Origin of the sequence: Leptospira haakeii (assembly GCF_002812045.1) — a bacterium.
Lineage (GTDB): Bacteria > Spirochaetota > Leptospiria > Leptospirales > Leptospiraceae > Leptospira_B > Leptospira_B haakeii.
The window spans coordinates 173,015-230,685 of sequence record NZ_NPEG01000005.1; the positions used below are offsets into that span (position 1 = coordinate 173,015).

Genomic DNA, 57,671 nt, shown 5'->3' on the forward strand with positions numbered 1-57,671 from the left:
CGTCGTTTCCGTTACGGAGTCCAAGTAAATTCCCTCGGACTAACGGAAGAGCAACCTGAAAACAACGCATGGAGAATTTTGATCGAAGCTTTAGGAGTTACCTTAAGTAGAGATGCAAGATGTAGAGCTCTCCAACTTCCGGCTTGGAACGAAGCACTTTCACTTCCTCGCCCTTGGGACCAACAATGGTCACTTCGTTTACAACAAGTTCTCGCTTACGAAACGGATTTACTCGAATATCCGGACCTATTCGAAGGTTCCAGAGTTGTAGAAAGTAAAGTAAAAGATCTGATCGAAAACGCAAACAAAGAGATCCAAAAGATCAAAGAAATGGGTGGAGCTATTAAAGCGATCGAGAACGGTTATATGAAAGCCCAACTCGTAAAATCCCAAGCAGAAAGACTCGCTAAGATCAATAACGACGAACTAATCATCGTAGGAAAAAATAAATGGAAAGATGGGATCCCCTCCCCTCTTACCAACGATCCTGACGGAGGGATTTTCAAAGTAGATCCCAAATCTGCAGAGCAAACTCTTAAAGTACTCTCTGATGTAAAATCAAGAAGAGATGCGAAGAAGGTAGCAGAAACTTTAGCAAGACTAGAAGACGACGCTAAAAACGGAAAAAACCTGATGTTCGCTTCCGTAGAATGTGCTAAGGCTCTTGTGACTACAGGAGAATGGGCAGATACACTCAGAAAAATATTCGGAGAATATCGTCCATCCACCGGAGTAGAAGGACAAAAACTCAATTTGGAATCTGACAAAGTAGCTAATGTCAGAAACAAAGTAGAGAAATTCCAAAAAGCAACTGGTGCGAGACCTAAGATAGTAGTCGGTAAACCTGGGTTAGACGGTCATTCAAACGGCGCGGAGATGATCGCAGTTTCCGCAAAACACGCCGGATTCGATGTGATCTATTCTGGGATCAGACTTACTCCGGAAGAAATCGTACAATCTGCCGTAGAAGAAAACGCAAATGTGATCGGAGTATCCATACTTTCCGGATCCCATGTGGAACTTGCAGAGCAAATATTCGCGGAATTAAAACATTATAAAGCGGATATACCTGTGGTCTTTGGAGGAATTATCCCTCAACCGGATTTCGAAAAACTACATTCTATCGGAGTGAAAGCTATCTTCACACCTAAAGATTATGATCTAATGGATGTAATGGACCGAATCATAGACATCGTATCCGCAAAGATCCCAGCTTCCGTTTAAGGCATGACCGTACGGTTTGCAGAAAAGGAACTCAAAGAACTGATCCAAGAAGCTTCCCAAGGGGAAAAATATCCTCTTGCGAAGCTGATCAGCGAATTGGAAAGACCGGATTCATTCGAATTTCGTAAAGTTCTATTCAAAGAATTAGAAAACGCCGGCTTTAATGGAGACAAATCAGTCACCATCGGATTTACTGGAACTCCTGGAGCAGGAAAATCCTCTCTCTTAGGAGAGATCTCCACAAACTTCTTACAAACAGTCCCAGACAAAAAAATGGCAGTAGTTGCCATAGATCCTTCCAGTCATATCAGCGGAGGATCTTTACTTGGAGATAGGACCAGACTTTCTCTACCGGTAAGAGAGAAGAGGATTTTTTTCAGATCCCAGCCTAGCCAATTAGAATTGGGAGGGTTGAATCCTTACACTTATCACGTAATCCGACTACTACGCTGCTTTTTCGATCTTATATTTGTGGAAACAGTCGGGATCGGCCAAAACGAGATAGAAGTTTCTAAACTGGCGGATCTTTCCTTTCTAGTCATGGTTCCTTTAGGCGGAGACCAGATCCAATTTATGAAAAGTGGGATCATGGAAGTCCCTGACGCATTCATATTAAACAAATGTGATGAAGAAAATCTTGCCAGGGCAAGTTATCATACTCTTTCCACTACTCTCGAGTTTTTGAGAGACATTGTCCCTGGAGGAAGTATCCCCCCCATTTTCCTAACCAGTGTAAAAACTAAAAAAGGGATCCAAGAACTATTAGATTTTGTTTTGAAAAGTAAACCTAATACGAAAAGATCTGTGGAAACCAAGATCCAGATCGAGAAATGGATCAAAACTGAGTATGGGAATTTCGGACTGAATATCCTAGCCCAAACTCATTTTAATCCAAAAGGATCTTTCGAAGAAGTTGAAACATACGCGAAAACTGAAATCGAAAAAAAATATAAATAATTCTCTCAATCCTCCGGATAATACGATTATTTCAAAGGAAAAGTGTAAATGACAAGTTCTTGGGCACAAAGCCGAATCGATTTTCTAAAAGAGAAATTGATTCGAACAAATACAACTATCGAATCCTGGAACCCTTCCTTTTCAAATATACTTATTCCATCTTCTATTCTTATATTTGGTTTTTTTTATAATTTATATTTTGCTTTGATCGGATTTCAACCTTTAGACGGTTCCATCGTATTCGATGGCGGGTGGAGAATATTGAACGGGCAAATACCCTTCAAAGACTTTTCCGCTCCTGCCGGAACAACACCTTCGTTAATCCAAGCTTTCCTTTTCTCGATTTTCGGAGTGAATTGGATTTCTTATTTAATTCACTCTTCGTTATTTAACGGATTATTAGGAGCGATTTCTTATATCTGGTTCCGGAAAGAAGGAGGTAATGTATTATTATCAACTCTACTTGCTTTTTTATCCGTTATTCTATTTTACCCACCTGTCGGTTTTCCGTTTATTGAAACGCATTCTTTTTTCTTTTCAGTATTAGCATTATTTCTAACAAGTTTAGCTGTACAAAACGTTAGATTGATCTACATCGTAGCGATTTTTGTTTCATTCTTTTTAGGGTTTTTAAGCAAACAAATACCCGCCGCATTGCTTATATTCGGCATCCCCGTATTAATGATCCGCTTACAAAGGAAGGATATTAAAAAATTCTTACTTTATAGCATAGTGACAATCATTGGTATTTCTTTATTTGTTCTTCTAATAAACTTAATTTTTGGAATAGATTGGAGAGAAGAGTTCTTCTATTTATTCCAAATCACTTTAGGTACAGGCCAAGATAGATTTTCGGGGATACAGGCGCTTTCTCAACCAAATGGAAGCGCGAGTATAGGTTCTTTACTTTTTATATTAAAGTTTCTGTTCGATTATATTTTAATCTTCGATCCTTCTAAATATTCAGTAAAATTGTTTTACCTTCTAATAATTTCCTTATGTGTAATTCTTTATACGACTTGGAAGGTAAGAAACGAACAAAATGAGCAAATAAATAGGAAAAAATATTTATCCCAAATCCTTTTAGGAGGTTTGTTCTTTTTTTCTGCAGTTTTCTATTCGACGGTCAGTAAAAACCAGCCACAAATCGGATTTATCCAATTTTTCTTTTTCTTTGCATTCATTTGTTTGGCGAATACAAATACTACAAAGTATCCGTTCTATTTTATATTCCTGATTTTAGCCTTTTTAATAGCTCGTGAATTCCATACCAATGTGAATCGTACTCGTATGGCAAATGATATGATGTACGAGCATTCGGAGACAAAGATCTCGCTGGGATATTTCGATCTTAAATGGAAATTGCCGGCCATCTATGAGAAAAAAATCTCGTACTCCGACTATAATTCTTTTTTAAATTTTTCCCAAAAAAATCCGGACAATATTTTATATCTGGGTGATATGACTATCCTCTTAGGTTTATCAGGAAAACAATCCTTCTTTCCCGCTCTTTGGTTTCACACCGACCTCACGATCCCTTCTGATAAATTTAAAGAACATCATGAAATATTTCAATCCAGGATCATTGAAAACATCTTAAAACATAAGATCAAATATATAGTTTTCGAAGGTGAAATGGAGAATTTTTCGGAAATGTGTAACTTGAAAGTTTTAGATCGTTTAGAAACATTCATTTCCAAAAATGAAAAAGAAAGATTTAAAATTGGTAATTTGCCCGCAATCCGTATTTTAGATTAAATTCATTCTATAATTTTCATTCTAATATTTACTACTTCTGTCTTGACATCCGCTAAAATCCATATAGGGTTTTGCGGATGAAATTTATTGATAAATCCTATCTGCTAAGATGTTCAGTCCTTTTACTATTTTCTTTCAATCTACAACCTCTTGCAGCACAACAGGCCCATCCAAAAACAGCAATCGGTGAAAATTTTTCCGGGATCAAAAAAAGAGCGGAACTCCCCTCCCCTACTATTTCGGGTTCAGGTTTAAAAGCTGTAGCCATAGTCGGAGAAGTGGATGGGAATGAAGGCCCAAAAACCAGAGAATACGTAAATAATATCAAAGGACTTGTAAAAGTTTTAAAAGATAGAGGTGTTTCCGTAAGCGAGTTCTATCCGCCTAATAATCCTTGGTCCGGAATTAAAGAAGCATCACAAAATGCGAATATAGTTTTATACGCCGGGCATGGTGTCGGAACCAATTTGGACCAACCTCCTTATGACCAAAGATCAGTGGGTGGATTTTATTTAGGAAAAGAATTCGTTTCCAACGAACAAATTTCTTCGGAACTTAAACCTGCACCAGGCGCAATCGTCCTATTTTTAGGAGCTTGTTTTACTGCCGGAAATATGGCCTACGATATGGGCGTGATCCGGGACGAAGAAACTAAAAAAAGGATCTCCATGTATTCTTCTCCTTTTTTAGAAACAGGATTCAAAGGATATTACGCTACCTGGGCTCCTTGGACGGCTCAGACAATTTTAGCATTATTATTTACGAATAAAAACTATGGGGATGTTTATTTCAGCCAAACAAATCCTCAAGAAGTAACTAAAATTTCTCATCCTCGTTCTTCCGGAGCTTCTTTATATTATCATACTAAACCTCCTAGTTCTAAACCTGTTTATGATTACGCATTTGCAGGAGATCCTTCCAATGTTTTAAGATCCGAAAATTCAAACACTGATACCGAAACTAAAATTACGGAAGAAGAGAGACTAAAACAAAATCGTATTTTGATCTCAAGCCTGTATGATAAGAATGAGAATAAATCCTTGGAGTCTCTCGAAAAAGGTGCGGATCCAAATGCGGATTATTTAGGCTGGAAACCTATCCATCTTGCTATCGTATTCGATCTTCCGAATGTAGTGAAGGAACTCGTTCGTAAAAAAGCATCCATCAATGCTCAGGCAGAAGGTTATACTCCTCTATCCATGGCTCTTGCTTATGAGCGTAAAGAGATTGCGGAGTTTTTAGAAAAAGAAGGCGGAACCAGAAGTAGAGCCGCATTTAAGAAACCGAATATTCCGAATTTGAAAAAGTAGATCTGCCTACATTATAATAGCCGGGTCCCTGCAAAAATCTGCCATTTTTGCGGGGGAGTCCCTTCTAATGTGACCATAATAGCCACCAAATCTCAAATCCCCCCTCACATTTTTTGCAACCTACCCTCCCAAATTGACTCGTATCATTTAGAAAAAAAGGGAGCCCTCCATGGCAATCATTCTAAGTTTTTTTGCGGCACACTGGATTTTAGCCGCTTTCGTTCAATCGTTCTACTTACATCGTTATTCTGCTCACCAGATGTTCAAACTGAATCGTTTCTGGGAAAAGTTCTTCTATTTCTTTACTTTTGTTGTGCAAGGTTCTTCTTTCCTTAATCCGAGAGCTTATGCAATCCTTCACAGAAGACACCATGCATACAGCGACACCGAAAAAGATCCTCATTCTCCTGTAGCTTCTAAAGGATTTTTGGATATGATGTGGACCACCGCAGTCGTTTACGAAAATATTTTAGATCGTAAAGAAGAAGTGGAGAAGGATTTCAGAGGAAATTATCCGGAAATCCCTTGGTTCGATCGTTTTGCAGACTCTTGGTATATTCGTTTATTCTTCGGAACCGGCTATACTCTCTTCTATATGGCTTTCGTTCCTGCAGATGCAGTTTGGTTATATGCTTTATTACCGATCCATTATCTAATGGGACCAACTCATGGCGCAGTTGTAAACTGGTGTGGACATATGTATGGTTACCGCAACCACGCAAAAAATCCGGACAATTCCAAAAACACCCTTCCCGTGGACTTCTTGATCATGGGAGAATTGTATCAAAACAATCACCATGCTCACCCGAACTCTCCAAACTTCGCGTTCCGTTGGTTCGAGTTGGACCTTACTTACCAAATGATGAAGGTACTACATTTTATGGGAATCATCACCATCCAGAGAGCTGTGTGGACCGAGAAAGGAAGAAAAGAACTTTCTGGTACGGCACCTTCTCCTTTGGCTGATGTAGCTTAAGATTTTTTAACTTAGTGAGTTTTGTAAGCCGCTTGGAAACAGGCGGCTTTTTTATTCTTCTCGGATCCTGTCCAAGTCACCTCTCATCTCTTTGTCATATTCTTCCATTAAGAGAGGATAAAATTCCGGGCTTAATTCTATTTTGCCGTTCAATACCAATTGGAATAAGGAACGGACTAATTCTTCCTTTTCGAATCCGGTACAGATCCACTCCAAAAGTTCCAATGCCAGGTCCAGTCTACCTTCTACCTGAATTGTTTTACGGAAGATGTCTAAAACTTCTTTTTCTTTTCCCGCTTCCAGAAAACTTCTGAGTTCTACCGGCATACTTTGTAATAGAAGTTGTTTCTTTGCGTTCGGAGTAAAAAGGAATTCTAACTGTCCGGCAGGCAGATGAGATAAAATCGCCTTATCCACTTCTTCTTTAGAATGTCCTAATTTGATTAAGGTCCGACCAAGGACCTCTCCTAATACGAAGTCCTCCAGAGGGTGAAACGGAAATCCCTGTTTTTTAGGTTCCTGATCTTCCATCTTGTTAGGGTCTCCACCGACCGTATTCTGGTCAAGTTTATAGAGGCACAGAGTTTGAGAGAGATAGAGAGATTTGGTCACACAGAGACACGAAGGCACAGAGAGAAATTTTTATGCTTTGTAGGTTCATTTTAAATATATTTAACCCTTTCGTGACTTTGTGCCTCTGTGCGAAAAGACCCCTGTGCCCCTCTAAACTCAGCGCCTTTTCACAATTAGGCGGATATTTTTGTAACCTGAATTTCACGAAACCTTAGTACGAATGGGATCTTCCCAGTGTAAGTTTTGGGTCTCTTTTTTAAAAAGAGAAAAAGGCTAAAAATACAAAGCGCGCCTTCCCGATCTAGGGAGATTCCATTTCCGGAACAATTTATGAGTTTTAGACAAAAAATTTTTCTCATTCTGGGAGCAAGTCAGCTTCTGTTAGTACTTATTCTGGCAATCACATTCATCCAAATGATTGACCAAGTTAAAAATGAACCTCAGGACAAACGAGCATTAGACCGCTCACTTGAGTTCAGGAAGGAACTCAAACATAAGGAAGAAGTCATCCGACTTCTTCTCAAAGAAATAGAAAGAAACCAAAAGACTCTTTCTATTTTAGAAAACGGTTTGGGGAACAGAGGGATTCTTCAAGCCAACCTGGAATATATCAAAGGGATCATGTCCCAGTATGGTCTTTCCATCTTCGAGATCCACGATAAGACAGGACATGTTTATTTTAGATTCCATAGACCGGCGGATTATGGAGATGATAAGTCAGGGCAGAAGATCGTACAAGAAGCACTGCAAGGTAGAATTGCTTCTACCTTAGAGATCGGTCATAGCGGCCTTGGTCTTAGGGTCACTGCCCCGCTCAAAAACGGCGGGATCATGATGGTCGGCCAGGTGGTGGATGATAAGTTTATCCAAACTATCACAGGTTCCGAAGATGTTCATCTTGCCATTTATGAAAAAGAAAAACTGATCTCATTTTCGGACGTTACAATCTCCAAATATTTAGGAGATAGAAAACCGAAGGATCTATCAGGGATTTCCAGATTCACTTTGGAAGGAAGACATTATTATCTCACTCAAGTCCCTTATGAAAACCAAGGATTAAGTAATCTTAAATTAGATTTTGTTCTTTTGATAGATGAAACTGAACTTTACGAATCTACTAGAAACCTTTGGTTGTATTGCGGGTTGATCGCTCTTGCAGTTTTCGGCGGTATTTTATTCGCATCTTATAGATTCTCCAGAGATATTATAGACGCTGTTAAGGCGCTTAACTTCGCAATGCAGAACCCAAATGAGGACGAATCCAAAATTGTGGACTTAAATCGTTCCGACGAATTGGGAGAAATGGCGGAAGTTTTCATCGAAATGAAGAAGGACCTTTTGGACCACCAAATGTTCTTGGAAAAGAAGGTGGAAGAGAAGACCAAAGAATTACAGGAAACTCTGGATGATCTTCGCGCGTTAAAAGAAAAACAAGACGGGGATTATTATCTGACTTCCCTATTACTTCGCCCTCTTGCCACTACTAAGTATGAAAGTTCAAATACTAAGATCAGCGGTATCTTAAGACAAAAGAAAACTTTCGTATTCAGAAAAAGAGAAGCGGATATCGGTGGAGATTTAGTTTCCATCAGCGAGATCACATTATACGGCAAAAAATATCTGAGCATCATGAACTCGGATGCAATGGGTAAATCCATACAAGGAGCCGGTGGCGCACTCGTAATGGGAACGGTATTCAAGGCAATCGTAACAAGAACCCAACTCTCCAGAAGTAACCAGAAAAAAACTCCTGAAAAATGGCTGAAAGACTGTTATACGGAATTACAAAACGTATTCGTTACATTCGACGGTACTATGCTCGTCTCCGCATTACTCTGCCTTCTGGATGAAGAAACGGGAGCTTTATATTCTATTAATGCAGAACATCCTAATATGGTATTATATAGGGATGCAAAAGCAGGCTTCTTGGATTCCGACTTCCCTATTCGCAAACTTGGTTTTTCGGAAAATACAACTGAACCTTTGGTAAGAGTTGATAAATTGGAAGCTGGGGATAAGATCTTCTTAGGATCCGACGGAAGAGATGATATTCTTCTTTATGACCCGAATTCTCCCGAGCCTGTAATGAACGAGGATGAGAACTTATTCTTAAGATTTGTAGAACTTTCCGGCGGAAATCTGGAAGATCTAGAAAGATTGATCAGTGCCGCAGGAGAAATTTCGGACGATCTAAGTCTTTTGAGTATAGGTTATAAGGAAGCAGAAGTTTCTTCTTCTCGCACAAAAGCAATTTCGGAAGAATACAACAGACTACTTCAGATCGGTATCAAAGAATATAAAAAAGGAAATACCGAAAAAACCAAGGAAGTTTTTGTTCAAGCATTAGCGATAGATGATTCTGATCCTGCTCTTTATAAACAAATGGCAAGAATCTGTATCAATGCAAAAGAATTCGAAGAAGGGGCAAAATATACGGAAGCCTATCTTTCCAAGATCCCATTCGACAACGAGTATATCTTCTATCTTTCCTATTGCCTTAGAAAAACTAAGGATTATTGGAAGTCTTTGGAATTTGCGGAAAAACTCAGATCAAGAGAACCTGAAAATATTAGGAACTTAAAACATTTGGTGGCTCTGTACAGACTTACCGGAAATCGAATGAAGTTCAGAGCTACTATATCCGTTCTAAAATTGATCCTGGCAGACTCGGATCCTAAGGCAAATAATTCTTCGGAACCCGCATTGGTTTGATTTTTTTCGTTTTCTAGGAGACCTAGATCCGTCCAAATTGGTAATCCATGTCGGCGGAAATGCGAAAAAAAATCAAATCTGTTCTGGTAGTTATCAAAAGAACAAAATACGAATTAGATCTGGAGAGTTACGGCTCTCTGGATGAATTCAAAAGAGTAGCAGAAATCCAAAATGATTCCTTCTCTCGGATCTATAATTCCCATCAAAGACAGGTCCAAAGCAGAGAAGAATTAAAACTTACTTTCCCGAATGGAAAGTTTATCTTTCGAGAAGAATTAGAAAATATCAATATTGTGGATTATGATTTGGTGATCGCGTTAGGTGGAGATAATCATTTCACCTATGTTGCGCATCATGCCTTGGACAATTTAGTTCTAGGCTGTAATTCGGATCCTGAAACTTCAGTAGGTGCCCTTCTATCCTTTCATACCTCCGATATCTCAAAGGCGGTCTCCCATAATTGGGAAAATATATTAATAGAAGAATGGCCCAGGATCAATGTTAGGATCGAATACCCGAACGGCAAAGCCATTGAAACATTCCAAGGGATCAGCGAAATCTCTATCCGTAATAATAGTCCCGATTTAACGAGTAGATTTCTGATCTCTCACGAGCAAGTCTCAGAAGAACAGAAATGTTCGGGCCTTCTGGTGTATACCGGAGCGGGTTCTACAGGTTGGGTTATGTCTTGCGAAAATAAAGACGTAAGCTTTGACAAGCAGGAGCCCTATTTCAAAGTGTACTGTAGAGAGTTGCGTAAGAAGGAAAGTTTCCAGTACAAGCTGGATCACTTCACGGTTCGCAATTCTTTCCGTCTGATATCCGAAATGCGCGGGGGGATCTCTATCGATTCCTTGGCGGAACGTATTTACGATTTCCCTCCCGGGGCCAAAGCGGATTTTTCCGTTTCTCCGGAAAGATTGCGGGTGGTGGTGCAAAAACATGGATAGTTTGAAAATTCTAGAACAAGATGCTGGCAAAGAAATCAGAGTGTATTTGGTTTCCGGCCGACTAGACGAATCCACCTTCCCTCTATTTAAGGAAAAAGTATTGGATGTAAGTCATGCAAACAATACTGTTCTAAACCTATCCGATCTTAAATATGTTTCCAGTTCCGGAATTCGTGCAATCTTCGAATTAAAGAACAGGCTTACTGGAGAAGGTAAAAAACTTCTACTTACAGAAGCCGGAGAGAAAGTCATTCAGATCTTCAATCTATTAGGTCTTTGGAAACCCTTTGCTCATTTCGAAAAAGAAGAAGACGCAATCGCTGCTTGCCTTAAAAACTAAACCTTGACTGCTCCTTGAGTTGAGAACTCGCCCATTCACCCTAAATTCCCTTTCAAGGAATGTCCTAAAAATTGTCCAATATGCACGTTATGAAACACGGGCATCGGAAAATATATTGACAAACAGAAAATAATAATATTATAAATTACCTTCCAATTGCGCCCATTTCAGGCAATCAGATGCGCGGCAGCACAAAAATACGAAGGTGTATTCGATAAATAATGAAAATCAAAAAGTTTTTTACATGGCAGTTCATAATGATCTGCCTATTCTACTCCATGACAGTAGGCGCTCAGCCTGCTCCCTATAAATTAACAAATCCTGTTTTAATTCGACCTTTCGGCGATTCGATTACATACGGTATCGGATTTACGAATGATTGGCAATGCCCAATGTATGAAATCTATCAATACATATGTATGCCTCCCGGAATAAAAGGCGGCGGTTATCGCGGATGGCTGACTTTACTTTCACTAAACGGAGACGGACTCGTATTTACTACTGAAGGTTACCAAAGTGGGGGCTCTTATTTTCAGCAATGGCTCGTAAACACCCAGACCCACGATGGCTACCCAGGATGGACAGTGGAAGACCTTACACCGATTGCCGGTAGAGTTAGTTTTTCCGACATCACTTTAGTTCATGCCGGAACAAACGATATGTGGCCAATATTAAAAATCCAAAATCCGACAGACGCTCAGATTGATCAACTTGCGACGACAACCGGTCAGAATTTGTTTAAAATGTTAGATGCCTTACTCAACAATAATCCGAAAACCTATATATTCGTTGCCCAGATCATTAAGGTAGCTCCTCCTCTTGCAGGTAGCGAAACCGTTAATAAAGTTATTTTTAAATATAATAACTACATAGTGAATAATTGGTACAATCTTCCTCCATCCAGCCGAGCCAGAATGGCTCTCGTAGACATGCATCACACGCTGCAACCGGGGCCCGATTACTCTGCTGATGGAATCCATCCTAGCTCGAAAGGGTATTTAAAAATCGCGTGTTCTTGGATTCGAGCAATCAAAGCTCAACCTGCGAATCAACAAGATCCTTGCAACGGCATCACAACCGGAAAAGCGGAGAAACAATTAACTCCTTCCGAGGAAGAAACCAAACAAATGACTCCTCCTAAAGATAAGTTAGAGCGGATACTTAAGCGAAAGTTTTGATCAAACTAAGCTCTTCTAATCGCGACCACTCCTGGCCTAGGAATATCTCCCTTCGTTTTTCTAGGCCAGCGACTTGTAGGAACATCGTAATCCCTTGTATCTTCTCCTGGATGTTGCACAGATAAGAATAAAAACTCTTCGTCGGGTGTAAACCATGGACCTGTTAGTTCCGCACCGATTGGAGCGGAAGCAAATTGGAAAGCTTTTCCCGCATCTTCTCCGCTTGTAGGAATAAAGAACATTCCGTTATTCCCGAATTTTTTGAAGATGGATTTACCGAGTAAACGTGTAGTCATATCGCTCACCATCCAAAGATTTCCGGAAGAATCAAAAGCCAAATTATCGGGAGAAGAAAATCCACTCTTCCCTCCCCCAGCAACAAACACTTCGAATTCGAAACGAACGGATTCAGCATCCGAATTTTCTTCTTTGATACGAACTATCTGTCCGTAAAAATTTCCATGAGAATCGTTATTGGTAAATGATACAAAAACAGATTTATCTAATGGATGGACTTCCAAGTCTTCCGGTCTATCCATCGGGGTTCCACCTGCGGCTTTTGCAGCATCTCTACATGATACTAACACATCTGCTTGCGTCTTAAATTTAGGATTTCCTTCTTTATCTTTTGCATTTTTAAGATTCGGATTTTTTTCCAGATCTAACGGAACCCATACACATTTTTCGAAATTACCTACGTATAAAGTCCCTTGTTCCAAAAGTTCGGAGTTTAATTTTCCCTTTTTAGGATCGTAATTTTTTTCAGAGATAAACTTATATACACATTGGTCCTTAGAGTCATCTCCCATATACACGACTAACTTTCCGGAAGGAGAAACAGTTAATGCGGCGTTCTCGTGTGAAAACCTCCCAAGTGCAGTATGTTTTACCGGTGTGGAAGAAGGATCAAAAGGATCTATTTCTATGATCCAACCGTATTCCTTTGAATCTTCCAGCTTACAATCTTCTACCACCATTTCATAATTCTCTTCGCAAGAAAGAACCGTATTCCATAATGTTTGTCCACCCGAACAATTTGCGAATGTCCCATATACTTTTGTTTTACCTGAGATCGTTTCAGAACCTGCCACAGGTCCTTTCAGTTGGAATTCCGACCTTCCATTTATCCTTCTTCCGTATTTAGATTCAGGATCTAATACCCAGGCCCCCTTGGATTTACGCAGTCCGATCACTGAACCGCCTAATGAGTACAGATATTTTTCGATCTGTTCCGGCGTTCTATTATTCGGACCTTTTTGGTTATAATCATAACCGGTTACATAATATTCTAATTCGTTTAAGTATTCGTGATTGGTCCAAAGAAGTGCCGAGTTTGGATCATTCGGAAATTGAAAGAAGCAGTTAAAATCAGCAGCATAACCGAAAGTGTCCCCCCTAGAATTGATCTTATCTCCATAAACTGCGATCAGATCGTACGTAAAACCGGCCGCTAAAATTAGATCGTCCTGAGTGTTAGGCTTTAGAGGTTTAAAATTACTTCCCGGAATTTTGGAAGAAATATCCTTTTTTGTTTTGGGAGAAGAAGTATGTGTGGACTGTACTTTTTTAGAAGGCTCTTTTGTAGATTCCGAAAGTAGATCCAAAGTCCGGACTGCAGTCAAAGCAAGCATTCCTTTTCCCATGTATTTTAAAAAGTCCGATCTAGATACCTTCATATCCTAAAAATAATGCACCTGACTCTTTGGACCATTCGTTTTTTCTTCCTACAGAAAAAGGAAACTTGGTTGTAATAATCCCTATCGAAAAAGATGATAAAGCTTCAGAATGAAAACGAACTCTACCCCATTCTATAAAATCCTTTTTATCATGGGCTGGATCTCTCTTGCGTTCTTTCTTCCTCTTTCCGTCGCAGTTTATTGGGAAAACAAAAGTTTAGAATCGATCTATAAAAACTTATCTCTTCCGGGAAACAAAGAGTTCGGTGTTCTGGTAGAAAATACAAAGCTCAATAAGTTAGGCAGAACCGTAAATGTGTACACCTATTTGGTGCCCGACGAACAAGGCAAAAAACACGAGGTCACTGAAGAAGTAGATCAAACCACCAATAGAAGAATGAGAGTGGGAGATACGGTTCAGGTCCGCACCTTAGTTTGGAATAGTTTCGGAAAAACAAAGATCCTAGGAAGGATTGTGGGAAATACTGCCCCACCTCCAGGTTTCGGCTTTATGCAGGACTTTTTATTATTTGGGATCTTGTTCTCTTTCGGACTGGTTTTAGTCAGTCTTTACTTCAGAACGTTTAAGGCTGAGGTAGAGTAGTATTATAATTACTATCTCTTTTAAAGATCAATTGAACTTGAAACGGAGTTTGAATATATCTGGAAGGGTTCATTTCATAAGAAATAAAACAATAATATTTGTTATACACGATCACATACATATACTCTTTAAAACGTATATGGCCCATTTGTTTGCGTATACCCCGCATCCAAATAGAATCCTCGAACACCCTTTCGTAACGCACCGAACTCGAATTGACCTTTTTCAATTCTTCCGGACTCATTTTTTCCGGATCGACCTTTTTTAATTCGAATTTTAGAGAACGGATCAAATTATATTCTAATTTCTCTTTTTCTATAATATCCGTATTTGGAAGAGTTTTGAAATAATATTCAAAGTACTCCTTGTCCAACGACTTTAAGTCACTATGGACTTCTCCTTCGGTTTCGACAGGTTTCCCTTTCCCCGTATCTTGCGAATATAGGGCCCCAAAAGGTAATAAAACAGAAATGATCAAAATTAGGAAAATCGGTGTCCGCATACCGGTACCAATAAAAATATCGGTACGATCTCCGATTTCCCTCCTTTTTTTTCGGAATTAATCCGAGGAAAGATCTTCCAGCAGATCCCTTTGGCGGCGGATCAGATCACTCAATTCATCCTCTCCAACTAGCTTTGCGCCTAACAATGCAAGATCGTACACAGAACGGGCTAATTTTTCCGCCTTCTCCGGATGTACACCTTTAGAAAGACCAAGTATGTTTTTGACCAATTTAGATTGGCGGTTCAGAAGAAGAGTATGATTCTTTAGGAAATCCCCGGGCTTCTGCCCATACATCTGACCCATCTCCGCTAAACGTCTTAGGTGTTCCGGCAATAAAATCACGGAAGGAATATCTTCAGACTTCAAAGCCTCCGTTTTGATCTCTACACCTTCTCTTGCAATAGCCTTAGTAAAAATTTCCTTAAGTCTATCTTCAGTAGTTTTGTTATCTTGGTCTGCAAGATCAGGACTTGCATCCTTATCCAAAACTTGGTCCGCCAGTTCAGAATCCACTCTTTGAAATTTCCAATCTGGATTTTTACCTTCTAAAAACTGTAGGAAATGATTGTCTATACGGGAATCTACAAGTAAAGCTTCCAGTCCTTGGGATTTAAGAAGGTCCATATACACGGAAGAAAGTTCAGCTTCTCCCGCATAATATACTTTGCCCGAGTTCTTTTCTTTATTTCTTTCTACATATTCTTCCAGTTTCGTTAAATCACCGTTAGATGATCGGAAGAATATCAGATCTTTTGCGGACTCATAAAATTTCTCATCCGTCATCATTCCGTATTTTACGAATAGGGAAATTTCATCCCAGTTCTTGCGGAATTCTTCCGGGTTTTTGGTCCATTCTTCTTGTAATTTGTCTGAAACTTTTTTGACGATATGAGAAGAGATCTTTTTTACCAAAGGATCATTTTGTAGGTAAGATCTGGAGACATTCAAAGGAAGATCCGGAATGTCCAGAGTTCCTTGAAGAACGGTTAAAAATTGAGGCACTAACTCTTTTGCTTCATCCGATACAAATACATGATTACAATAGAGTTTGATCCCCATCCGATTTGCATCTAACTCATGTTTAAGTCTTGGGAAATACAGAATTCCCTGCAGCCTAAAAGGATAATCCACATTTAAGTGAACATGAAACAGAGGTTCTCCTGCAAAAGGAAATAGATACTGATAGAACTCATCATACTGTTCTTTTTTAACGGAAGAAGGTTGTTCGCTCCATAATGGAGTCTGCTTATTCGCCTTCTCTTCTTTTACATAGATCGGGACAGGAAGAAAGTCGCAGTATTTACGAACTAACTCTTTCAGTTTCCAAGAATCTAGATATTCTCCCGAGTCTCCGTCCAGATATAAACTGATCTTGGTCCCTCTTTCGGATCTATCCCCTTGTTTTAGGGAAAACTCGGTACCTGATTCACTTTCCCAAACTACGGGAACACTTCCTTTCTTGTACGACTTGGTTTCTATTTTTACCTTGGAAGAAACCATAAAGCTGGAATAGAACCCTAAACCGAAATGGCCTATGATCTCAGGCTTGTCCCCTTCTGATTGGTATTTTTTTACGAATTCTTCGGCACCGGAAAATGCGATCTGGTTGATATAACGGTTCACTTCTTCGTCGGTCATGCCGATCCCGTTATCTTGAATTGTTAAGGTCCTGGCCTCTTGGTCGAAGTCCAAATCGATCCTATAGTCAGTCCCTCCTTCGAATTCCTCGTTCAAGGAGATTTTTCTAAGTTTAGCAATCGCATCACACGCGTTGGAAACCAACTCTCTTAAGAATATATCTTTTTCAGAATATAACCATTTTTTAATGATAGGGAAAATATTCTCCGTTTCTACGGAAATCCTACCTTTTACTTCTTCGCTCATTCGGATCCCTCCTCTTTCAATTTATCAGACAACCAATTTGAGATCCTAATCAGAGTTGTTTTGGAAGAAGGTCCCAAACTTTTATAGGTTTCAGTCAATGGGGCCGTGTCGGACTTCCAACCTGCGAGAAGACTTGCTTCTTCTTCAGGCAATCCCTTGGTCATCACGGAATGTTTCAAAACAAAACCTCTTTTGGAACCTATCCAGAGGTCAAGTCGTTTCAATATTGCTTCAGCTTGATACTTCTTACGCAGTGTCAGAACACAAAACGTGCCTACTCCCACAAATACGAAGGAAAGAAGAACGGACACTAATAAAAAAGATCCTCCCTTATTTCCCGTATTTTCATTGGTAATCTCCTGTTTCGGTCTAGGAGGCCCGATCTCCAAACCAGGAAAACGAAGAGAAACCGATTCGTATCTTCCGGAACTAGGATTGAAAAAAGTAAATTTCAGATCCTCCGGTTTCCAAACACCTTCTTTTTTAGGAAGAACAGAATAATGGTAAGAATGATTTAGATAAAATCCGAATTCTCCCGGACCAAGCTCTCTGAAATCTCTTTGTTGTCTTGTTTGCAAGTAAGTGATCTCAGGATAACAAGGAGAATCGCATACACTCAATAAAGGATCTTTAATAGAAGATAAATTTCCATTCCCTGAAATAGTTAACTTAAACTGAAAAGGTTCCCCTAAAAATGCCGCCTTAGGATATTCTTCTAAACCTATTTTAAAATTACCGATCGCTCCTTTAAATTCAGAGGGAGAAGGAGAAGGTAGATCCTTTACGAAAATTTTACTCGGGACAGTCTTAATACTTCTCATATGAAAGAATGACTGTTGCCTTCCTTCCAAATGAAATACAGTAGAGCCTAAGGAATATTCCCCTTTCCTCAATGGTGTCAGAATAAAGGTTTCCTTATTATAAACCGCAGTCTCAAATTCTAATCCTTCGTAAATTACCTGTTCCGGGATTAAAAGATTGATTCCGGAAAGAGCCTCACTCCTGAAATAAGGAAATTCGATGGAGCTGGAAAAATCCCGGTCTATATAAGGACGTATCGCGTTTCTGTAATATAAGGTGAAAAATCCTAAAATAGGCTCCCCTACCCAAACTTGGTCCTTGTTTGTTCTGAATAATACTTTCAAGTCTCCGTCTTCAGGACCTTCCGTTTCTTCGCTGAAAAAGTAACGATTGGAAAAAAATCCGGAAGATTTATTGGCCGTGGAACTTCTGGGAGAAATTTCCAAGGCCATCATCCCTGATTCCACTTTTTGCCCGTCTACTTCTATTTCTATTTCAGGAACAGAAAAGCGCCCAGGCGCAGAGACCGTTAGTCTATACTTAATTAGTTTTTTGCGATATACTTTGAAGTTTACTATGCTGGTATTTTCTTCAGTTCCCCAATAGACTGCTTTTATCCCTTGGCCATTAAATTCCTTTTCTATTAAACGGACCTGGGCACCACCTTCTGTTTCTAAAATGATAAATACTGCATCTCCCAGATCTGCCCTAGTTTGGCTGAGATAAAATTTGGACCCTTGTGCGAATAATGGAAAAGCTCCCAATAATAAAAGAAGAAGGAAACGTTTCACCAGAACACCTCTTTATTCCTAGAACCTGGACTTCTTCTTTTTACCGAATCCAAATCCATGGACTCCATGATCCGATCCAATTCATCTTCCATCTTTGATTTGTTTTTATCTTTCTGGTCCTTTCCTGTCCCTGACTTGGATTGTTTATCCGATTTTTCCTTTCCCTTGGGACCTTGTTTAGATGCGGAAGACTTATCTTCTTTTTCCTCAGATGCACTTTCTTTGTTTTCGGAACCTTCTTTTCCTTCCGGGGGAGGGAGTTTGCGTAACCACTCTAAGTTCTTTTTGGCGGATTCTAAATTAGGATTTTCTTTTAAGGATCGAAGATAATGTTCCGCCGCTTTTTTACGATCTCCCAACTTTAAATAAGAATTTCCTAAATTAAAATGAGATTGTGCTCTTAAAGTCGAATCTTTTGAATCCGCCGACTTTTCGAAATGACGTATTGCCTTATCTAAATTTCCGGACCTGTATTCACAATCTCCTCGATTAAATTCCAATCTAGGATCTTCCGGAAAATATGGATCCGCTTCTTTATATCTTTCTAAAGAATTTTTATAATCACCTTGTTCGTAGGAATTTTTGCCTTCCTTGATCCGATTTCCGCCTGGATCCAATTCAAAAGAGTAAACATCTCTTCCCCAAAGTGAAAACAGAATCAATAAAGCAGGAGCGACTTTTTTGGAAATTCTGATCAAAAATTTTCCCCAGAACTCTAATACAAAAAAATCGAATAATAAAAGTAGAAGCGCAGGTATTAAAAACTTTTTAGCACCTTCTGCCCTTCTCAAATTACGAATTCTTTGCCCTGTATTTTTTTCCATGGAACCGATCCACGATTTTATATCAGAGATCTCAGGACTTTCAGAATCCAAGGACAAAAATCTGCCTTCATTTGCAGAAGCTAATTCTTTTAAAAACCCGGGATTGGATTTAGAGATAATAACACCCGGTGAATTTTCATAAGGAGCCAAGGATCCGTCTTTTGTTAAGAAACCATATACGCGAGATCCGTCTTCAGAATATCCGATAGGTCCTCCGGTTGGAGTTCCAACGGACCAAACCCAAACCTCCGCGGGAAATTTCACAATTCCCGGAGAATCCATATCTTCCCCATCAGAGATCAAGACCAAAATACGATTTCTTAAAACCTGATTGGAATTCAAAACTTCTTCCGCTTTTCTAAACGCGGACTTCAGATCTGTCCCTCTGTCTCCAACTATATCCACATCCAAACCTCTTACATACTCCGAAAATGCACGAGCATCGGAAGTCATAGGACAATATACAAATGGAGAAGCAGCAAAAACGATCATACCGAATCTGTTCCCGTTCAACTGAGGAAGAAGTCTCAAAATTGTTTCCTTCGCTCTAATAATCCTAGAAGGACGAGTATCCACAGACTGCATAGAGAGACTTACATCCACCAAAAATAGAAAGTCCACACCTTTGGAGACTTCCTCTTCCTTAGACTTGGTTGATTCAGTTCTTTGATAAGCAAAATAAGAGAGATAAAATACGGAAGCGAGTAACAAGATTCTTGTAAGTACTATATAAAAAGCAGGAACCTTTGATTCTCTCGGCAAGCCAGGATAGGTTTTTTTCCAGCGGTTCCAATAAAAATAAAATACAAGCTTAAATAAAGAATAAGCAAAGAAGATCAGTCCAAGCGAGATCCAGAAAGATTCTAAAAAAGTTTCGCTCATACGTAATACCGAAACACCCAAGATCGAACAAGTAGATCCAAACCCAATAACGCAAGCGCGTAAGTTAGAAAAATTAAGGACTCCGATTCTCTAACTTCTTCCGGAGGGAGGATCAAAAGATCTTTTTCCAAAGAGTCAATGGAAGCTAGAACTTCTCTTAACTCGCTGATATCTTCCGCCCTATAAAATACTCCTCCTGTTCTCTTAGAAAGTATATCCAAAATTTCAAAATTTACTTCGTAAGATTGGTCTTCCTTTCCTATACCGATGGAATAAATTTTAACTCCTACACCTTTTGCGATCTCGGTCGCCGTTACTGGATCTATACGTCCGGTATTAGAGGCACCATCCGTTATAAGTACGATCACTTTAGATTTTGCAGGCGACCTACGCAATCTATAACAAGAGAGGATAAGCGCATCGCCTATAGCAGTTCCTTGTTCAGGGACTGTTTCTTCTTCTGCTTGGCTTAATATTTCTTCTAATACTTCTCTGTCGCTTGTCAAAGGAGATTGTAGATAAGCTCCTCCTGCAAATACCACTAAACCCAAGCGATCGTTTTCTCTTTTTCTAATAAACTCTTTGAGTAATTTTTTGGAAACTCCAAGACGAGTCTCTGGCAAAAAGTCCCTACTCTTGGACATGGAACCGGAGACATCTAATGCCAAAATGATATCCACTCCCTTGGTCTCATCCGGAAGGAATCTATATCTTTTTCCGGGACCTGCGGCCGCGATCACGAACAATGTCAATACAATTGGCCGGATTAATGGTGTCACAGAAGACAGAAATCGTTTTAAGGAGAACGTTGCAGATTGAACCTTCCCAGGAATCCTAAGTTCTATACCTAAGGCCGCTTCTTTTTTCCAATATGAATAGAAAGTCCAAACCCAGATCGGAATAATTAGAAAAAGATAATATGGAGATTCCCATTCCGTCATTTGGAAAGCGCCTCCTTCCAATAATCCCATGCCTTCAATGCTTCACCAGAAGAGATCTCGACTTCTTCTCCGGAATATTGCGCCTTACGGAAAGTATTCTCCCAGTTTTGAACTTCCTCTTCTTCCAATCCGAACGAATCATAAATACGTTGGAATAATTCCGCCTCAGTTAAATGTGCGAATGGAGCATTCATCTTTTTGGACATATTCTCTCGGATATATCCGGAAAGAACCCTATAAAAGACTCTGGCGAATACCGGAGGAGAATTGATGATCTCGTCCAATTTACTTTCGTATATTAGGATTTTCTGAACCCATGGATCAGCTTCTACGAGTGCGTCCATAGTCCTTTTAGATGCGGTTTGGTTCAGATACCATGCGTAAAAAATTCCCAAACCTAATGCGGCTAAACCGGCGAGGATTGCCGCTAATTTCCAGCCGTATTTCCCCGAAAATTCAAGAGGTGGCAATATCTCCTCGGGAGTTTTGTCCTTCTCCCCTAAAGAAGAACGAACAGTCAGAACAACTTCGGAACGGAATTCTTTTCCGTTCCTATCCTTCCAAATAATGGGAAGAGAAAATTTTCCGGAAGTATAATATGCAACACTCAATTTGATCTTTGTATCCGAAACCTCGGACGAGATCACTTCGAATAAAGGAAGATCCGGAGAATCCGGATCAGGATACATTCCTTTAGAAGGTATTTCCGGTTCCTGGACTTCTCCCTGTTGGAACTCCAACAGATATTCTGCCTGTTCTCCGATCCCTACTTCCTTAGGTTCCCAATCTTCTTTCCAGGCAAAGGAAGGAACTGCGAAGAGTAGCAGAGATAAGTAAAATGAATAGTAGAAAAACTGAATACGATCCAAAGATCTTAGACGGTTACTCCCCGCCTTCATGACATACTCCTCCAGTATTCAAGAAGTTTGTTCGGATCCGTATCTTTTCCTTCTAGTTCCAAACACCTGGACTTAAATAAGAATTCCAGATTTTTCTTAATACTTCCACCTACGGGAGTAGGGGTCGCGTCTGTTTCAGGGTCTTTTAATAAGAAAAATTGGAAAAATCCTCTAGGAGCATTTTCTTCCAAACGATCTTTAAATCGTATCGCATGCAAAGTATGGAATTTTCTGAGACCTGTGAGTTTTTTTAAAGAAGGGAGCCCGTGAAAATCGGAAAGTATATAAGAATCTGTGTATCTTCTGATCCTATTCTTTAGGAGTATAAATGGAAGTTTAGGATCCGTTTTCAGTTTTCGATGAGGATAAGATCGGACTTTTTCTAATGCGGAAAGAGCCTCTTCAGTGTTTCGGATATAACCAGTTTCCCATTCCAATCGATCAGAATATAGTAAGATCTTAGCTAAATTTCCTTTTCGTACATAAAGTAAAACTAATAGAGCTAAAACCTGGAAAGCATTCTCCGACTTAGTCCATTCTGAACTACTCCAATCCATTGACTCGGAAACATCTAAGAAAAAAACTCCGAGTCTTTCTTTCTCTTCGTAGAATTCTCTTACATGCAACTCTCCGAATCTAGAGGTTACATTCCAATCGATGAGCCTTGTGTCGTCGCCAACAGCATACGGGCGAACATCCTTGAAGTCCACTCCCCTACCCTTTCTGGAGCTTGAGGCAGTACCTTGTCTATTCCGAAGAGAAAATCCTCTCTCCTTAAAATCCAAAAGTTGGATCAGGTTTTGGTATTCTTTACGGAACATTTTAGTCGATTAGATCAGAGCACCTGGGTCGCGTCCGAAACGATCCGGACCACTGACTCAATCCCTACGTCCTCAGAAATTGCTTCGAATGTAAGTAAAATTCTATGGCGAAGTATCTCAGGAAGAACTGCCTTCACATCTTCCGGAGCAACATAATCTCTTCCTTCCCATAAAGCTTTCGCTTTGGATGCTTTCAGTAAACTCAAACTCGCTCTAGGAGAAGCACCATGTTTTACATAAGGTAGAAGATCCGGCACAGTCTTTTCTTCCGGACGAGTATTTCGCACTAAACGAACTATATAACTTTTTAATTTAGGTTCCACATGGACCCTATCTACAAGTGAAGAGATCTTTAACACGTCTTTAGCAGTTGCAGTTTTTTTAATACGTTTCGGACCGGCTGCAAGTTTACCATGTTGCTCAAGGATCGCAAGCTCCTCATCCATATCAGGATAATCCACAAGAACCTTCATAAAAAAACGGTCCATCTGTGCTTCCGGCAACGGATAAGTCCCGTCTTGGTCTATCGGGTTCTCAGTAGCCAGCACCAAAAAAGGTCTCTCTAAAGGAAAAGTGTTCTCTCCTATGGTGACTGTTCTTTCTTCCATACATTCCAAAAGAGCCGATTGCACTTTTGCCGGAGCCCTATTGATCTCGTCCGCAAGTAATACTCCAGTAAAGATTGGCCCCTTACGTGTGGTGAATTCTCCATTTTTAGGATTGAACACGACTGTTCCGATCAAGTCTGCAGGAAGAAGGTCTGGCGTGAATTGTACTCTTTTAAAATCCAAATCTAATGCAGAAGATAAGGATTTGGCCAAAAGTGTTTTTGCTAGTCCAGGCATTCCTTCCAATAAAACGTGACCTTGACAGGCCAAAGAAATAAGCAGATTTTTAACTACTGCTTCTTGGCCGGTAATCTCTCCGGTCAATTCCTGGCGAATCCTGTCTAATGTATCTTTTGCAAAATGGATATCTGATTCAGATAAAGGGGTGTTCTCACGATCTTTGGCGATGGATTCCATAATATTTCCTATTAACGTTCCGCAATCCAGCGGCCGGAACTATTTGTGCCTTGGTATGCCCCTTGGATTTTTTTACCGTCCAAGTCTCCACTATACGTTTGAGTAAAAGGAACATTACTTCCTATCTCTGAACATCTTGCTCCTGCACAAGATCTTACAAATCGAATCGACTTACCTGCGACCCGGATACCGGTCAGGATCTCATTTGATCCTTTCCCCCAATTCGTAAAACGTAAAGTAGCTCCAATTCCTCCGGTCTTTCGAGGAAAGATACTCAATACACCCTTATGAGTCCCGATCTGTATTTTATAAGTCCCTACGAAGGATTTTTCAGAGTCACTCAAAGGTACCTGGTTTGGATTTAAACTTTGGGGATCTTCCAGAAATTCTATCTTTTCCACTGTTTCCAGAGGGATCGAAAAATCGGGGTCTTGCAATATTACATTTTTAGAATTTAATGAAACTAAGGTCCCTTCTGTGAAGGAGCCGCTATAAGTTACCTTTGCCTGACGGTTTACAGAACTACATCCTCGAAGAAAATATCCTAATAGGAAGAATAGAGGAGCAGCGACCAGTATTCCTAGGCTGATTTTTTTTAGATCGTTATTTGTGATAATTTTTTCCAAGGCGAGGATTCCCTTTTTCCGTTCTGGATCCATGTTGGAATTCCAACACAGTTCGGAGAAGAATTTTCTAGTGAGAAAAGCCTTTCTAAATATTGCAAGCTCGGAGTTCATTCCCCCCGAGCTTTTATACTTAAGAAACCGAGTTACTTAAAGCTAAAGATCACTTACAGCCTTGTAACTCTCCCATTTTAGGATTTTCTCTACCGTTCACGTAATATTTTTTACCCTGAGCAGTAGTCCAACAATCGTTTTTTTGGTTTGTCCCAGGCATAATCGGACCTTGTCCGATCTTTGCTCCGGACTCGTCATACTCGACCGCAGTACCGTTTGCAGCGATCTCAAAGGACTTCTTGCCATTTTTATAATATGCAAACGGGAAATCAGGCTTGTATTTTGCCTTTAGCTCGTCCGTTTTTTCATCCATAAGAAGAAGATCGAAAAGAAGTTTTCCTTTTCCGAGTATCGTTCCGTCCTTATCATATACTTCTGCGGAACTCATCATCATTTCATTCATCATGGTTCCTTTATACGCAGGATTCCCAGTACTCCAATAGAAGGTCCAATCTCCCTTACGGGTATGATCTCTCTGTCCTTCTGCAAATACTTTTCCGTTTTTGTAATATTCTTTCCAAGCTCCTATTCGAAGGGATTTTCTATCTGCACCGGTACCTTTTGGAGCGTAGTTACCTTCGGACTGAGGAGTTCCAGTATCGTAATAGTTTTTCCAATAACCCGTTTTTAGATCATCCGAATTGTTTCCTTCGGAAGAGACAGTGTTCCCGTCCTTATGATAATTCGTTTCTTTACCGCTTTTTTTACCGTCTTTGAATTCGATTACGGATTTTTTAGCTCCGTCTTCGTTATAGAAGTCTTTCCAGGTCCCTACTTTTTTATCGTCTGCGTAAGTTCCTTCGTCGCTTAAGATCCCTTTATCAGTTTTAGACCAGTATGGTCCATTCTTCTTGTCAGCTTTATAAATTGTGCTTTCAAGTTGGGTTCCGTCTTTAGCGAGCTTTTTCTCTTCGCCTTCTTTTACTCCGGCAACATAAGGAGTTTCTCTTAAAGTTTCTCCTGTTTCGTATAATGTTTTCCAGATACCTTCTCTTTTATCGTCTTTGTAATCACCTACGCGGGTCAGTACAGAGAATTTATTTTTTTGAAGATCTTCCTTTTCTACGTATTCTTTCCAGGAGCCGTTACGTTTTAGTTTTTTGATCTGATCAGGAGTTAATGCGCTCGCTTGGTCCGGAGTACAAGGTTTACCGGAACAGTCCAGATTGACCGGACCTTCTGCCTTTATATTGAATGTTTCTTTGAATTTTTCTATTCTGATATTCGGCTCTAAAATTTGGAACTCGACATTTTTGCCCTTGTTCTCAACGACACTCGCAGAAGAACAACCGATCAAAAGAGAAATTGAAACCGCTGTAGATATAATTTTTTTCATGGGTTCGCCTTTTGGGGAAAATCTAACGAAGCAAAATTAAGGCAGACAATTCTTCTCGTCAACCTCCTTTCCCCGGCGAAATATATAGAAAGAAGAGGATTACTCTCCAGGATATCTCATTCTTAAGAAGCGTAAGAATGGACGATAACAGTCCACCGCCATATGACCGCTGTCCGCAAAGGTATTACAGTCGTAGTCGGATACTTCGGCCATATCTATGATAGGAATTCCGAACTTTTGGTTGATAGGACGGATCCGTTCCCACCATGGAGCCGGGATATTCAGTTCTTTTAGAAGATTTTCCAATGGGAGAGAAACTTCAGGACGGACCACTAAGGTAGGAACTCCCTCGACTTTCACTTTATCTAGGATCTTTTCGTAAAAGGAGAATTGCATCTCGGAAGGAGAATATTTAGGATAGATCCAACCGATTGTGCGAACAGAGCTCGCTTCTAATTTGCCGAAATCTTTCTCCATAAAACCACCAGCGGGAGAGATCGCATTTCCTTTATCTCTATGTAAAGAATCAACAGTCAGCTTTTTAATTAGATCTGCTTTCTCAAATTTTTTACTGGCTAGGTGAGCATAAACGTTAGTGAGATAAGGTTTGTTCTTACTAACTCCGAAAAAATAATTCCCAAGATAATAGTTCACATTCTCCTTACCTAGATCCCAGGCATTGGAAAGAACAAATCTAAGATCGAAACTATTCGCTAAATTCGATTTTTTGAATGTAGTACTATTCGCATTAAATTGAAAAGGATCCGCTTCCAATACTAGAAAGTCTGGTTTTACACCTGCTTCAAATAACCTTTCCAAAAAATATAGATAATACGCGGGAGTAGTTACTGCAGAAGAAAGATTATACACTTCCCAGTCAGGATAGAAGTCCAGGATCTCTTCATTTTTGAAGTATAACATTCTGGAAGAGCCCATAAGAAGTACTAACTTTTTGTCGGACTTCTTCTCTGCGTTCTTGCCGAACTTTGAGATCATCTCTTTTAGAAGATCTTGTTTAACGTCATAATAGATATAGGTTAATTCTACTTTTACGTAGTCTCTGACCTTATCCAAAAAGAAAATTTTATCTAGAGCGAATATGAATATAAAAAGAAGTACGGGATAAAAGAGAAAAGGATGGGTGAAAAAATTAATTTTTTCTTTCGATTGGAGTTCGTTCTCTGACACGAACTCAAGACTCCCCGGCTGACCGGGGATGTCAATAGATTATATCAAGCAGTTGCGAGAGTTTCGGTAGCTCTGCGGCGTTTTTGAAGGTCTGCCAACCATTCTTCGGTTGTTTTGCAATATCCTACCAAACGTTTTACATGTATACGACGCTCAGGATCCAAGATCTCTCTGGCTTCACGAACGATCTCTTCTACTATTTTGATATGAAAGGAAAAGTGGCTGGTGAATAAGTTAAAGTATTCTTTTTCTGTTGCGAGCCAATCTTTGGATTGGATCTCATTTAAAAAGTTTTCCATCTTAGAGATATCTGAATCGAATTCGGACTCGTATGGAGAGTTTAAGATCGAAATCGTATCTGTGATATCCGTAAGACTTTGAAAATAAGGATCTAGTTCTGGTAAGTTCACTGTATACCGCCTTGAAAAGCAGCTCGCAGCCTTGGCCTCTTATGGAGAAAAGACCGCGAACACCCTATAATTGGGGCCCTAATGTCATATTTTTTTAAGGACCCGAGAGTTCAAGCGGAAAGTAAAAACATAATCCCACACTAAAGAGATATTTTAGTTCTTCCTGAGGTATTGGAGTAAATGCATACTTTCTTCGTCCCAGCCTTCGGAAGCAGCTTCTATCCAATAATCGAATTTTTCTCCCAACGGATATCCTGAGTTGGTGAGTTTCAGAACAGTAGAATCATCACCATCTTTTTCGAACTCTAGTTTGAGCTCTATATCACCTGCCGGATGATCTTGCCATTGGAGTATTAACTCTTGGAAAGGAACGATCTTTTTATAAATACCTGTAGAAGTAAGTTCTCCTTCCGGGCCTAAATTCCAAGTCCAAGAGAAAGTACCGCCAAGTTTAGGACGTCCTGTTACCTTATCCGCCAACCAATGGATTAACTCCTCGTTAACAGTAACAGCACTCCAAACTTTTTCCAAAGGAAAATCATATTTAAATTCTTTAATGATGCTTCTAGTTTCCATATAGATCTAAGTCCTTTAATGAAAGTCCTTATAAAGTTTTTTGTATAATACCTTTTCTAAAAAGGAAGGAGAAATATTCCTCATCCATTTCATAAAGAACCCACTTTTATCCATCACAACAAGTCTTGAGTTTGGATCTTCAATAGAAAGGATCATCTTCTCTGCAACTTCTTCTGGAGTTTTACTTTTGCCGGAATAATGAGATTCTCCCAATATCTGGCCGTCTCCGTCTATACCATTTGCTCTTAATTTTGTTTTGGTATAAGGAGGACAGAATATGATAAATCTAAGACCTTCTTCGGAGAGTTCGATACGCGCAGATTCCATAACAGCGTGTAACGCAGATTTGGAAGAAGAGTAAGCACTCCTTGCAGGAACTCCATATAAACCGCTGACTGTAGATGTTACCATGACCGCTCCCTTATTCTTTTTCAGAAAAGGAAGAAGCCTCATTGTAAGAAAAACAGGACCGAAAAAGTTCACGTCAAACGCCTTTCGGAATGCCTCTATCTGAGTTTGATCGAATCTAGAATGAGCGGTTATGCCTGCGTTATTAAAAAGAACATCGACGCCATCAGCAAGTTTCGCCAATTTAGAGACTGCTTTGTTGATCTCTTTTTCCGAAGAAAGATCCGCTTGGATATGGAAAATTTCCGCAGCACGTTTTTCTTTTTTCTTAGAAATTTTACGAACAAGCTCCGGCTCTGATCTGGAAAGATTGATAATCTTGCAAGGGATCCGGGATAAACTTTCTAATAAAGCTTCCCCTATTCCGGAAGAGCCTCCGGTAATTACGATTGTTTTGCCTTTCCAAAGATCAGTCCGCATCGAGCTTATTCTTTTATTATGTACGACCTATTCAAGGATTATTTTCGACTTTAATTCGGCGTAGAAGACCCGACTGAGTTGGATTCAATCTCGTCTTGGATCAATCTTGCTTCTGCACGAAATGTAATATAAGACCAAACCCAAGTAATGAAGATGGAGATCTTATTTTTAAATCCGACCTGATAGAAAATATGGATGAATAACCAAACAAACCATCCGAAAAATCCTCTCAACCTAAAATTCCCAACCTGGGCAACTGCGTCTTGTCTTCCGATAGTCGCCATACTTCCCTTGTCCAAATAATGGAAAGGTTTTCTTTTTTTAGATTTCAGATCTCCCCTAATAAGAGAAGCAACATATCTTCCCTGCTGCATCGCAACCGGAGAAACACCAGGCAAAGGTTTCTCTAAACCTTTGGAATAATTAGCAATATCACCTATTACAAAAACTTCGGGATGGCCTTCTACGTTACAGAACTCGTCCACCATTACTCTTCCCATTCTATCCGTAGGAGCTCCTAAAGATGCTCCAATAGAATTTGCCTGAACTCCTGCAGCCCAGATCACTGTAGAAGAAGGAATTGTTCTACCTTCTATCTTGACTCCGTTCTGATCTATCTCCAAAACTTTGGTTCCTGTTAGAACCTCTACCCCCCTCTTTTCTAAACGCATCTTTGCAAATTCACTTAACTTAGGAGCGAATGCAGCAAGAAGTCTTGGAGAAGCTTCGATCAAAGTGATTTTTGCCAAAGCGGGATCAATTGTATGGAATTCATTTCTAACGATCTCATGAGAAAGTTCCGCGATAGAACCCGCAAGTTCCACGCCCGTGGGACCTCCACCGATAATTACATAATTTAAATGTTTTTTAGCTACCTCGGGATCCCCCGCAAGTTCTGCCTGCTCAAAAGAAGTTAAAATTTTTGTCCTAATAGAAAGAGCATCTTTCAGTGATTTCAAACCGATCGAATATTTTTTCCAATGGTCATTCCCGAAATAGCCGGATTTAGCTCCCGCAGCCAATATTAGATAATCATAATCTTCTGAATGTCCTTGGAAAAAGACTTTTTTTGCTTGGATATCTACCTTCTCCACTTCTCCCAAATAAACTGTAACGTTTTTTTTGTCCCCGATAAGAGATCTGGTAGGAATTGCTATATCCGCAGGGCTCAATACTGCAGTGGCCACTTGGTATAATAAAGGTTGGAACAAATGATGATTCTTTTTATCGATTGCGATGATTTCTAAATCTTCTTCTTTGGATAATTTTTTGATCGCCTGCAATCCGCCGAAACCTACTCCGATTACTACTACTTTCTTTTTTTCACCCTTAGGCATTCTTTACTCCATTTTTACTCAAAACGTATTCCAGAAATCCTTCCGAAGCTTCGGAAACGATCTGGTGGACTTCTTCGAAGTCCTTTAAAGTTCCATAATATGGATCAGGTACCTCTGAATCTTTTCCTTGGCCCTTTTGGAACTTTCTGAACAAATGAATCTTCTTTCTTTCTTCTTCATTCGAAGCGAGTATTCCCAGATCCTTATTATTGGATCTGTCCATCGCTAAAATAAAATCGTAATATTCAAAATCGGATTTTTTAAATTGTCTCGCCTTATGGGTAAGCTCTATTCCTTTTTTGCGGGCCGTTTGCCTAGTCCTGGGATCGGCAAGTTCTCCAATATGATAACGAGAAGTTCCGCAGGAATCCACTTCGAATAGAGAAGAAAGTCCCCTCTTCTCTAAAAGATCCACGAATGCACCTTCCGCCGCCGGGGATCTGCAGATATTCCCCAAACATACGAAAAGGACCTTGTAGATATTCGAAGGATCTGGAGTTCCTACCATATTCAAAAACCTTTATCTAGGCCCGATCTTCTCCCATAAGAACTCAGGAAGAGATCTCATCAGAACTCCGATCATTGCCCAAGGAAACCATGGTACAGTAGCAGATCGAACTCCTGACTCTATCCTATTGTAAATTTTTTTAGCACCTTTTTCTACGGAAACAAGAAAAGGGCGGGTTTCCAACTTCTGATTGATCGGAGTATCTATAAATCCAGGGTGAATAACGGTAACCTTCACGCCGAATTTTCGAACTTCTCCCCGTAGCGCTTCTAGATAAGTAGAAACAGCTGCCTTAGAAGTAGAATAACTTGCCGAACCAGGAAGGCCCCTAAAAGAAGCAACGGAAGAAATTCCTACGATCTGACCTTTTTTCTGTTCTCTGAAGATGGATTGTAAAGCAGAGATACCGGCCATAAGACCGATCAAATTTGTATCTATCACCTTCTTATCCGCTTCAAAACTTTTTTGACCGAAAGAAGAGTTGGTAGAAATTCCGGCGTTCGCAATGAACAGATCTACCCCGCCAAGTTCCTTAGCTAGTTTAGGAAGGACTTTAAAATTATCCGCTGATTCGGAAACATCCAAGGAGGCTAAAATCACCTTGCCACCTTTATTATATGAGCGGATCTCTTTTGCGATATCCTCTAAAACATTTTTCCTTCTGGAAGTGATAGCCAGATCATGACCTTGCTTTCCGTATAATAAAGCAAGCTCTCTGCCGATACCTGAGCTAGCTCCTGTGATAATAACTTTTTTCTTATGAGGACCTTTGGACATAGATGAAACCGCCAAGTAATTCATTAAATTGGTTTACCCCTAGGGTGGAAAAGAATTATTTTACCAGTATTCCATAACAAACCGGAAAGTTAGGAGTTCCTACCACGGATCTTGGACTATAACCCCGAATCAAAATGCGAAATATACAAGAAGAACTAAAAGAAAAAGACGAGGAAATCCAAAAACTCAAGGAACTACTGGAGCTCTATGAAAGAGTTTCCAAGCTGGGAGAAGTAGAATTACTTACAGCCGAGCAAACCCTTAATGCTCACGAAACCACGGCTAATCTAGCCAGGAACGAACTTATAGAAATGAGGGACAGGTTCAAGGGCCTGGGCCAAATCAATTCAGAAAGAAAAAATGCAATCTTAGAGATAGTTAACGATAAGGAAGCTCCACTTCCCAGCCTCGCAAATAAATTCGAAGAGATGGGGAAGAAGGATGATTATTTCTACTCCGACTTTTTTAGAATTATAGCAAACCTGGATTTACCGGAATCCGAAGCCAGATCCCTTTGGAAAGAGATCTATGCACACGCAGAGGGACTGAGCAAACAATTGGGCAGAAGTATGAACTTCGTAGTAGCCCTTCTAGATTATATTTATTTAAAGAACCGTCTTATCGAAAACCCTAAGATCGTGGACATCTATTCCTTCGAAGAGATTATCCTGAATGCAGTTATAGACGAAGGGACAGGGATCTATAATAGAAGATATTTCAACCTAGTCTTAAACAAAGAGATCACCAGAAGTAAAAGATATAAAAGAAGTTTCTGCCTATTCCTATTCGACCTGGACAATTTTAAGAAAATTAACGATACAAAAGGGCATTCTTTCGGAGACGATATCTTAAAACTGGTAGCTGGAACCTTGATGTATGCCTTCAGAACAGAGGACATCAGCTGCAGGGTCGGAGGAGAAGAATTTGCAGTCATCTTACCGGAAACCAGCAAAGAAAACGCGAAAGTAGCCATCGAAAGATTCAGGACTTATTTAAGGAATTCCTCTAAAAACGATTTCGGCATAGAAGTCACAGTATCCGGAGGAGTGGCAGAATATCCGACGGACGCGGACGAGAGTAATAGATTATACTCGCTCACAGACGCAAAACTTTACGAAGCAAAAGCGGCTGGCAAAGACCGCATTACGTATACCTGATCAGGTATCTTCTATCTGATATTCGATTTCTTTCGTAGTAATTTCGTTCAATTTAGAGATCAAAAGTTCGTTCGTATTCGCCAAACGATCGGCTAAAATTCTCACCATCTTAGCTGCAAACTCAGGATTCGCGATAAGGTATCTTTCCAACTGTTGTTTGGATTCAACCGCTACCATTTCTGTATCCATTACTGCTCTTGCAGTTGCAGTTCTCGGCTTAGCCCTAAACAGAGCCATCTCACCGAAAAAATCTCCCTTTTTCATCAAAGCCAAACGAGTGGCCGAGTTTTTATGAGTAAAAAATATTTCAACAGTCCCAGAGGTGATTATATACATCGAGTTGTTCAACTCGCCTTCTCTGAAAATAATTTGGCCGGCCTGGATATTTATTTTATTCATGAATTCCTAACTTTCGATTTAGACCGAGATATCTAAAAATCCGGTCCGTCCTTATCTGACTTCGAAACTTTACGTTTCCTAACTGGAGGCGTTAATTCCAACAGCCTCCAGAATATATCATCGGGTTAGAAAAGACAATCTTTGAGCCAATTCCGGAAGGAAGGAACTCCCCTCCCCTCTTTGTATATCGGCACCAAACCATCGTTGGATTATGTCACATTATAGATTTCCAATACAAACTGAAGTTGGTCCCATTCTCAAAAAGGAATTTAAAATCAGGACATTCCGTTCTTAAATCTTGGATCCTGGACTACACCAGACTCACGGATCTCAGAAAGAGCATCCGCATACGCTACTAAGATTTTTAAAGCAAACCCGCTCCTTTCTCTAATGAAACTATCTTCCGGAGAAACAGGCTCCCCTCCATTGATCAGATGTTCCACATCTCTAAAGATCAATTGTTCAGGGATATAACAGATCTTGGTATTTTTATAACTACTTGCTCTCATCTCATTGATCGGGAAAGCCCCGCCTCTACCAGAAGAAACGGAAACAAGAAGTCCAGGTTTATGACCTAGTTGAACAAGTCCCGCATGAAGGAAGAAATTTTTGATAGCTGGACTCGCCATCCCGCCATACTCAGGAGTGATAATGATAAAACCTTCAGAACTTTTTAGATTTTCATCAATAGGTTTCCAAAGATCTGTCCAAACCTTATTATCATTTGTTTGAGTAGAATCATAGAGAGGAAGAGGATTTTTCCCCAGATCCAATGTCCAAGTCTCCACGGACATTTCTTTCAATTTAGAATTTAAAAATTCACCTACTTTAGCGGACTGAGATACTTTTTGTTGGGAGCCAACAATGATTCCAATTTTCATTCTATTCCTTTATTAAGAAACCCGGGCGATGATAAATAAAATCCGCCCGAACTGTCGTATGAGAACAGGTTTTGGAGCCGCTACTTTTCTCCAACGAGAAAAAAAACGCCTTAGCTCAATCCGTATTTTTTCTTAAGGCTAGAAAGTTCTCTCAAGAAAGATTCTCTATTTTTAACTGTCAAAGGTTTAAGATCCAGTGTGACCCTTTCCCCAGGTTTGCGGGGTGAAATCGTTTCACCCCCCCGGCCTTCCTTCTTTTTGAGGAGGGTTTCCAAGTTTTTAACCGAAAGATCACTTCCACTTTTAAGCAATTCTGAAACAGATTTCTGGTCCAATCTTGCAATGGAGCTTAACTGTTTCACATACCTTTCTGTATAACCTAAAATTTTCCCGACTTCTTCTGCGGTTTTTTTCCTTTCTTTGCGCAGGAACTGGATCGCTCTTCCGACTTCCCAAGGATTTAAACTTTTTCGCTTTTCGTTCTCAGCCAAGGCGATCTCATAACATCTGTCTTCGGAAGCTTCTGTCTCAACGACCGGGATTGATTTCCATCCGATCAGTTTTGCAGCCTGAAATCTTCTTTCTCCAGCTACGATCTGAAACTTCTTACCTAATTTGCGAACAACTATTGGCTCTATCAAACCTAAACGTTTCATAGACTCCACAAGATCACTCACATCTTCTTTCCCGAAAACCCTAGGTTGATCCGGATTAGTTATAATATCAGAAAGAAGGATTTCCTTTTTGAGTGATTCATCCCCACCAAAAGCTGTTAATAAATCCAGCCCTGCAAAATCAGATCTTTTTGCCATTTGCTCTCCTCATTACTTCTTCCGCCAAGGTAGAAAACATCTGCATCGCTTTAGGATCATATTCGGATAAAAGTTTACGTTTTGCCTGGGACTGAGGTATTGCCTCTCTTCTATATACAACCGAATCAAACACCGGAAAATATTTTCGGACAGTCTCAGCAAGCCCGGAAAGTGCCCTCGAATCCTCATACTGATTCAACACCGCGCCCAAAAGTCCAAGACCAGGATTTGCTTTTTTTCGGATTTTCTCGATCGTACCATGAAGATCTTTCAGCCCCTGGACACTAAAAGCACGAGTCTGTATCGGAACCAAAACAAGATCGGCCGCTATCAAAGCATTCTCCAAGATCAAACCAAGAGAAGGAGGACAATCTATAATAATATACTCGTAAGAAGAACGGATCGGCAATAGTGCTTCTTTTAAAAGATCGAAATCGTCCCTCTCATATGGAGTAGTAAAATTCGCCAAGTGAATGGAAGAAGGAACCAGATCCAAACCGGGAGCAAGGTTCACAATAATTTCAGAAATATCTACTTTAGATTCTTCTTTATAACCTAAAGAATGAAAGACAGATTTATCCGCCTGGCCGACATATAACTGGGTGATATTTGCCTGAGCATCCCAATCCAGAAGTAAAACTTTTTTGCCTGCCTTTGCCAATGCTTCCGCGAGGCAGATCGAAACCGTGGTTTTACCTTCTCCACCTTTTTGATTGGAAACCGCAATGATCACAGACTCATAGGAGTGTTTCGTTTTTTTGGAGAAGTACTTGTCCAAAACTTCAGTTTTATATTTGCCCTTATTGTCTTTGGGCAGGGACCATTTTTCCGCCTTCTCCAGAAACTCATCTTCCGAACTTAAAACGTATTCGGAGAGGACTTCTTCTACACTTAAAACCTTGGCTTTCACTTCAAACCTTGACCCTGATAATAGATCCTCGCCCAGACCGAATTTGTCAAGAAAACCTATGTCTCATATTAGCTTAAGAGCGAAAAAACCGAATTGAAACGATAGGGGAGGGGAGAATGCTAAGGTCTCTTCTCGGAAAAGGAATTCACAGGGGATGAAATCATTTCACCCCTATTCTAGGATGAAATGAAAATTCAGATTCGAATTATAATCTTACTATTCTGCCTATTTGCCACGGCCAATATACTCGCACAAGAGCCTGAATCTCCCAAGGAAATAAGATCGGAAACAAGTCTGCCCGGAACAGCGGCGCCTCAGAGCAAAATACAGGCACTTCTATCCGAACTACTGACCAGAAGTTCTATCACAGGACTTATAGGAGAAAATGGAGGCCAACATATTTTCGAATCAGGCACAAAGTTCCCGAACTTATCAGGACTAAAAGCGGGATCAAGGATCACCTATAACAGAGAATTCCAATACGGCGGGATCGGTTTAAAACATTGGTGGGAAACCTGGGAGATCAACCTGGAATACAGGACGACATTTAAGAACCAAAGAACAGGAGAAGGCAGGGACGAGGACTTTTTTCTTGGCAGCATAAGCAGGGAGAAGGGGACAAAGATCGATTTCGCGAACGCAAGTTTTTCCGATACACCTTATACATTCACAGGAACCCAAAACTTTGCGGACGGAAGAGGGAAACTGAAAATGAAAGACGATCGGATCGGACTCCTTGGCAGAAAATATTTCGGCGGGGCAAATCCTGATCCCAGAAAACCAGGCTCGGGCTTTTATCTTACAGGCGGAGCTTATTATACATTTTATAAATATTATCTCTACGATGTGACTCAATGGATTGCGACTGCGCCGGTAACCTACCGCCCTATCGGAATAGGTCTCAGTTATTCCATTTCTACCTGGGAAGTCCCGCTCGGATTCGGTTATAGATATTCAAACGGTACTTGGATGTTAGAAGCAAGTCTCCTTGGAAATGTTTGGTATTCACATTTCAGGGATTATCATTACCAAAGAAATTTAAACTTCATAGGAGATTCTTCCGGTTTCGGAATAGAGACAAATTTAGGAGCAGGATATATCCTACCCTCTTGGTTATTTTTCCTAAAATTAACGGAGCATAGATTGTACGGAGAAGGAAGTTTCCAAACCCAAGGAGGCTTGAGCAGAGAGGATATTATTTCTAACTATTCAGGAAGATATAGGAACTATCTGAGCACAAAACAATATTCCGTCGAATTCCAAGTGAGCCATTTTTTATGAAAAACAGACTTTTACTCATCAACTTGGGCGGACCCAGAAACGCCGAAGAAATCCCGAAATTTCTGAAAGATCTATTCGAAGACCCTTTAGTATTCGATCTGCCAATTCCTGAATTCCTAAGGATCAGGCTTGCTAGAAAAATCGCAGAGACAAGAGCTAAAAAAGTAGAAGAGACGTATGCTTCCATGGGATTCGGAGGAGGCTCCCCTCTTGTTTCCGAAACCGAAAAACAAGCAGAAGGTTTAAAAAAACTTTTAGAAGAGTCCGGAGAAAAATGGGAAGTCAAAACAACAATGTGCTGCGGATATCCGGACATCAGAGAACTTCCTTCCGAATGGACAGACCCTAAAGAAGGAGTGGTGCTTCTTCCATTATTTCCTCATTTTTCCAGATCCACAGTTCTTTCCACAGCAATGCTCATGGAAAAACAATTAGGTTACTGCCCTGCCTCGAATCCACACTGGGTAAGACCATTTTCAGACAGAAAAGAATATTTAGAATCCATCCGAGACTTGGTCTTGGATTTTTTCCAAGGAAAACTTTCCGAAAAAGATTTTCTTCATATCAATCAAGAAGCAGTCCCAGATTGGCAAAACCTGGATATAGTTTTCAGTGCTCACGGGATCCCTCTTCGTTTAATTAAAAAGGGCGACGTCTATACGAAAGAAATCGAAGAGAATGTAACAGCACTCACCTCACTCTTAAGAGAAAAAGGTTATAAAGGAAAAATACATTTATCTTACCAGAGTAGGGTAGGTCCTAGCAAATGGACCACTCCAAACACCTTAGACAAGATACAAGAGTTGGGGCAGAATGGAACTAAAAGGATCGCAGTTTATCCAATCAGCTTCATTAGCGATCATCTCGAAACATTGGAAGAAATTGGAGTTCAGATCAGAGACCACGCTCTTCAAAATGGGATCTCCGAATATTATAGGATCCCAGCTCCAGGCACATACCCGGCATTTTTAGAGGCGTTAGCAAAATTCGTTTTCGAAGCCAAGTATTCTGCGCAGCAAGGTATGCAGTTAAATTGTATCTGCAAGGCGTCGGGCGGGTGGAATCCTAAGAAAGAAAAAGTGGCTTGCGATTGTTATCAATAGGTCAGACGATCAAGCCTAAATTTTTCTTAAACACTGTCCAATTTTCCAAAACTCAATTGATCTAGAGATAAAATCATCTTCTATAGGACAGAAATATGGACGAATACTTAATCTTAATGCGATTGGATTTGATCACAAAAGATGCGCAACCTTCTCCGGAACAAATGCAAGTATACATGAAAATGTACCAGGACTGGGTAGGAGGAATTGCTGCCCAAAATAAATTCGTAGGTGGAACGGGACTATCCACAGAAGGCAAAGTTATCAAATCAGGACAGATCATCACTGATGGACCATTCGCCGAAACAAAAGAGTCCATAGCAGGCTTTATTACGATCAGGGCCAATAATTTTGAAGAAGCTACTAATATCGCAAAAGAATGTCCTATTCTAAATGGACCAGGAAATAGCGTGGAAGTCAGGAAAGTAGTGGGCGTGGACAACACACGTTAACCGACACATAATCGGCTCATAAATTTATGCAAAGCCCGGAGATATTGCCCCATTTATTCAGGAATGAATACACTAAAATAGTCTCCGTTCTTTGCAAACATATAGGTTTCGAAAGGATAGAAATCGCAGAAGAGATAGCAAGCGAGACTTTCCTAACAGCCACTGAGACTTGGGGAATCAAAGGAAATCCTGAAAACCCGACCGCTTGGCTGTATGCAGTGGCAAAGAATAAAGCGAAAAATTATCTACAAAGAAACTCGGTCTTTCAAAATAAAATCCTACCGGAACTTACCAAATCACAACCGGAAACTCTGGAATCTGAAATAGATCTTTCTCCGGAGAATATATACGATAGCCAACTCAGTATGATGTTCACGGTATGCCATCCTTCTATCTCTCCAGAAGCTCAGGTTGGACTTTCTCTGAGAATCTTGTGCGGATTCGGGATAGAAGAAATAGCCGATGCCTTCTTAACAAATAAAGAAACGATCAACAAACGGTTGTTTAGAGCTAAAGAAAAATTAAGAGAAGAAAAGATCTCAATCCAACTCCCAAAACCGGAAGAGATTGAAGAACGATTGGATCCGGTACTTTCTACGATCTATTTATTATTTAACGAAGGGTATTATTCCATCAGCCAAAACAAAACTTTACGCAAAGATCTTTGTTTGGAAGCGATCCGTCTCTGCAGTATGCTTGTGGAGAACCAAATCACTAATAAACCACAAGTATATGCACTTCTTTCATTAATGTGTTTTCATACTTCTAGATTCGAAGCAAGACAAAACGAAAATGGAGAACAGATCCTATACCAAGACCAAGACACAAATCTTTGGAATTATGAGCTGATCAAAAAGGGAGAAATTTTTCTGAACAAAGGAGCCAGTGGAACCAAACTTACAAAATATCATTTGGAAGCTGGAATTGCATATTGGCATACGCAAAAGGAAGACACAAAAGAAAAATGGGAAAATATTTTACAGTTATACAATCGTCTACTTCAGTTACAATATTCTCCGATTGCCGCTTTGAATAGAACATACGCTCTTTCAAAGGCAAATGGGAAAAAAGAAGCAATTATCGAGGCTGAAAAATTAGACCTGAGGGAAAATCATTTTTATTTTGCTCTTTTGGGAGAACTTTATTTAGATATAGATAGATCTAAGTCTGAAGAAAACTTTCGTAAAGCGCTTTCAATCGCGAAAACTTCCCAGGCCAAGATCAGTATCCAAAAGAAGATAGATCAACTCTCAAAGTAAACATATGATTAAGACAAAGAACACAAAACATATTAGTGTCACTATCCCAGTTTCCCAAAAGACATCTTATGAATATCTCTCGGAGCCTAAAAATTTTCCAGAATGGGCCTCCGGTTTATGTAAATCTATTTCTCCTATGGGAAATGGAGAATGGTCCATCGATTCTCCTATGGGAAAACTAACCGCAAAATTTACTGATAAAAATCCATACGGGATCTTGGACCACTATGTGATATTTAGCCCTGAAAATATTTCTTATAACCCGCTCAGGATCATAGAAAACGGAGAGGGAAGTGAACTGATTTTTACATTATTCCAAACAGAAGGAATGACACCTGAAAAATTCGAAGAAGATTCTAATTGGGTCAAAAAAGATCTAGACGAACTTAAAGAAATCCTAATAAATAAATTTGCCCGCTGATTAAGCCGAAAGACCCGAGTTATACAAGTAGAAGGCCCGTTCCAGAATGGACTTTAAACCGATCCCGTTCCTGAAATTCCCTTCTACTCGGATCTCAGGAGGAAGGACTCTATCCAAATCACGATTGAACGCATGAAGCTGAGGTCCGTATACAGGAAGTGCATCTTTCCAAACAGTCACATAATGATTTAAAGGTATTCCACTTTCGGAAAATAGTTTTTTACGATCTTCTTCTACAACTGAAATGATCTCTTCTTCGGTTTTGGAAGAAATTTCCCTGTCTCCCGCGCCACCCATAATAAAAGTTTCAGAATGGACCCCATCGGAGGTCCTACCAGCAAATATAAAGTCGTTAAACAAGATCCCTCTGGATCTAATCCCTAATTCGGAAGAAAAACTTTTATGATCTTTGGGGAATAATACTCCGAACCCTTTTTTACCATTCAAGATAGAATCTTTTCCGAAACGGGTCACACTTACTATAGGCAAAGTGTCCAACATTCCTTGGTAGGATTTGAATTCTTTATATTCTGATTTCAGAAGTTTTAATGCAGTACCGAGATTGGTTGCAATCGTGATTTTGGACTTAGGATAAGTCGCTCTCAATTCTCTTAAGCCGGAAATATCCTGATTATACTTGATCTTTCCTTGAGTAGATACTCTTGCTTCTAAAGCTCCAAGTAAAGTCCCAATGCCACCTTTAAAACTTACAGTTCCTCTTCTTCCCGGAAGAAGTTTTGGTTTATCTTTTCTAGAATTTCGAAGATGTAGAATGTTTTTCCAGAGAGGAGCTTGCTCCGGTAAAAATTTTCCGAGAACAAGTTCGGCAGACATTGCATCCAGATCACCGGCGTATATCCCGCCTAATGCAGGTTCTACGACTTTACTAAGTGTTTTTTCTCCCAATACTCTTTTTCCCCATTGGTAGATCGATTCACCTGGGATAGGTTGCGAAGGAACAGTCAATACCGAGAATGCAAGAGAGATCATTTCGAAAACGGAAAGCGGCATTCTTCTCATCTTTCCATCCGAGAATATATAACGTTTTTTAGATGCAGGATTGGAGAGTAGAATATCCAATCCTAAACGGGAAGAAAGACTTTCCAACTCCCAACAATTTAAGATCCCATTTGCCGCCCTTTCTACGATCCCGTATTCAGTGCGAACGGAACGGATAAGACCGCCAGCACTTTCTTTTTTTTCAAGTACTAATACGGACTCACCTTTTTCTAAGGAAAGGAATGCATGCAGAAGGCCAGTAAACCCTGCACCAATTACTATATGATCCGGAACCCATTTCGCCACGGATACAAAGTAATGGGATAGAAACTATTGGCAATAAAATCCTAGATTTTCTTTCAAAACGAGGAAAAGTTTTTATCAAGTTCAGAAATCGAATCTGTAACCCATCGTATATTTAGTTTCCAATCCGGAGAAGGTTCCGTTACTGGAAAATCCACTTCCTGCTCCTACGCTGGAAGGCATAGCTGAGATTACCATCCCCTTGCTTTGGCCGTCTGAAAACTGGACCACAGATTTGACAGAATTTGCAAAAAAATACGAATCAAGTAGGTTCAAGATATAAATCCCACCTAACACATATAAGGCGCCTTGGTATTCTCTGAAGTTTTTGTCTGCTTCTTCTCTTTTTAACTGAACTTGACTACTTTGATTCGCAAGATATGCATCAACCGGGGACAAAGATGGAGTAACTGCCGCTTGGGCTTGGCCAATTGCAGCAAGCGTAAGGCTTTCTCTTGTATATGGATTTCCAAGATCTCCGTATTCTCTTACGGAAGTTCTATACACTCTGAATTTGTCATAAGCGACAAATGCAGTCATAGCAAATAGGGTAGGGTAGAGAAGTGACTGGAACTTTCTATCAGTATAATATTGGCCCCAACCAGGTACTGCCGCAGATCTCCAGAGAGCATTTAAAGGACGTCTTGCCTCTTGTTTACGAAGTTCTTCCAAGCGGCGAGCTTCTTCATCCGCAGCTGCCTGTTTTTTCAGATCCTCTTCTTTCTGTTTGTCTTCTTCTAATTGTCTCTGAGCAGCTTCTTTGTCTTCTTGCTCTTTTTTGTCAGAAGCGAGTTTGTCCTCTTCTTCTTTACGGATCTTCTCTTCTTCGTCGTCGTTTATGTCTTGGAAAAGTATCTTAAGGATAAGATCCTTATCTACTTTACGTTTTCCTGATTCTGTTTGGAGAAGAACGGAATGTTGGTTTTGGGTGATAATATCTCCTTTTACCTTTCCACCTTCTCTCAATAGAACAGTAACAGGAAAAATGCCAACAGGAGCAAAAACGATCAATAGGATCGGAATGATTTTTTTTAAATGCAAAGATAACATTTCAAACAGAAAAAGTGTTACGCCACTAAAGTCCCCAAAGTATTGGACGAAAAGAAATTAATTTCCAAATGAATCCTTTCTAAGGGAAGAAACAGCTATAAGACCCGAATATTTCAGCAGGAGGGTCAAATAGACTGAGAAAATACCTTGGTTTCAGGACTTTTTCTTCTCAAACGCATGTCCAGACCTGTGCATGCATTCCTTAAGAAAGGTTTTCCCAGGTCTGTTAAAACAAGGGTTTTTCCTTTCCACTCTATTAAATTATCGTCTTCCATACTGGCCAAATAGAGGCGAACCTCTTCAAAAATCGGATCCGGAACCTCTACTTTCCCTAAAGTAGAAAGTTTTAGAATGAGTTCTCTTTGGATCAGATCTTCAGAATTCAATTTATGTCCCCTGAGTATTGCCTGTCCGTTTTCCGAAATTTTTCTTTGGTATTTTTTCAGGATCTTTTCGTTCTGATAGAAACAATCCCAACTATCCGAAATTGCAGACACGCCTAATCCCAAAAGTAGGTCAGTGGACTTGGTGGTATAACCCATAAAATTTCGATGAAGATTACCGTTTTGATAAGCGGCGTGCAACGAATCGGACTCCAAAGCAAAATGGTCCATTCCAATTTCTTTATATCCTGCACTTAAGAAAAGTTCTCTTCCGATTTCGTAGAGTTCTCTTTTCTCTTCTCCCTTAGGAAGATCATCTTCTGTGAATAATCTTTGTGCCGCCTTTATCCAAGGGACATGAGCATAACTGTAGAAAGCGATCCGATCAGGTCTAAGTTCCAAAGTTTTCCGGATCGTTTCCTTCATACTTTCTTTGGTTTGTTTAGGAAGTCCATAGATCAGATCGAAGTTTACCGAATTATATCCTAATTTGCGAGAACCATGAGTAATCGCGGCAGTCAATTCATAAGGCTGAATACGATTTACTAATCTTTGTACTTCCGGATCGAAGTCTTGGACACCTAAACTGATCCTTCTAAATCCGTATTTAGCTAAAACTTCTAATTGCGAAAGTCTTGTCCTTCTTGGATCTACTTCTAAGGAGAATTCAGGAGAATCGGCCACATTCCAAGAATCTAAAATTGGTTTTAATAAACTTTCCAAATTAGATTCTGAAAGATAAGTAGGAGATCCTCCGCCTAAATGTAGCTCTCTTAACTCACGCTTAGTCAACTCAGGAAGTTCTTCCTGGTATTTCCTGAATTCCTGTAGAACTGTTTCCACATAAGGATCTTCTACAGAATGGTTTTTAGTGATAGAAGTATTACATCCGCAAAAAGAACAGAGAGTCTCACAAAATGGAATATGAATATATAACGCTACGGAAGAATCGTCAGGAACCAACCTTCTACGAAGTGCATCTATCCATTCTTCTCGTGTAGGATTGTCTTCCCAATAAGGCACAGTAGGGTAACTAGTATATCTAGGCGCAGGAACATCATATTTTCTAATTAGATCAGATTTGGAACTCATACGAATGCCTCACGTATCGTACTTACGAAAGTTCTAATATTCGCTTCCGGGGTTTTTGGCAGGACTCCATGTCCTAAACCGCATACCCATCCTGCTCTTTTCTCCGGGGCCAGATCCAAAAATGGTCGGATCCAACTATTTAAGTATTTCTTAAATTCTCCAGACTCCATGAATAATAATGCCTGATCAAAATTGCCCTGCACAAAGTGGGAGCCATTTCCTAAGAAGCCAACGATGTCTGTTCTATGATCCATACCGAATCCAGTTAGACCGGAAACTTCTCTCAAAGATTGTAAAGAACCTGGGGCAAGATTTTTGGCATAATAACCGATCTTACCAGGGAACGCCTCTACCAAAACGTTTATGGTAGGCAATATCGCCTCTTGGAAGAACACAGGAGAAGCATCTCCGGCTGCGGTATCAAAGATCATTACGATTTCTGCACCACCTTCTAGTTGTAGGCGTATGTTTTCCTTTAATAAAGCAAGGATCTTCTCGTAAAAGCCTTCTCTAAGCTTCACTGAAATTTTAGGAAGTATTAGATTCCCATCATGTTTTCCTTGGGTAGCATAACAGAATAAGGTCCAAGGCCCCCCGACAAATCCGATCAAGGATTTATCTTTAGGGATTTTTTTTCTTGTCTGGATTACTGCATCCTTTTGAAATCCCATAAATTCCACCGCCTGCTCCAAAGGGTAAAACTTATTCAAATCTTCTAATGTGGAAAGATGCCAGCCAAGTTTAGGCCCCTCATCTCCGAAACGTAAACCCATTCCGAAAGCTTCTAAAGGAAAAAGAATATCAGAGAATAAAATTGCAGTGTCAAAATCGAAATCATCCACAGGACCAAAAGCGACTTCCGCAGCAAGTTCTGGGACTTTACATAACTCTTCGAAAGAATGTTTTTTTCTTAAATTTTGGTAATGCCAATGATAACGACCGGCCTGACGCATCATCCAAATAGGAGGAGTGGCCTGTGGCTGAAGTTTAAGTGCAGCTTGAAATCTAGTATTAGACATTTTTTAAGTCTCCGATCCATTGGTAACCGACCCCTCTCACGGAACGAATCGCATCCTCACCTCTATCTCCGAAGGCTTGGCGTAATCTAACAATGGAATTATCTATAGTTCTATTTGTAGGGAATTTTTCCTCTCCCCAGAGGCGATCTAGGATCTCATCTCGGCTGACAGTTCTTCCTCTTTCCTCTACCAAAAAGTTCAAGAGAGCACAGTCTCTTTTGGAAAGATGGATCTCTTCTTTGGATGGAGTAAGAATACAGTATCCGTAAAAATCCAAAAGATAACCTTCGTAAGAATATTTAGCCTGTTTTATGGAATGTTTATGAGATTCTAATACATGTTTGACCCTAATTAATAATTCCTTTAAATGGAATGGTTTAGGTATGAACTCTTCTGCGCCTAGTTCGAATCCTCTCAAACGTTCCGGCGCTCCTGAATGTGCAGTTAAGAATAGGAATGGGGGGCAGTCTTTTCTGGATTTTAATTCTTCCGCCAATTCGAATCCGTCTCCATCAGGTAGACGAACATCTAAAAGTATCAGATCTGGTTTGGATTCTGCTGCTAAAACTTTTGCAGACTGAGCGGAAACGGTCCAGACCATTTCATATCCTTCTTTCTCCAAACGTTCCTTTAAAGTTTCACCCAAAGAACGATCATCTTCTACTAATAATAATTTCGCTTTCATAAACCGTTTCTCCTTTGAGAAGGATAAGAGGGGAGAACAAGTTCTGCCAAAAATCCTCCTGACTCAGAATTTCGAACGGAGAAGTTTCCCCCCATTCTTCCGGCCAATTTTTCAGCGATATATAATCCTACTCCAGTGCCGCTAGTGCTTGTATGCCTTAAGAATAATCTTCCTAATAATTTAAAATCACCGGAGAAACCTTTTCCGTTGTCTTCAAATCTGAATTTGATCCTATCTCCGGAAATTAGTTCTGAAAGGATTTTTACCTTAGTGGCTCCTCCATGTTGCACAGAGTTTTCCAAAAGATTTCTAAAAATACTTTCGAGTGCTCTTCTATCTGCTAACACTTTGGTTTCTTTCCATTCCGTCTGAATGTCCAACTCGGACCACTCTTCTCTTAGACTTTCTTCCCAGTGGCGAAGATCCAACTCTTCTAAATATAATCCTTCCGATCTCATGAGACTTGCCAGGTACAATGCCTTATTCATCTGAGATTCTATACGATCCGAGTCTTTTAATAATCTATGAAGAAGTTTGTCTTTACCTGCATCCACACCTTCTTCCAACAAGCTCTCCGCTTGTAGCCTGAGACTTGCTAAAGGAGTTTTCATCTCATGTGTTACAGTGGAAAAAAAGTCATGTATGAGTTTATTTCTTTTTTCTTCCCGGAAAGTCAGCCAAACCAAGGTTGCTCCACCGCTTACCAACAAGAACAGAAAGAAGGTACCTTCCATCTTGATCATGGCACTTTGTCTTTCTAATTTTTCCAAAAAATCAAAATCGATCTGAGATCCCAAACGAGCGGCAAGTTCAGTCGCCATTCTATTTTGTCTTAACCCTAAAAAAAGCCACCACACACCGAGCGAGACCGTGGTCACAACCCAGATAACCGGTAAAACAATCTTTTTGGAATCGAAGACCTTCATACTTTCAATTTTTTTAATGCGGTATCCGCTTTCTCCAGAGTTTCAGAAAGTATTTTTTCGGAATGGGCATAACTCAAAAAACCGACTTCGTAACCGGAGGGCGCCAAATAAATTCCTTCTGCAAGGAGTGCATGAAAAACTTTCGCAAAACCTTCTTTATGGCCTGCAGGAATTTTATCCACAGTCCGGATAGGGGAGGGAGACTTTTTATGGAACCAAAACAAAGAAGAATGAACACTGGAGTCCCAATCTCCCTCTGGATCCCTTTCCCTCAAAATGGAAACCATTCCGGAAACAAAAGTTTTAGTGCGGTTCTCTAAAACGTTCCACACATTATCTTTTTCACATTTTACTAATGTAGACAGACCGGCCCTCATTCCGAAAGGACTAGCGCTTAATGTTCCTGCTTGGTATACAGGTCCTTGAGGAGCAACCAGATCTAAAAGTTCAGCCCTTCCTGCGTAAGCACCTACCGGGAATCCTCCGCCAATAATCTTACCATAAGTCACTAAATCAGGCGCAATTCCCAATTCTCCACTCATGCCTGTTAATCCGACTCGAAAGCCGCTAATCACCTCGTCGAAAAGTATAAGACTTCCGTGTTTTCTCGCAATCTCTACGATCTTGGATAAGTATTCTTTTCTTTGTATTAATAAACCGTAATTTGCAGGAAGAGGCTCTATCACTAATGCAGCGATATTTTTGCCTTCTTTTGCAAAAAGTTCCTCAACTGATTTTTCATCATCCAAAGGAAGGACCAAAGTATTTTTGATCAGCTCCGAACCAATTCCTGCGCTATCTGAAGAAGATTCTCCCGCAAGACCAGAGCCTGCTTTTACAAGCAATGCATCTAAATGACCATGATAACATCCGTCGAATTTTAGGATTTTGTCTCTACCCGTTGCAGCGCGGGCCACACGTAGCGCGCTCATTACTGCTTCAGTTCCGCTATTCACGAATCTGATCTTTTCCACCCAAGGGATCTTAGACACGATCCATTCTGCAAGTTCTAATGAATAAGGTTCAGCAGCTCCGAAACTCCAGGCAAGTTCTGCGGTTTCAGAAACTATTTTTTGGACATCTTCGTCTCTATGGCCCAAGATCAAGGGACCAAAACTTAAACAATAATCTATATATTCTTTTCCGGAAACATCCGTAAGTTTAGCACCTCTTCCGGATTGGAAGAATACAGGGTCTCCTCCCACGGAACGAAAGGATCTGACCGGAGAATGTACTCCACCCGGTGCTACTTTTTTTGCTCTTTCAAAAAGTTCCTTAGAACTTGGAAACATCAGCCTAAAATCTCCTTTCCTCTTCTTGCAGCATAAGTGATCAAATAAGATGCACCCGCTCTGGAAAACACTTGCCAGGTTTCCTTAAGTGCATCTTCGAATTTACAAAATCCATTTTCTGCAAGCATTGCAATAGATGCATATTCTCCGCTCACTTGGTAAGCGCCAACAGGCAATCCTGTTTGTTCTTTGATTGGTAAGATCAGATCGATAGAAGTTATGCCTGGCTTGACCATCAGAAGATCTGCGCCTTCTTCCGTGTCCCTTATTGATGAAAGAATAGAATCTTCTCTATTTCTCACATCAATCTGGTAAGAAGAACGATCTCCATGACCGGGAGCAGACTCAGCAGCTTCCCTAAATGGGCCATAAAAATGGCTCTTGAATTTTGTGGAATAACTCATGATCGGAACATGTTGGAAACCGTTAGAGTCTAGAATATTTCTGTGACTTCTAATTCTTCCGTCCATCATATCGGAAGGGGAGATGCCGTCCGCACCCGACTCGGCGTAACAGAGCGCCAACTCAGAAAGTCTTTTGACGGAACTTATATTGTCTATTCTACCCCTAGGATCTAAAAGCCCACAATGACCATGAGTGGTCAAAGAACAAAGGCAAGTATCCACCCAAAGAAAAGTTTCCGGAAATTTGGATTTGATAGTACCAATTACATTTTTATAAAATGATTTCGGAATAGAATCATCCGATTTTTTTTCAGGAACCAAAAACAGAAGGAAATGTTCCACTCCATTCTTCAAATCAGATTCTATTTGAGATAAAATAGAATCCTGACTATCACGGAATACTCCAGGTAAAGAGGACATTTTTTCAGGAGATTTCAGGCTTTCCGTGACGAAGATTGGCTGGACCAGTTTTTTAGGATTCAAACTCTCCGAAGATACCAAATTTCTGAGCGGGGCATTGAGACGATTTCTTCTCAAACCCAACAAACTCTCGGAACTCATACTGCACCTCTTTTTGTAAGAAAATCCGGAGTCTCACCCTTACAGGCTCTTTCCCAGGATTCAAAGTTCGGAAATGCAAAAATTTTCGCATTCGAACCTAATGTTTTTCTAATATATTTATACGTTGCTCCGGTCCCGCAAGAATGAATGCGAGATCCGATTTCCGAATTCTTTTTATACGCTCTATCAAATTGAGAAGCACTCATCCAGAAAAAATGAGAATATTCGGAAAGATCAGGCTGTTCCGAGTCAAAGTCCACTTTGTAAGTTACGAACCTTCTCCATACACCTTCTATAATATCACTTTCCTCATGAGTAAGTTTAATGAAGTCAGGATTGGATTCATAAAAACTAACAATTTCCTTTGCGTCTTCTTCACCCAAACCGTCAGTGGAGCCGTTCACCCAAACATCACGAGATGCTAATTTTTCCCAGGTTTTTGCACCTGCTACGATAAAGATCGTCTCAAGTCCCGGCAATTCCCAATCCTTAGGCAATGAGTCCGCACGAGACACAAACCAAAACTTTTCTTTCGGAACGGAAACCTGCACAGGGGAACGTTTCATCCTAAAGCCCTGCCTTGGTTTAGGAAATACAAGATCCAATGAAGAAGGTAGAGGCAATTCCTCTCCGTTCCAACGATCAAAAGCATCTAACTCTAACCCAGAATCCGTTTTTCCTCGAACGAATAGAAAATCCGCTGGGCCTCCTAAGATCACAGAAACCCCGATCTTCTGGTGGCAGCCTCCACCGAAATAAGAGAGAATTTTTCTCTCTTCTAAAACCGCTGCCTCTTCTTTATGATCCGAAAGTGGAAGTAAAAGTTTTCTAGTCTTCTCGTCACCTTTTCTGAACTCTGCAGCAAGCGCTCCTTGCGCAGGTGCATTCGGATTTTTCGATAAAGGCAGAACCATAAACAGTTCATTCGAGATCGCGGATCTAATTTCTTTTCTAACTTCTGAATATTCTTCCGTAGATGAAAAAGAAAAGTTTTCAGAAAGAAGTCGATCCAGCGCAGCCTTGGCCACTACAATCCCGGAAACCTCAGGGTCGGATTTCCATTTACGAAGTCTTGTCTGCACATTTCCTCTTACAGGATGAAAACTGATCGGTAAATTTTGAAGACGAGAGGGGAGTGCGCTCGGAAGAAATGCAGAAAGATTATATTCTCTTCTTGGACTAGAGGAATGGATCTTAATTTCTTTAGGAGGCTTCTCATAAGAAGACCTTTTGAAAAGTAAAACGTCTCTTTGGTCTGCGCGAGGGAGGACCATTAAAATTTCAGTGCCTTCATGTCCTTCCAGATCCAAATCTTTGAAGGAGTGAACGACTACATCCACATTTCCTTGGACGAGTTCCTTGGTTAGGTCTTGGGTAAAAACACCCCTGCTGCCCATTTTCCAAAGTGGAGTGGTTAAATCTTGGTCGCCACTTGCTTCTTTGAAAAAAAGTTGGAGCTCCAACTCAGGATACAATTTATGCAATTGATCTTGTACGAGGCAGGTCTGTAATTTTGCGAGGGAACTTTTTCGGGAACCGATTCTTAAAACGTCGGACAAGGTAGGTCATCCCAACCGAATACAAATTGATGAGCTTCCAGTTCTCTTTCTTCTAAAAGCTCGTCTAAAACGGATTTTAATTCTTCCTTTACTTTTCTAGTTCTTTCTTCCGTTTCTTTCAAGGAAGAAAGCATTTCTGCAAAGGAAATATATACGATATCTGAGGGCCAAGATTCTTCCAGAGGTTCTTCTCTAAAATCCAGGACCAGATTTCCCGGAGTCAATTTATCCATCCAAACGGAACAATCCATAGGTGCTGCGATCACCCAAGCTTCTCCATTCGGGGACCAGTCTTCCATTAAATGAGAAGAAGAACCGGAAACAGAAGATAAAAATTCCAAACGATGGAGATTACGTCCTACAATCTTAGTTTTTCTATTTGAATGAGAAAGCCAAGGTAGGATTTTTTCCGCAAGTTGTCCGGTCCCAAAAAGTACAATCTCTTTAGGAGGATTGAAAGCTCCGGATAAATATTTATCCGCCAAACCACCATAAGATTGTTCTCCTAAATTTTGCAAATAACCGGAGCGAAGAGTTCTACAATCTTCAATCAGATTGTCTCTGAGTTTTGCCAGATACTCTCCGAAAGCACGATCAGGTAATTCTTGGAATCTTTGTCTGAACTGAGAGAGAACTTCTGTCTCTCCGAACAATTTAGATTTTAAACCGGAGATAATTTCGAGAAGAAGTCTATACGCTTCGTAACCGGATTTACTTTCCCAATGAGCAGGAAGATTTTCCGGATGAGGATGGATCCTGGAATCTGAAACAAGAACCGTGCGCATACAAGTCTTCCAAGAAAATGCGTCAGGCAGAGACAATAAATCCCTGTCGGAAGATTCAGAGTGAAAAACTTGTAATGTGGACCACATCTATCTTCGATCATACCTGATTCAGGGCCTTATTTGTCAAAATACTGTCAGAGAGATCCGAAAAATATTCCTCTTGCATGTGTTGAGAACGAATTTCAAAATGACCTTATGGTTTGGGACATAGGCTTCCAAGATAAAATTGTTTATCTAGTAGTTGGCTCTGCAGCGGTTTATTTGAGCTTTCCGCTCGTTTCTTCCATTAAAAGTTTATTTAGCAAAACCCAAAGAACAGAGACAAGTTTCGGTTGTTACGAGGCTGCCTGCTCCGCTTGCGAAGTAAAGATTGATAAAAATCAAAAAGCCTTATCTAAACGAAAGCACTGATAATTCCAAAAGAGTCATCGCTATCCCATCTTCATTATTCGAATATTTAGTGATATAAGAAGCGCCTTCTTTCAAACTCTGCACTGCATTTTTCATCGCAAATCCATAACCCGAATGAAAAAGCATCTCTCTATCATTCAATTCGTCCCCGAAAGAAATAACTCCCGTCTCATCCAAACCAGAAATTTTTAAGTATGATTGGATTGCTGTCCACTTGGAAACTCCCTTCTCCAAAACTTCCAGACAATAAGACACTCCCGGAATTTTAGTGATCACCGTCCTGTATTCAGAAGACTCGGGCAAGGAAAGAAGTTCCTTTTCTAACTCAACCAATTCCTCTTTCATTAAAGAAAGATAACATACTACGAGTGCTTGATCGGAAGAATGTTTCAGAAGATCTGAAACCACCTTTGTTCTCGCGATATCTCCGCCTGAATAATTATGATACTTTTCATCCGTGATCGGAGATTCGATTAAAATATCGATTCCTTCTTCGAAGCGGTCTACGTGAAGGAGGGGGGAGTAGCCCTTCTTCTTTCCTAAAGATAAAACAGCAAATGTTGCTTTTTCGGAAATATATGTTTCCGAAATTCTTTCTCCATTCGGAGAACTCCGGAGCACCTGCCCATTATTGGCCACCACAGTTACATTCCCGCGGAATTCCTGAGCATATGGAAGTGCAGAGGAGAACCTTCTACCCGTAGCGATGATCAGACCAACTCCCTGATCCAATGCAGACTGTAAAACATAATGATTCAAGCTGGAGATAGAAGCCCTAGAATCCAGAAGTGTTCCGTCCAGATCCATAGCAATCGTATGAAAGGGGAGAAGCCCTTCCAATTTTGGAAATTTATGAGAATTCGAGATAATATCCAAGTGTGCCTGCGATTCTTTTCCAATAGACCTGAGGGCAGGAGTTCCTTCCACCTCCTTTTTTCGTTTCCAAAAGAATCAAAACTGATTGCCTGGAAGAATGGAACTCAGTCTGGCATATTCTCCCTGTCCGAACGACACATTCATCTTCTATCATCTTATCTCCGGAAAAACCAAAGCACCATTTTCCATCAAAGAAGAACTATACGATGTAGAACAACTGAACCAATTCGCAGACAAAGGAAAATTCCAAGCCACGAAAATTTCATTCGCGGCTCTATTCCATGTGGCAGACAAATATTCTCTTTTGGACAGCGGGTCTGCGCTTGGCAGGAACTGTGGCCCGATCATCGTCAAAAAAGCGGGAGCCTCGGTAGGAACTCCTAACGGAAAAAAAATTTTGGTACCTGGGCTTTGGACCACCGCCAACTTACTTACACATCTATATTTAAAAGGGGATTTTACGCCGGTTCCCACACGCTATGATCTCATCTTAGATAAGGTGAAAAATGGAGAGGCTGATTTCGGGATCGTCATCCACGAAGAAAGATTCACTTATGAATCAAGAGGATTAGCCAAGGTAGAAGATTTAGGAGAATGGTGGGAAGGCACAACAGGTGCACATATCCCACTTGGATGTATCGCGATTCGCAGAGATCTTTCTTCTCAGACAAAACATGACCTGGATTCGGCGATTAAGGAAAGCCTTTCTCTCGCTTACCAAAACAGAGAAGGTATGTACGACTATATCTTAAAACATTCTCAAACCACAACGAGAGAAGTGGCGGATGCACATATAGATCTGTATGTGAACGAATTTTCTAAAAGTTTAGGGAAAGAAGGGGAAAGGGCAATTCGTTTATTACAACAAAAAGCCCTCGAGACCGGATTACTTCCAGCCGAAAAAGAGAAGGACTTATTCCTTTAATTTTTCAGTTCTCTAACTATATCCAAACTCGCAGGAGATTGGTTCAGAGTATAAAGATGAATTCCAGGAGCTCCCATTTTAACCAGCTCACGGCATTGGTTTACGGAGAAGTCGACACTTCTTTTATAAAATTCTTCTGGCTGATCTTTCACTTTTTCCAAATCGGAAACTAATTTGTCAGGAAATTCACAGGCAGCCATTGACCTAAATCTTTCGATCTGAGCAAAAGAAGTGATAGGCATGATCCCTGGGATCACAGGCACATTAATCCCTTTTTTGCGGATCAAATTTAGGAAAGATTCAAAGTTAGAATTTTTAAAGAATAATTGAGAAACCAGGTAAGAAGCACCCGAATCCACTTTACGTTTTAGATTATCCACATCGGATTCTAAACTTGTTGCTTCCGGATGTTTTTCAGGATAACAAGCGGCGCCCATACAAAAATCGAAACCTTCTTCTTTGATAAAAGAGATAAGTTCACTTGCGTAACCAAATCCACCCTCTACCTTTTTAAAGGCCTCTTCTCCCTTAGGAGGATCTCCTCGAAGCGCCATTAAATTTTCAATCCCCGATTCGGAGATTTGTTTTAATATAACTCGGATCTCATCCTTATTTCCACCCACACAGGTAAAATGTGCCGCGGCAGGGAGTGAAAATTTTTTGGCCAATTCGGAAGTGATACGAATCGTCTTTTCGCGAGTGGACCCTCCCGCCCCGTAAGTCACGGTGATATAACCAGGATCCACCTTGGACAATTCGCCCACAGCTTCGAATAATTTCACTTCTCCTTCCGGAGTTTTAGGTGGGAAAAACTCGAAAGAGTACACCGGCGTTTTTGCCGTTTTATAAATTTCTAATATCTTTTTCATTCTAACCTATCCCCACAAAATGGGGAATTTTTTAGCTGCAGCAGAGTAGGACTTGAATAGGCCCTCTGCCGTTTCTTTGTAAGCCCAGGGATTTTGCCACAAGCACACCTGGCTTTAAATTTTCAGGAGCAACTCTGACCGCATGGCCTCCGGTAAGACCAGAACATAATAGGTCACCAGGCTGTACAGGATAAGATTGGGCTTCTACATTCGCAAGTACCACTCCTGCAATTGCAACTAGCCATTGTCCTTCCGCTTGAGGTTTATCTCCCAATACCAATGCTGCAGATTTTACTGCGACGCCTACTATATTCGTAGCGTTTGGTTGTCTGGATTTATGAAGTTTACCATCTTCTCCCATTGCAAGAAGATCTCCTTCCGCAATCACATCGGAAGACTGGACAGGAAAAAATTTAGCGATACAATCAGTACCTTTTCCGGTTTGGAGATACACCGTCCCAAGGAAATCAGAATCACCTTCTGCCAAGATCGCTTTACCTGAACCTGTTTCGTTCAGGCTCGGAATCCCTTTGCCACTCGCATAAACCGCGTGCCCGGATCTAGAATGGAACCATCCACCAAATCCTCTTTTGGCCAGACCTAAAATACCTGCAGAATCTTTTTCTCCGGAAGCGCTATCACCTCTGACCCCGAATTTTTCTCCAAAGCCTAGGATACCGGAGAATCTACCGGAACCTACAATACCTGCGCCTTTTTCGCTCTCATTTCTTGCATATGCAAGTCCTGCATTTTCAGGAGGAGGGGAGATATTTGCGTAAGGAGCTTCTACGGAACCCTTTAATCTTAAATATCCAGTGTGAGAACTGAAATCATGCTCTTTAGGAGCGTAATCATGAGTGTGCGGAAGAGGCAGCCTTGCATCGGATAATCTAGGATCGTCAGAAGAAACCACATGACCAGGGATGGATTTTCCTTTAGGTGCAACAGTTACTATACCGGGATATTCAGTACTAGCGTTACGCAGTCTTTCATCATCGCCTTGTACAACTGCACCTTCTTTTGCTTCACCGGAACGAGCCAACTTCACAATCCCATAAGATTGAGGTGTGGAAATTTTTAATCTCTTATCATTTCCTTGGACTGCTGCATCTGCAGACTCTTCTCCATTGGAAGCAAATCTTAAAATACCTGTATTTTCCGTAGTAGCATGTCTCAGCCTAGGATCATCGGAAGTAACTACTTTCCCAGGACTTGCATCACCAGGAGGGGCCAATTGGACCAAACCGAATTTTTGATTAGTCGCATGTTTTAAACGATCATCATTTCCCTGAACAACAGTGCCTTCCTTGGTCTCACCATTCTCCGCAAGTTCCACAATGCCAAAACTTTGGGTAGAAGAAGGTTTTAAACGATCATCGTTCCCTTGCACGACTCTATCTGCCCGATTTTCGCCGTTCGCAGCCAAACGCACCAGACCGTAAGAAGCCTCGGTAGAATGTTTCAATCTTCTGTCGTTACCTTGAACAACAACGCCTTCCTTATCTTCTCCATCAGAAGCAAGCTCTACGATACCTTTATACTCGGTGGAACCATCTCTCAACCTTCTGTCATTTGCCTGAACTGCGGCACCTTCAGAAGTTTCTCCGTCAATTGCAAGTCTCACAAGCCCGGACCTAAGAACAGTTGCGTAAGGTAAAGGTTCTGCGGTAGGTTTATGAGTGAGCTCGCTCAAGTATGGAGCTGCGTATAATTCTACTTCTACAATGCTTGTGGAATATTTTTCTTTGTTTTGGATTTTACGAGGGCGGGAAACGAATTTCAAAAAGCGAATATTCGTAGGTAAAAATCTCCACTGGTACCAAGTTCCCAATTCGGATAAGAATTGGTTCTCTTCCAAAAGTTGATTCCAGGTCAGATCATCTTCGCTATAATATACTGTAAAAGTTTCAGGGAAAGGTAAATGACCATCCTTCGGCGTAAGAACTCTCAACTCATTCACTCTACTGATAGAGCCAAGATCCATCAGGAAAAATTCTTCCTTAGGTTGATTTGATTCCACAGAAGACCAGCCATAATCAGGTCTTTCATCGATTAGATTTTCTTTTACCCAGAATCTGTCCTTTTCGGAACTCACTTCTAATTTAGTGACTCCCGAAATCCCAACTTCCAAAGCGCCGATAGAAACTTTGAATTTGGCTCCTTCTTTTTCAGAAACCTTACTGACCAATTTTAGAAAATTAGCGCGGACCAAGGAGAAGTTCCATTGTCCCACTTTTTTATTCAATCTTCTGAAACCGGTTTCTTGCAGGATCGGTTCCCAAACTTTTCCATCCAAAGAAATTTCGAATTTAAAAGAGTCGGGGAAGAATGTGCCGGATTGTTCCGACTGATGTAATTTGATCTGATTAAAACTAGAGCCTGGATTTAAAATTAAGGTCAAGACTCCGACACCAGGATGGTCCAACTGCTCGGAATAAGAACGAAGTCCTCCTTCCTTAAATTCGAACGTACCTTTGGTTTTAATTTCGTTTACTTTAACTTGTCGAGGATGGCTGATCCGGATGGATTCTTCATTCATAAGAGCTTTAACGTGGTCCTTTTAAACATGTACCCGGTTTTCTTCGGCTTTTGCAGAAAATATAACCAGTATCGAGGGGTGGATTTTGTCTGTGAAGTACTTTGTAATGATCATCCTTAGTGTCTCGGGAAGTGGGTCCTTCACTAAAAGAGTCTTCCCATCCGGTTCCACTTGAATTTTCTCAAGTACTTCCACGCTGCTTCTAGAAAGATTCCCTTTACACCATTCTAGAAATCCAATCCAAGAAGCTTCTTTTCCTGAAGAATGTCCCGGGCCCTGAGACTGGATAGGGGAGGCATGCTCAAAATTCGGCCGTTTATTTCCGGACAGATTTTTGCAAATTCCTCTTATATAATGTAAATTATCTCCTAGTCCTTGTGCCTTCGCAATTTCCATTGCCTCGGACAGGATACCGTCTCCGTAACGTTCTCTTAAAGAATCTAAACTCAACTCTTTCTTTTCTAAACTAGGTTTTTGGTTTTGGGTATTATGGATGGTTATATTTATATTGTTTGGGTTTCCAGTTTGACCCCCCTCCGGGCTACCTGCCAACACCCCTGGGGCCGATCCCAGTCCCCCTCCGGGGTTTCCAAAAATAACCCCCTGAGGTGGAATTCTGGAACCGGGGTAGTTGAAACAAAAATAGTAAGTGGAATTTTTATGCCCGGTCCCAGGAACAAATTGAAGGAGGCCTGCTCTTACTAGGTCTTTCTTTCCTTCATTGATGGATTTTTTCGTTTTTAAGCCAGTGAGTCGGATCAAACTTTCATTACTAGGCCAGACCGGCTTAAAGGTCTGGTCACTAAATTTAAGCAGGACGAGATAAAGAGTCTTCGCGGCTGGGGATAAAGTGGCCCAAACCCCGGAATCAATGATATCCGAGAGGAATTTTATATATGGAAAATGCTCGCCCATACCTTGGATCCTCTTTTGCCCCGGAGGCAAAAAAATTAATTTTAAGCAAAAAGGTTCGAAGGTAGTTGACATTTA

55 protein-coding genes and 1 pseudogene (1 of these 56 cut by a window edge) are annotated in these 57,671 nt (G+C 40.5%); 18 read left to right on the forward strand and 38 right to left on the reverse strand.

The window, feature by feature from the left end:
* From CH377_RS10835 to CH377_RS10855, 5 genes are all read left to right on the forward strand, one after another.
* Positions 1–1,224, forward strand: partial view of a protein meaA gene (locus tag CH377_RS10835; protein WP_100723809.1) — the 3' portion only. 792 nt of this gene lie to the left of the window's left edge; the window shows 1,224 of its 2,016 coding nt (coding positions 793–2,016); the start codon falls outside the window, past its left edge; the stop codon is at positions 1,222–1,224.
* 3 nt (positions 1,225–1,227) lie between these two features.
* Positions 1,228–2,181 (forward strand): P-loop NTPase family protein, encoded by a 954-nt coding sequence (locus tag CH377_RS10840; protein WP_100723810.1) that lies wholly within the window; start codon positions 1,228–1,230, stop codon positions 2,179–2,181.
* Between the two features lie 48 nt (positions 2,182–2,229).
* Complete coding sequence (locus CH377_RS10845) at positions 2,230–3,939, forward strand: ArnT family glycosyltransferase (RefSeq protein ID WP_100723811.1); 1,710 nt, start codon at positions 2,230–2,232, stop codon at positions 3,937–3,939.
* Positions 3,940–4,016: 77 nt separating this feature from the next.
* Positions 4,017–5,249, forward strand: coding sequence for an ankyrin repeat domain-containing protein (locus tag CH377_RS10850; protein WP_100723812.1), 1,233 nt, complete (start codon positions 4,017–4,019; stop codon positions 5,247–5,249).
* A gap of 169 nt (positions 5,250–5,418) precedes the next feature.
* The gene (locus CH377_RS10855) at positions 5,419–6,225 is read left to right on the forward strand and encodes an acyl-CoA desaturase (protein WP_100723813.1); all 807 of its coding nucleotides are present in this window, start codon (positions 5,419–5,421) and stop codon (positions 6,223–6,225) included.
* A 51-nt stretch (positions 6,226–6,276) separates the two neighbouring features.
* Here the strand turns inward: CH377_RS10855 and CH377_RS10860 are convergent, their stop codons facing one another.
* Positions 6,277–6,756 carry a hypothetical protein gene (locus CH377_RS10860; RefSeq protein ID WP_100723814.1) on the reverse strand — a complete coding sequence of 160 codons (480 nt, stop codon included), beginning with the start codon at positions 6,754–6,756 and terminating at the stop codon, positions 6,277–6,279.
* 372 nt (positions 6,757–7,128) lie between these two features.
* On the opposite strand from CH377_RS10860, the gene CH377_RS10865 reads away from it, so the two are divergent.
* The 4 genes from CH377_RS10865 (at position 7,129) to CH377_RS10880 (ending at position 11,978) form a co-directional block, all read left to right on the forward strand.
* A complete protein-coding gene (locus CH377_RS10865) occupies positions 7,129–9,510 on the forward strand; it encodes a SpoIIE family protein phosphatase (protein ID WP_100723815.1) in 2,382 nt (793 codons plus the stop codon).
* A 47-nt stretch (positions 9,511–9,557) separates the two neighbouring features.
* Complete coding sequence (locus tag CH377_RS10870) at positions 9,558–10,460, forward strand: diacylglycerol kinase catalytic domain-containing protein (protein WP_100723816.1); 903 nt, start codon at positions 9,558–9,560, stop codon at positions 10,458–10,460.
* Positions 10,453–10,800 (forward strand): STAS domain-containing protein, encoded by a 348-nt coding sequence (locus tag CH377_RS10875; RefSeq protein WP_008588781.1) that lies wholly within the window; start codon positions 10,453–10,455, stop codon positions 10,798–10,800. Before CH377_RS10870 ends, CH377_RS10875 begins: the two co-directional genes overlap by 8 nt.
* Positions 10,801–11,057: 257 nt before the next feature.
* Positions 11,058–11,978, forward strand: coding sequence for a GDSL-type esterase/lipase family protein (locus tag CH377_RS10880; RefSeq protein WP_243402027.1), 921 nt, complete (start codon positions 11,058–11,060; stop codon positions 11,976–11,978).
* Positions 11,979–11,983: 5 nt separating this feature from the next.
* Here the strand turns inward: CH377_RS10880 and CH377_RS10885 are convergent, their stop codons facing one another.
* On the reverse strand, positions 11,984–13,654 hold the full coding sequence (locus CH377_RS10885; RefSeq protein ID WP_100723818.1) for a PhoX family protein: 1,671 nt from the start codon (positions 13,652–13,654) through the stop codon (positions 11,984–11,986).
* A 109-nt stretch (positions 13,655–13,763) separates the two neighbouring features.
* Between CH377_RS10885 and CH377_RS10890 the strand changes: the two genes are divergently transcribed.
* The gene (locus tag CH377_RS10890; protein WP_100723819.1) at positions 13,764–14,258 is read left to right on the forward strand and encodes a hypothetical protein; all 495 of its coding nucleotides are present in this window, start codon (positions 13,764–13,766) and stop codon (positions 14,256–14,258) included.
* On the opposite strand, the gene CH377_RS10895 is transcribed toward CH377_RS10890, so the two are convergent.
* The 18 genes and pseudogenes from CH377_RS10895 to CH377_RS10975 form a co-directional block, all read right to left on the reverse strand.
* Complete coding sequence (locus CH377_RS10895) at positions 14,239–14,760, reverse strand: hypothetical protein (RefSeq protein ID WP_100723820.1); 522 nt, start codon at positions 14,758–14,760, stop codon at positions 14,239–14,241. The two genes, CH377_RS10890 and CH377_RS10895, sit on opposite strands and share 20 nt — an antisense overlap.
* 57 nt (positions 14,761–14,817) lie before the next feature.
* Positions 14,818–16,647 carry a molecular chaperone HtpG gene (gene htpG, locus CH377_RS10900; RefSeq protein ID WP_100723821.1) on the reverse strand — a complete coding sequence of 610 codons (1,830 nt, stop codon included), beginning with the start codon at positions 16,645–16,647 and terminating at the stop codon, positions 14,818–14,820.
* Positions 16,644–18,239 (reverse strand): BatD family protein, encoded by a 1,596-nt coding sequence (locus CH377_RS10905; protein WP_100723822.1) that lies wholly within the window; start codon positions 18,237–18,239, stop codon positions 16,644–16,646. Before CH377_RS10905 ends, htpG begins: the two co-directional genes overlap by 4 nt.
* Positions 18,236–18,937 carry a TPR repeat-containing protein BatC gene (batC, locus tag CH377_RS19935; RefSeq protein WP_341865047.1) on the reverse strand — a complete coding sequence of 234 codons (702 nt, stop codon included), beginning with the start codon at positions 18,935–18,937 and terminating at the stop codon, positions 18,236–18,238. Before batC ends, CH377_RS10905 begins: the two co-directional genes overlap by 4 nt.
* A 9-nt stretch (positions 18,938–18,946) precedes the next feature.
* A pseudogene (batB, locus tag CH377_RS19940) lies at positions 18,947–19,945 on the reverse strand (VWA domain-containing protein BatB); the annotation flags it as partial.
* Positions 19,942–20,886, reverse strand: a complete 945-nt coding sequence (gene batA, locus CH377_RS10915) for a VWA domain-containing protein BatA (RefSeq protein WP_100723875.1) — start codon at positions 20,884–20,886, stop codon at positions 19,942–19,944. The pseudogene batB and the gene batA, both read right to left, overlap by 4 nt.
* A complete protein-coding gene (locus tag CH377_RS10920; RefSeq protein ID WP_100723824.1) occupies positions 20,883–21,785 on the reverse strand; it encodes an LB_053 family protein in 903 nt (300 codons plus the stop codon). The genes batA and CH377_RS10920 overlap by 4 nt, the downstream gene beginning before the upstream one ends.
* Positions 21,782–22,606 (reverse strand): DUF58 domain-containing protein, encoded by an 825-nt coding sequence (locus CH377_RS10925; protein WP_100723825.1) that lies wholly within the window; start codon positions 22,604–22,606, stop codon positions 21,782–21,784. The genes CH377_RS10920 and CH377_RS10925 overlap by 4 nt, the downstream gene beginning before the upstream one ends.
* Before the next feature lie 14 nt (positions 22,607–22,620).
* Positions 22,621–23,631, reverse strand: a complete 1,011-nt coding sequence (locus CH377_RS10930; RefSeq protein WP_100723826.1) for an AAA family ATPase — start codon at positions 23,629–23,631, stop codon at positions 22,621–22,623.
* Positions 23,632–23,642: 11 nt separating this feature from the next.
* The gene (locus CH377_RS10935; protein ID WP_100723876.1) at positions 23,643–24,290 is read right to left on the reverse strand and encodes an LIC20036 family protein; all 648 of its coding nucleotides are present in this window, start codon (positions 24,288–24,290) and stop codon (positions 23,643–23,645) included.
* Between the two features lie 127 nt (positions 24,291–24,417).
* Complete coding sequence (locus CH377_RS10940) at positions 24,418–25,704, reverse strand: LIC20035 family adhesin (RefSeq protein WP_100723827.1); 1,287 nt, start codon at positions 25,702–25,704, stop codon at positions 24,418–24,420.
* A gap of 99 nt (positions 25,705–25,803) precedes the next feature.
* Positions 25,804–26,892, reverse strand: a complete 1,089-nt coding sequence (locus CH377_RS10945; protein WP_100723828.1) for a DUF1574 domain-containing protein — start codon at positions 26,890–26,892, stop codon at positions 25,804–25,806.
* A 44-nt stretch (positions 26,893–26,936) separates the two neighbouring features.
* Positions 26,937–27,302 (reverse strand): PLU-1-like domain protein, encoded by a 366-nt coding sequence (locus CH377_RS10950; RefSeq protein ID WP_100723829.1) that lies wholly within the window; start codon positions 27,300–27,302, stop codon positions 26,937–26,939.
* Positions 27,303–27,455: 153 nt separating this feature from the next.
* Complete coding sequence (locus CH377_RS10955) at positions 27,456–27,878, reverse strand: SRPBCC family protein (RefSeq protein ID WP_100723830.1); 423 nt, start codon at positions 27,876–27,878, stop codon at positions 27,456–27,458.
* A 15-nt stretch (positions 27,879–27,893) separates the two neighbouring features.
* A complete protein-coding gene (locus CH377_RS10960; RefSeq protein WP_100723831.1) occupies positions 27,894–28,706 on the reverse strand; it encodes an SDR family oxidoreductase in 813 nt (270 codons plus the stop codon).
* Between the two features lie 50 nt (positions 28,707–28,756).
* Entirely contained in the window at positions 28,757–30,043 is a 1,287-nt protein-coding gene (locus CH377_RS10965) for an NAD(P)/FAD-dependent oxidoreductase (RefSeq protein ID WP_100723832.1), read from the reverse strand.
* Complete coding sequence (locus tag CH377_RS10970) at positions 30,036–30,551, reverse strand: low molecular weight protein-tyrosine-phosphatase (protein WP_100723833.1); 516 nt, start codon at positions 30,549–30,551, stop codon at positions 30,036–30,038. Before CH377_RS10970 ends, CH377_RS10965 begins: the two co-directional genes overlap by 8 nt.
* 12 nt (positions 30,552–30,563) lie before the next feature.
* A complete protein-coding gene (locus CH377_RS10975) occupies positions 30,564–31,328 on the reverse strand; it encodes an SDR family NAD(P)-dependent oxidoreductase (RefSeq protein WP_165780473.1) in 765 nt (254 codons plus the stop codon).
* 134 nt (positions 31,329–31,462) lie between these two features.
* Here CH377_RS10975 and CH377_RS10980 point away from each other — a divergent pair, with 134 nt between their 5' ends.
* Entirely contained in the window at positions 31,463–32,485 is a 1,023-nt protein-coding gene (locus tag CH377_RS10980) for a GGDEF domain-containing protein (RefSeq protein WP_100723835.1), read from the forward strand.
* Here CH377_RS10980 and CH377_RS10985 read toward each other — a convergent pair whose 3' ends face one another.
* From CH377_RS10985 to CH377_RS11000, 4 genes are all read right to left on the reverse strand, one after another.
* The gene (locus CH377_RS10985; protein ID WP_100723836.1) at positions 32,486–32,884 is read right to left on the reverse strand and encodes a Crp/Fnr family transcriptional regulator; all 399 of its coding nucleotides are present in this window, start codon (positions 32,882–32,884) and stop codon (positions 32,486–32,488) included.
* A gap of 275 nt (positions 32,885–33,159) precedes the next feature.
* Positions 33,160–33,765 (reverse strand): NADPH-dependent FMN reductase, encoded by a 606-nt coding sequence (locus tag CH377_RS10990; RefSeq protein WP_100723837.1) that lies wholly within the window; start codon positions 33,763–33,765, stop codon positions 33,160–33,162.
* Between the two features lie 110 nt (positions 33,766–33,875).
* On the reverse strand, positions 33,876–34,577 hold the full coding sequence (locus CH377_RS10995; protein WP_100723838.1) for a ParB/RepB/Spo0J family partition protein: 702 nt from the start codon (positions 34,575–34,577) through the stop codon (positions 33,876–33,878).
* The gene (locus tag CH377_RS11000) at positions 34,561–35,487 is read right to left on the reverse strand and encodes a ParA family protein (RefSeq protein WP_100707410.1); all 927 of its coding nucleotides are present in this window, start codon (positions 35,485–35,487) and stop codon (positions 34,561–34,563) included. Before CH377_RS11000 ends, CH377_RS10995 begins: the two co-directional genes overlap by 17 nt.
* Positions 35,488–35,673: 186 nt before the next feature.
* Between CH377_RS11000 and CH377_RS11005 the strand changes: the two genes are divergently transcribed.
* From CH377_RS11005 to CH377_RS11025, 5 genes are all read left to right on the forward strand, one after another.
* Entirely contained in the window at positions 35,674–36,768 is a 1,095-nt protein-coding gene (locus tag CH377_RS11005; protein ID WP_100723839.1) for a putative porin, read from the forward strand.
* Complete coding sequence (gene hemH, locus CH377_RS11010) at positions 36,765–37,871, forward strand: ferrochelatase (protein ID WP_100723840.1); 1,107 nt, start codon at positions 36,765–36,767, stop codon at positions 37,869–37,871. Before CH377_RS11005 ends, hemH begins: the two co-directional genes overlap by 4 nt.
* A 95-nt stretch (positions 37,872–37,966) precedes the next feature.
* Positions 37,967–38,323, forward strand: a complete 357-nt coding sequence (locus tag CH377_RS11015) for a YciI family protein (RefSeq protein WP_100723841.1) — start codon at positions 37,967–37,969, stop codon at positions 38,321–38,323.
* Positions 38,324–38,349: 26 nt separating this feature from the next.
* Positions 38,350–39,582: an RNA polymerase sigma factor gene (locus CH377_RS11020; RefSeq protein ID WP_100723842.1), complete on the forward strand. Its 1,233-nt coding sequence runs from the start codon at positions 38,350–38,352 to the stop codon at positions 39,580–39,582.
* A gap of 4 nt (positions 39,583–39,586) precedes the next feature.
* Positions 39,587–40,003, forward strand: a complete 417-nt coding sequence (locus tag CH377_RS11025; RefSeq protein ID WP_100723843.1) for an SRPBCC family protein — start codon at positions 39,587–39,589, stop codon at positions 40,001–40,003.
* Here CH377_RS11025 and hemG read toward each other — a convergent pair whose 3' ends face one another.
* From hemG to CH377_RS11075, 10 genes are all read right to left on the reverse strand, one after another.
* Complete coding sequence (hemG, locus tag CH377_RS11030; RefSeq protein WP_100723844.1) at positions 40,004–41,308, reverse strand: protoporphyrinogen oxidase; 1,305 nt, start codon at positions 41,306–41,308, stop codon at positions 40,004–40,006.
* Positions 41,309–41,389: 81 nt separating this feature from the next.
* On the reverse strand, positions 41,390–42,355 hold the full coding sequence (locus tag CH377_RS11035; RefSeq protein ID WP_100723845.1) for an LA_0442/LA_0875 N-terminal domain-containing protein: 966 nt from the start codon (positions 42,353–42,355) through the stop codon (positions 41,390–41,392).
* 125 nt (positions 42,356–42,480) lie between these two features.
* Positions 42,481–43,830: an oxygen-independent coproporphyrinogen III oxidase gene (gene hemN, locus CH377_RS11040; protein WP_100723846.1), complete on the reverse strand. Its 1,350-nt coding sequence runs from the start codon at positions 43,828–43,830 to the stop codon at positions 42,481–42,483.
* On the reverse strand, positions 43,827–44,849 hold the full coding sequence (locus CH377_RS11045) for a uroporphyrinogen decarboxylase family protein (RefSeq protein WP_100723847.1): 1,023 nt from the start codon (positions 44,847–44,849) through the stop codon (positions 43,827–43,829). The genes hemN and CH377_RS11045 overlap by 4 nt, the downstream gene beginning before the upstream one ends.
* A complete protein-coding gene (locus tag CH377_RS11050) occupies positions 44,842–45,534 on the reverse strand; it encodes a response regulator transcription factor (protein ID WP_100710695.1) in 693 nt (230 codons plus the stop codon). Before CH377_RS11050 ends, CH377_RS11045 begins: the two co-directional genes overlap by 8 nt.
* Positions 45,531–46,460, reverse strand: coding sequence for a sensor histidine kinase (locus tag CH377_RS11055; RefSeq protein ID WP_100723848.1), 930 nt, complete (start codon positions 46,458–46,460; stop codon positions 45,531–45,533). Before CH377_RS11055 ends, CH377_RS11050 begins: the two co-directional genes overlap by 4 nt.
* Positions 46,457–47,752 (reverse strand): glutamate-1-semialdehyde 2,1-aminomutase, encoded by a 1,296-nt coding sequence (hemL, locus tag CH377_RS11060; protein ID WP_100723849.1) that lies wholly within the window; start codon positions 47,750–47,752, stop codon positions 46,457–46,459. Before hemL ends, CH377_RS11055 begins: the two co-directional genes overlap by 4 nt.
* Positions 47,752–48,717, reverse strand: a complete 966-nt coding sequence (gene hemB / locus CH377_RS11065; RefSeq protein ID WP_100723850.1) for a porphobilinogen synthase — start codon at positions 48,715–48,717, stop codon at positions 47,752–47,754. Before hemB ends, hemL begins: the two co-directional genes overlap by 1 nt.
* Positions 48,714–50,276: a hydroxymethylbilane synthase gene (locus CH377_RS11070; RefSeq protein ID WP_100723851.1), complete on the reverse strand. Its 1,563-nt coding sequence runs from the start codon at positions 50,274–50,276 to the stop codon at positions 48,714–48,716. The genes hemB and CH377_RS11070 overlap by 4 nt, the downstream gene beginning before the upstream one ends.
* Positions 50,261–51,148: a glutamyl-tRNA reductase gene (locus CH377_RS11075; protein WP_100723852.1), complete on the reverse strand. Its 888-nt coding sequence runs from the start codon at positions 51,146–51,148 to the stop codon at positions 50,261–50,263. The genes CH377_RS11070 and CH377_RS11075 overlap by 16 nt, the downstream gene beginning before the upstream one ends.
* 33 nt (positions 51,149–51,181) lie before the next feature.
* Here CH377_RS11075 and CH377_RS11080 point away from each other — a divergent pair, with 33 nt between their 5' ends.
* Positions 51,182–51,472: a hypothetical protein gene (locus CH377_RS11080; protein WP_243402026.1), complete on the forward strand. Its 291-nt coding sequence runs from the start codon at positions 51,182–51,184 to the stop codon at positions 51,470–51,472.
* Here CH377_RS11080 and CH377_RS11085 read toward each other — a convergent pair.
* Positions 51,452–52,279 (reverse strand): Cof-type HAD-IIB family hydrolase, encoded by an 828-nt coding sequence (locus tag CH377_RS11085; protein ID WP_207797612.1) that lies wholly within the window; start codon positions 52,277–52,279, stop codon positions 51,452–51,454. The genes CH377_RS11080 and CH377_RS11085 overlap by 21 nt on opposite strands.
* 166 nt (positions 52,280–52,445) lie before the next feature.
* On the opposite strand from CH377_RS11085, the gene CH377_RS11090 reads away from it, so the two are divergent.
* Positions 52,446–53,273 carry a 1,4-dihydroxy-6-naphtoate synthase gene (locus CH377_RS11090; RefSeq protein WP_100723853.1) on the forward strand — a complete coding sequence of 276 codons (828 nt, stop codon included), beginning with the start codon at positions 52,446–52,448 and terminating at the stop codon, positions 53,271–53,273.
* Here the strand turns inward: CH377_RS11090 and metF are convergent.
* The 3 genes from metF to CH377_RS11105 are packed head-to-tail and all read right to left on the reverse strand — an operon-like array spanning position 53,270 to position 57,596.
* Positions 53,270–54,142, reverse strand: coding sequence for a methylenetetrahydrofolate reductase [NAD(P)H] (gene metF, locus CH377_RS11095; RefSeq protein WP_100723854.1), 873 nt, complete (start codon positions 54,140–54,142; stop codon positions 53,270–53,272). The two genes, CH377_RS11090 and metF, sit on opposite strands and share 4 nt — an antisense overlap.
* 31 nt (positions 54,143–54,173) lie before the next feature.
* Positions 54,174–56,681 (reverse strand): discoidin domain-containing protein, encoded by a 2,508-nt coding sequence (locus tag CH377_RS11100; protein WP_100723855.1) that lies wholly within the window; start codon positions 56,679–56,681, stop codon positions 54,174–54,176.
* Between the two features lie 21 nt (positions 56,682–56,702).
* The gene (locus CH377_RS11105) at positions 56,703–57,596 is read right to left on the reverse strand and encodes a helix-turn-helix domain-containing protein (RefSeq protein ID WP_100723879.1); all 894 of its coding nucleotides are present in this window, start codon (positions 57,594–57,596) and stop codon (positions 56,703–56,705) included.
* Between the last annotated feature and the right edge of the window lie 75 nt (positions 57,597–57,671).

What these genes read in the sequence shown, in the direction of transcription:
- CH377_RS10840 (WP_100723810.1), top strand. Translation starts at nt 1,228, where the DNA reads ATGACCGTACGGTTTGCAGAAAAGGAACTCAAAGAACTGATCCAAGAA.
- CH377_RS10845 (WP_100723811.1), top strand. Translation starts at nt 2,230, where the DNA reads ATGACAAGTTCTTGGGCACAAAGCCGAATCGATTTTCTAAAAGAGAAA.
- CH377_RS10850 (WP_100723812.1), top strand. Translation starts at nt 4,017, where the DNA reads ATGAAATTTATTGATAAATCCTATCTGCTAAGATGTTCAGTCCTTTTA.
- CH377_RS10855 (WP_100723813.1), top strand. Translation starts at nt 5,419, where the DNA reads ATGGCAATCATTCTAAGTTTTTTTGCGGCACACTGGATTTTAGCCGCT.
- CH377_RS10860 (WP_100723814.1), bottom strand. Translation starts at nt 6,756, where the DNA reads ATGGAAGATCAGGAACCTAAAAAACAGGGATTTCCGTTTCACCCTCTG.
- CH377_RS10865 (WP_100723815.1), top strand. Translation starts at nt 7,129, where the DNA reads ATGAGTTTTAGACAAAAAATTTTTCTCATTCTGGGAGCAAGTCAGCTT.
- CH377_RS10870 (WP_100723816.1), top strand. Translation starts at nt 9,558, where the DNA reads ATGTCGGCGGAAATGCGAAAAAAAATCAAATCTGTTCTGGTAGTTATC.
- CH377_RS10875 (WP_008588781.1), top strand. Translation starts at nt 10,453, where the DNA reads ATGGATAGTTTGAAAATTCTAGAACAAGATGCTGGCAAAGAAATCAGA.
- CH377_RS10880 (WP_243402027.1), top strand. Translation starts at nt 11,058, where the DNA reads ATGATCTGCCTATTCTACTCCATGACAGTAGGCGCTCAGCCTGCTCCC.
- CH377_RS10885 (WP_100723818.1), bottom strand. Translation starts at nt 13,654, where the DNA reads ATGAAGGTATCTAGATCGGACTTTTTAAAATACATGGGAAAAGGAATG.
- CH377_RS10890 (WP_100723819.1), top strand. Translation starts at nt 13,764, where the DNA reads ATGAAAACGAACTCTACCCCATTCTATAAAATCCTTTTTATCATGGGC.
- CH377_RS10895 (WP_100723820.1), bottom strand. Translation starts at nt 14,760, where the DNA reads ATGCGGACACCGATTTTCCTAATTTTGATCATTTCTGTTTTATTACCT.
- htpG (WP_100723821.1), bottom strand. Translation starts at nt 16,647, where the DNA reads ATGAGCGAAGAAGTAAAAGGTAGGATTTCCGTAGAAACGGAGAATATT.
- batA (WP_100723875.1), bottom strand. Translation starts at nt 20,886, where the DNA reads ATGACGGAATGGGAATCTCCATATTATCTTTTTCTAATTATTCCGATC.
- CH377_RS10920 (WP_100723824.1), bottom strand. Translation starts at nt 21,785, where the DNA reads ATGAAGGCGGGGAGTAACCGTCTAAGATCTTTGGATCGTATTCAGTTT.
- CH377_RS10925 (WP_100723825.1), bottom strand. Translation starts at nt 22,606, where the DNA reads ATGTTCCGTAAAGAATACCAAAACCTGATCCAACTTTTGGATTTTAAG.
- CH377_RS10930 (WP_100723826.1), bottom strand. Translation starts at nt 23,631, where the DNA reads ATGGAATCCATCGCCAAAGATCGTGAGAACACCCCTTTATCTGAATCA.
- CH377_RS10935 (WP_100723876.1), bottom strand. Translation starts at nt 24,290, where the DNA reads ATGGATCCAGAACGGAAAAAGGGAATCCTCGCCTTGGAAAAAATTATC.
- CH377_RS10940 (WP_100723827.1), bottom strand. Translation starts at nt 25,704, where the DNA reads ATGAAAAAAATTATATCTACAGCGGTTTCAATTTCTCTTTTGATCGGT.
- CH377_RS10955 (WP_100723830.1), bottom strand. Translation starts at nt 27,878, where the DNA reads ATGGAAACTAGAAGCATCATTAAAGAATTTAAATATGATTTTCCTTTG.
- CH377_RS10960 (WP_100723831.1), bottom strand. Translation starts at nt 28,706, where the DNA reads ATGCGGACTGATCTTTGGAAAGGCAAAACAATCGTAATTACCGGAGGC.
- CH377_RS10965 (WP_100723832.1), bottom strand. Translation starts at nt 30,043, where the DNA reads ATGCCTAAGGGTGAAAAAAAGAAAGTAGTAGTAATCGGAGTAGGTTTC.
- CH377_RS10970 (WP_100723833.1), bottom strand. Translation starts at nt 30,551, where the DNA reads ATGGTAGGAACTCCAGATCCTTCGAATATCTACAAGGTCCTTTTCGTA.
- CH377_RS10975 (WP_165780473.1), bottom strand. Translation starts at nt 31,328, where the DNA reads ATGTCCAAAGGTCCTCATAAGAAAAAAGTTATTATCACAGGAGCTAGC.
- CH377_RS10980 (WP_100723835.1), top strand. Translation starts at nt 31,463, where the DNA reads ATGCGAAATATACAAGAAGAACTAAAAGAAAAAGACGAGGAAATCCAA.
- CH377_RS10985 (WP_100723836.1), bottom strand. Translation starts at nt 32,884, where the DNA reads ATGAATAAAATAAATATCCAGGCCGGCCAAATTATTTTCAGAGAAGGC.
- CH377_RS10990 (WP_100723837.1), bottom strand. Translation starts at nt 33,765, where the DNA reads ATGAAAATTGGAATCATTGTTGGCTCCCAACAAAAAGTATCTCAGTCC.
- CH377_RS10995 (WP_100723838.1), bottom strand. Translation starts at nt 34,577, where the DNA reads ATGGCAAAAAGATCTGATTTTGCAGGGCTGGATTTATTAACAGCTTTT.
- CH377_RS11005 (WP_100723839.1), top strand. Translation starts at nt 35,674, where the DNA reads ATGAAAATTCAGATTCGAATTATAATCTTACTATTCTGCCTATTTGCC.
- hemH (WP_100723840.1), top strand. Translation starts at nt 36,765, where the DNA reads ATGAAAAACAGACTTTTACTCATCAACTTGGGCGGACCCAGAAACGCC.
- CH377_RS11015 (WP_100723841.1), top strand. Translation starts at nt 37,967, where the DNA reads ATGGACGAATACTTAATCTTAATGCGATTGGATTTGATCACAAAAGAT.
- CH377_RS11020 (WP_100723842.1), top strand. Translation starts at nt 38,350, where the DNA reads ATGCAAAGCCCGGAGATATTGCCCCATTTATTCAGGAATGAATACACT.
- CH377_RS11025 (WP_100723843.1), top strand. Translation starts at nt 39,587, where the DNA reads ATGATTAAGACAAAGAACACAAAACATATTAGTGTCACTATCCCAGTT.
- CH377_RS11035 (WP_100723845.1), bottom strand. Translation starts at nt 42,355, where the DNA reads ATGTTATCTTTGCATTTAAAAAAAATCATTCCGATCCTATTGATCGTT.
- hemN (WP_100723846.1), bottom strand. Translation starts at nt 43,830, where the DNA reads ATGAGTTCCAAATCTGATCTAATTAGAAAATATGATGTTCCTGCGCCT.
- CH377_RS11045 (WP_100723847.1), bottom strand. Translation starts at nt 44,849, where the DNA reads ATGTCTAATACTAGATTTCAAGCTGCACTTAAACTTCAGCCACAGGCC.
- CH377_RS11050 (WP_100710695.1), bottom strand. Translation starts at nt 45,534, where the DNA reads ATGAAAGCGAAATTATTATTAGTAGAAGATGATCGTTCTTTGGGTGAA.
- CH377_RS11055 (WP_100723848.1), bottom strand. Translation starts at nt 46,460, where the DNA reads ATGAAGGTCTTCGATTCCAAAAAGATTGTTTTACCGGTTATCTGGGTT.
- hemL (WP_100723849.1), bottom strand. Translation starts at nt 47,752, where the DNA reads ATGTTTCCAAGTTCTAAGGAACTTTTTGAAAGAGCAAAAAAAGTAGCA.
- hemB (WP_100723850.1), bottom strand. Translation starts at nt 48,717, where the DNA reads ATGAGTTCCGAGAGTTTGTTGGGTTTGAGAAGAAATCGTCTCAATGCC.
- CH377_RS11075 (WP_100723852.1), bottom strand. Translation starts at nt 51,148, where the DNA reads ATGTGGTCCACATTACAAGTTTTTCACTCTGAATCTTCCGACAGGGAT.
- CH377_RS11085 (WP_207797612.1), bottom strand. Translation starts at nt 52,279, where the DNA reads ATGGATCTGGACGGAACACTTCTGGATTCTAGGGCTTCTATCTCCAGC.
- CH377_RS11090 (WP_100723853.1), top strand. Translation starts at nt 52,446, where the DNA reads ATGGAACTCAGTCTGGCATATTCTCCCTGTCCGAACGACACATTCATC.
- metF (WP_100723854.1), bottom strand. Translation starts at nt 54,142, where the DNA reads ATGAAAAAGATATTAGAAATTTATAAAACGGCAAAAACGCCGGTGTAC.
- CH377_RS11100 (WP_100723855.1), bottom strand. Translation starts at nt 56,681, where the DNA reads ATGAATGAAGAATCCATCCGGATCAGCCATCCTCGACAAGTTAAAGTA.
- CH377_RS11105 (WP_100723879.1), bottom strand. Translation starts at nt 57,596, where the DNA reads ATGGGCGAGCATTTTCCATATATAAAATTCCTCTCGGATATCATTGAT.